The 57073-nt window shown below is 56.3% G+C and carries 54 protein-coding genes and 3 pseudogenes (1 of these 57 running past the window's edge); 22 read left to right on the plus strand and 35 right to left on the minus strand.

Going from position 1 to position 57073, the window contains the following annotated elements:
• Positions 1-242 precede the first annotated feature (242 nt).
• The 5 genes from JZ655_RS10470 to JZ655_RS10490 form a co-directional block, all read right to left on the minus strand.
• Positions 243-1940, minus strand: coding sequence for an NAD-dependent malic enzyme (locus tag JZ655_RS10470; protein ID WP_040075658.1), 1698 nt, complete (start codon positions 1938-1940; stop codon positions 243-245).
• A 177-nt stretch (positions 1941-2117) separates the two neighbouring features.
• Positions 2118-2255 (minus strand): stationary-phase-induced ribosome-associated protein, encoded by a 138-nt coding sequence (sra, locus tag JZ655_RS10475; protein ID WP_040075659.1) that lies wholly within the window; start codon positions 2253-2255, stop codon positions 2118-2120.
• Between the two features lie 95 nt (positions 2256-2350).
• Positions 2351-2566 (minus strand): biofilm-dependent modulation protein, encoded by a 216-nt coding sequence (gene bdm / locus JZ655_RS10480; RefSeq protein ID WP_040075660.1) that lies wholly within the window; start codon positions 2564-2566, stop codon positions 2351-2353.
• 140 nt (positions 2567-2706) lie between these two features.
• Positions 2707-3228, minus strand: a complete 522-nt coding sequence (locus JZ655_RS10485) for a VOC family protein (RefSeq protein ID WP_207293832.1) — start codon at positions 3226-3228, stop codon at positions 2707-2709.
• Between the two features lie 51 nt (positions 3229-3279).
• On the minus strand, positions 3280-4131 hold the full coding sequence (locus tag JZ655_RS10490) for a Vmh family MBL fold metallo-hydrolase (protein ID WP_207293780.1): 852 nt from the start codon (positions 4129-4131) through the stop codon (positions 3280-3282).
• A gap of 109 nt (positions 4132-4240) precedes the next feature.
• On the opposite strand from JZ655_RS10490, the gene JZ655_RS10495 reads away from it, so the two are divergent.
• Both JZ655_RS10495 and JZ655_RS10500 read left to right on the plus strand, forming a co-directional pair.
• The gene (locus JZ655_RS10495) at positions 4241-5119 is read left to right on the plus strand and encodes a LysR family transcriptional regulator (protein WP_046885435.1); all 879 of its coding nucleotides are present in this window, start codon (positions 4241-4243) and stop codon (positions 5117-5119) included.
• 78 nt (positions 5120-5197) lie between these two features.
• Positions 5198-5626 (plus strand): OsmC family protein, encoded by a 429-nt coding sequence (locus tag JZ655_RS10500; RefSeq protein ID WP_040075664.1) that lies wholly within the window; start codon positions 5198-5200, stop codon positions 5624-5626.
• A 32-nt stretch (positions 5627-5658) separates the two neighbouring features.
• Here JZ655_RS10500 and JZ655_RS10505 read toward each other — a convergent pair whose 3' ends face one another.
• On the minus strand, positions 5659-6573 hold the full coding sequence (locus tag JZ655_RS10505; RefSeq protein WP_207293781.1) for a LysR family transcriptional regulator: 915 nt from the start codon (positions 6571-6573) through the stop codon (positions 5659-5661).
• A gap of 123 nt (positions 6574-6696) precedes the next feature.
• On the opposite strand from JZ655_RS10505, the gene JZ655_RS10510 reads away from it, so the two are divergent.
• Entirely contained in the window at positions 6697-7446 is a 750-nt protein-coding gene (locus JZ655_RS10510; RefSeq protein WP_040075665.1) for an SDR family oxidoreductase, read from the plus strand.
• Here the strand turns inward: JZ655_RS10510 and JZ655_RS10515 are convergent.
• From JZ655_RS10515 to JZ655_RS10550, 8 genes are read right to left on the minus strand one after another with little or no spacing between them, the layout of a single operon-like run.
• Positions 7443-8405 carry a mannuronate-specific alginate lyase gene (locus JZ655_RS10515; protein WP_207293782.1) on the minus strand — a complete coding sequence of 321 codons (963 nt, stop codon included), beginning with the start codon at positions 8403-8405 and terminating at the stop codon, positions 7443-7445. The two genes, JZ655_RS10510 and JZ655_RS10515, sit on opposite strands and share 4 nt — an antisense overlap.
• Positions 8405-9331 carry an oligopeptide/dipeptide ABC transporter ATP-binding protein gene (locus JZ655_RS10520; protein ID WP_207293783.1) on the minus strand — a complete coding sequence of 309 codons (927 nt, stop codon included), beginning with the start codon at positions 9329-9331 and terminating at the stop codon, positions 8405-8407. The genes JZ655_RS10515 and JZ655_RS10520 overlap by 1 nt, the downstream gene beginning before the upstream one ends.
• Positions 9324-10310 carry an ABC transporter ATP-binding protein gene (locus JZ655_RS10525; RefSeq protein WP_207293784.1) on the minus strand — a complete coding sequence of 329 codons (987 nt, stop codon included), beginning with the start codon at positions 10308-10310 and terminating at the stop codon, positions 9324-9326. Before JZ655_RS10525 ends, JZ655_RS10520 begins: the two co-directional genes overlap by 8 nt.
• On the minus strand, positions 10310-11203 hold the full coding sequence (gene ddpC / locus JZ655_RS10530; protein ID WP_207293785.1) for a D,D-dipeptide ABC transporter permease: 894 nt from the start codon (positions 11201-11203) through the stop codon (positions 10310-10312). Before ddpC ends, JZ655_RS10525 begins: the two co-directional genes overlap by 1 nt.
• Positions 11200-12222, minus strand: coding sequence for an ABC transporter permease (locus tag JZ655_RS10535; protein ID WP_207293786.1), 1023 nt, complete (start codon positions 12220-12222; stop codon positions 11200-11202). Before JZ655_RS10535 ends, ddpC begins: the two co-directional genes overlap by 4 nt.
• Positions 12223-12264: 42 nt before the next feature.
• Positions 12265-13803 (minus strand): ABC transporter substrate-binding protein, encoded by a 1539-nt coding sequence (locus tag JZ655_RS10540; protein ID WP_207293787.1) that lies wholly within the window; start codon positions 13801-13803, stop codon positions 12265-12267.
• A gap of 31 nt (positions 13804-13834) precedes the next feature.
• Positions 13835-14389 (minus strand): D-alanyl-D-alanine dipeptidase, encoded by a 555-nt coding sequence (gene ddpX / locus JZ655_RS10545; protein ID WP_207293788.1) that lies wholly within the window; start codon positions 14387-14389, stop codon positions 13835-13837.
• 11 nt (positions 14390-14400) lie between these two features.
• Positions 14401-15267 (minus strand): MurR/RpiR family transcriptional regulator, encoded by an 867-nt coding sequence (locus JZ655_RS10550; protein WP_207293789.1) that lies wholly within the window; start codon positions 15265-15267, stop codon positions 14401-14403.
• A 274-nt stretch (positions 15268-15541) separates the two neighbouring features.
• Between JZ655_RS10550 and JZ655_RS10555 the strand changes: the two are divergent.
• Positions 15542-17011, plus strand: a pseudogene (locus JZ655_RS10555) (alpha/beta hydrolase).
• On the opposite strand, the gene JZ655_RS10560 reads toward JZ655_RS10555, so the two are convergent.
• Positions 16932-18152 (minus strand): MFS transporter, encoded by a 1221-nt coding sequence (locus JZ655_RS10560; protein WP_207293790.1) that lies wholly within the window; start codon positions 18150-18152, stop codon positions 16932-16934. The pseudogene JZ655_RS10555 and the gene JZ655_RS10560 sit on opposite strands and share 80 nt — an antisense overlap.
• A 96-nt stretch (positions 18153-18248) precedes the next feature.
• Here JZ655_RS10560 and JZ655_RS10565 point away from each other — a divergent pair, with 96 nt between their 5' ends.
• The 8 genes and pseudogenes from JZ655_RS10565 to JZ655_RS10600 all read left to right on the plus strand — a co-directional run.
• Positions 18249-18710, plus strand: coding sequence for a winged helix-turn-helix transcriptional regulator (locus JZ655_RS10565; protein WP_207293791.1), 462 nt, complete (start codon positions 18249-18251; stop codon positions 18708-18710).
• Positions 18711-18828: 118 nt separating this feature from the next.
• A complete protein-coding gene (locus tag JZ655_RS10570; RefSeq protein WP_207293792.1) occupies positions 18829-20043 on the plus strand; it encodes a diguanylate phosphodiesterase in 1215 nt (404 codons plus the stop codon).
• A gap of 187 nt (positions 20044-20230) precedes the next feature.
• On the plus strand, positions 20231-22021 hold the full coding sequence (gene treZ / locus JZ655_RS10575) for a malto-oligosyltrehalose trehalohydrolase (protein WP_207291721.1): 1791 nt from the start codon (positions 20231-20233) through the stop codon (positions 22019-22021).
• The gene (gene treY, locus JZ655_RS10580; protein WP_207291722.1) at positions 22018-24516 is read left to right on the plus strand and encodes a malto-oligosyltrehalose synthase; all 2499 of its coding nucleotides are present in this window, start codon (positions 22018-22020) and stop codon (positions 24514-24516) included. Before treZ ends, treY begins: the two co-directional genes overlap by 4 nt.
• 23 nt (positions 24517-24539) lie before the next feature.
• Positions 24540-26615 carry a glycogen debranching protein GlgX gene (gene glgX / locus JZ655_RS10585; RefSeq protein ID WP_207291723.1) on the plus strand — a complete coding sequence of 692 codons (2076 nt, stop codon included), beginning with the start codon at positions 24540-24542 and terminating at the stop codon, positions 26613-26615.
• Positions 26616-26734: 119 nt separating this feature from the next.
• A complete protein-coding gene (locus JZ655_RS10590) occupies positions 26735-27403 on the plus strand; it encodes a YaaW family protein (protein WP_207291724.1) in 669 nt (222 codons plus the stop codon).
• Entirely contained in the window at positions 27400-28341 is a 942-nt protein-coding gene (locus tag JZ655_RS10595; RefSeq protein ID WP_207291725.1) for a hypothetical protein, read from the plus strand. The genes JZ655_RS10590 and JZ655_RS10595 overlap by 4 nt, the downstream gene beginning before the upstream one ends.
• Positions 28323-28964: pseudogene (locus JZ655_RS10600) on the plus strand (AraC family transcriptional regulator); the annotation flags it as partial. The gene JZ655_RS10595 and the pseudogene JZ655_RS10600, both read left to right, overlap by 19 nt.
• Here JZ655_RS10600 and leuA read toward each other — a convergent pair.
• The 4 genes and pseudogenes from leuA to JZ655_RS10620 all read right to left on the minus strand — a co-directional run bounded on the left by leuA (position 28961) and on the right by JZ655_RS10620 (position 32766).
• Positions 28961-30619: pseudogene (gene leuA / locus JZ655_RS10605) on the minus strand (2-isopropylmalate synthase). The pseudogenes JZ655_RS10600 and leuA sit on opposite strands and share 4 nt — an antisense overlap.
• A gap of 98 nt (positions 30620-30717) precedes the next feature.
• Complete coding sequence (locus JZ655_RS10610) at positions 30718-32025, minus strand: glycoside hydrolase family 10-like protein (protein WP_207291727.1); 1308 nt, start codon at positions 32023-32025, stop codon at positions 30718-30720.
• 6 nt (positions 32026-32031) lie between these two features.
• A complete protein-coding gene (locus tag JZ655_RS10615; RefSeq protein ID WP_207291728.1) occupies positions 32032-32319 on the minus strand; it encodes a VF530 family protein in 288 nt (95 codons plus the stop codon).
• A gap of 45 nt (positions 32320-32364) precedes the next feature.
• Complete coding sequence (locus JZ655_RS10620) at positions 32365-32766, minus strand: winged helix-turn-helix transcriptional regulator (RefSeq protein ID WP_207291729.1); 402 nt, start codon at positions 32764-32766, stop codon at positions 32365-32367.
• 110 nt (positions 32767-32876) lie between these two features.
• Between JZ655_RS10620 and JZ655_RS10625 the strand changes: the two genes are divergently transcribed.
• A complete protein-coding gene (locus JZ655_RS10625; protein WP_207291730.1) occupies positions 32877-33935 on the plus strand; it encodes an NAD(P)-dependent alcohol dehydrogenase in 1059 nt (352 codons plus the stop codon).
• Positions 33936-33991: 56 nt separating this feature from the next.
• On the opposite strand, the gene JZ655_RS10630 is transcribed toward JZ655_RS10625, so the two are convergent.
• Positions 33992-34762 carry a hypothetical protein gene (locus JZ655_RS10630; protein ID WP_207291731.1) on the minus strand — a complete coding sequence of 257 codons (771 nt, stop codon included), beginning with the start codon at positions 34760-34762 and terminating at the stop codon, positions 33992-33994.
• A 243-nt stretch (positions 34763-35005) separates the two neighbouring features.
• On the opposite strand from JZ655_RS10630, the gene JZ655_RS10635 reads away from it, so the two are divergent.
• Positions 35006-36193 (plus strand): aminotransferase-like domain-containing protein, encoded by a 1188-nt coding sequence (locus tag JZ655_RS10635; protein ID WP_040075691.1) that lies wholly within the window; start codon positions 35006-35008, stop codon positions 36191-36193.
• A 66-nt stretch (positions 36194-36259) separates the two neighbouring features.
• Here the strand turns inward: JZ655_RS10635 and JZ655_RS10640 are convergent, their stop codons facing one another.
• The 4 genes from JZ655_RS10640 to JZ655_RS10655 form a co-directional block, all read right to left on the minus strand.
• Positions 36260-37096 (minus strand): alpha/beta fold hydrolase, encoded by an 837-nt coding sequence (locus JZ655_RS10640; RefSeq protein ID WP_207291732.1) that lies wholly within the window; start codon positions 37094-37096, stop codon positions 36260-36262.
• Positions 37097-37752: 656 nt separating this feature from the next.
• A complete protein-coding gene (locus JZ655_RS10645) occupies positions 37753-38079 on the minus strand; it encodes a YebG family protein (protein WP_040075693.1) in 327 nt (108 codons plus the stop codon).
• Between the two features lie 103 nt (positions 38080-38182).
• Complete coding sequence (locus JZ655_RS10650) at positions 38183-38542, minus strand: nuclear transport factor 2 family protein (RefSeq protein ID WP_207291733.1); 360 nt, start codon at positions 38540-38542, stop codon at positions 38183-38185.
• Positions 38543-38605: 63 nt separating this feature from the next.
• On the minus strand, positions 38606-39499 hold the full coding sequence (locus JZ655_RS10655) for a siderophore-interacting protein (protein WP_207291734.1): 894 nt from the start codon (positions 39497-39499) through the stop codon (positions 38606-38608).
• A 157-nt stretch (positions 39500-39656) separates the two neighbouring features.
• Here JZ655_RS10655 and JZ655_RS10660 point away from each other — a divergent pair, with 157 nt between their 5' ends.
• Entirely contained in the window at positions 39657-40028 is a 372-nt protein-coding gene (locus tag JZ655_RS10660) for a cupin domain-containing protein (RefSeq protein WP_040075696.1), read from the plus strand.
• 32 nt (positions 40029-40060) lie between these two features.
• On the opposite strand, the gene ampC is transcribed toward JZ655_RS10660, so the two are convergent.
• From ampC to JZ655_RS10685, 5 genes are all read right to left on the minus strand, one after another.
• Positions 40061-41203 (minus strand): class C beta-lactamase, encoded by a 1143-nt coding sequence (gene ampC / locus JZ655_RS10665; protein ID WP_207291735.1) that lies wholly within the window; start codon positions 41201-41203, stop codon positions 40061-40063.
• 238 nt (positions 41204-41441) lie between these two features.
• Positions 41442-42776 (minus strand): type II toxin-antitoxin system HipA family toxin, encoded by a 1335-nt coding sequence (locus JZ655_RS10670; protein WP_207291736.1) that lies wholly within the window; start codon positions 42774-42776, stop codon positions 41442-41444.
• Positions 42776-43045, minus strand: coding sequence for a type II toxin-antitoxin system antitoxin HipB (gene hipB, locus JZ655_RS10675; protein WP_207291737.1), 270 nt, complete (start codon positions 43043-43045; stop codon positions 42776-42778). Before hipB ends, JZ655_RS10670 begins: the two co-directional genes overlap by 1 nt.
• A gap of 131 nt (positions 43046-43176) precedes the next feature.
• Positions 43177-45366, minus strand: coding sequence for a TonB-dependent siderophore receptor (locus JZ655_RS10680; RefSeq protein ID WP_207291738.1), 2190 nt, complete (start codon positions 45364-45366; stop codon positions 43177-43179).
• A gap of 264 nt (positions 45367-45630) precedes the next feature.
• The gene (locus JZ655_RS10685) at positions 45631-46518 is read right to left on the minus strand and encodes a LysR family transcriptional regulator (RefSeq protein WP_207291739.1); all 888 of its coding nucleotides are present in this window, start codon (positions 46516-46518) and stop codon (positions 45631-45633) included.
• 120 nt (positions 46519-46638) lie between these two features.
• Between JZ655_RS10685 and JZ655_RS10690 the strand changes: the two genes are divergently transcribed.
• Positions 46639-47736: an oxidoreductase gene (locus tag JZ655_RS10690; RefSeq protein WP_207291740.1), complete on the plus strand. Its 1098-nt coding sequence runs from the start codon at positions 46639-46641 to the stop codon at positions 47734-47736.
• A gap of 33 nt (positions 47737-47769) precedes the next feature.
• Here JZ655_RS10690 and JZ655_RS10695 read toward each other — a convergent pair whose 3' ends face one another.
• Positions 47770-48108 (minus strand): hypothetical protein, encoded by a 339-nt coding sequence (locus tag JZ655_RS10695; RefSeq protein WP_207291741.1) that lies wholly within the window; start codon positions 48106-48108, stop codon positions 47770-47772.
• A gap of 163 nt (positions 48109-48271) precedes the next feature.
• On the opposite strand from JZ655_RS10695, the gene JZ655_RS10700 reads away from it, so the two are divergent.
• The 3 genes from JZ655_RS10700 to JZ655_RS10710 all read left to right on the plus strand — a co-directional run bounded on the left by JZ655_RS10700 (position 48272) and on the right by JZ655_RS10710 (position 50354).
• Positions 48272-49420: a PDDEXK-like family protein gene (locus tag JZ655_RS10700; protein WP_207291742.1), complete on the plus strand. Its 1149-nt coding sequence runs from the start codon at positions 48272-48274 to the stop codon at positions 49418-49420.
• A 188-nt stretch (positions 49421-49608) separates the two neighbouring features.
• The gene (locus tag JZ655_RS10705) at positions 49609-49875 is read left to right on the plus strand and encodes a type II toxin-antitoxin system TacA family antitoxin (RefSeq protein WP_040075705.1); all 267 of its coding nucleotides are present in this window, start codon (positions 49609-49611) and stop codon (positions 49873-49875) included.
• Positions 49863-50354, plus strand: coding sequence for a GNAT family N-acetyltransferase (locus JZ655_RS10710; RefSeq protein ID WP_207291744.1), 492 nt, complete (start codon positions 49863-49865; stop codon positions 50352-50354). Before JZ655_RS10705 ends, JZ655_RS10710 begins: the two co-directional genes overlap by 13 nt.
• A 66-nt stretch (positions 50355-50420) precedes the next feature.
• Here JZ655_RS10710 and JZ655_RS10715 read toward each other — a convergent pair whose 3' ends face one another.
• Complete coding sequence (locus tag JZ655_RS10715) at positions 50421-51176, minus strand: DeoR/GlpR family DNA-binding transcription regulator (RefSeq protein ID WP_207291745.1); 756 nt, start codon at positions 51174-51176, stop codon at positions 50421-50423.
• A gap of 87 nt (positions 51177-51263) precedes the next feature.
• Here JZ655_RS10715 and JZ655_RS10720 point away from each other — a divergent pair, with 87 nt between their 5' ends.
• The 3 genes from JZ655_RS10720 (at position 51264) to tam (ending at position 53050) form a co-directional block, all read left to right on the plus strand.
• Entirely contained in the window at positions 51264-51848 is a 585-nt protein-coding gene (locus tag JZ655_RS10720) for an NUDIX hydrolase (RefSeq protein ID WP_040075708.1), read from the plus strand.
• Positions 51849-51855: 7 nt separating this feature from the next.
• On the plus strand, positions 51856-52218 hold the full coding sequence (locus tag JZ655_RS10725) for a TIR domain-containing protein (RefSeq protein WP_207291746.1): 363 nt from the start codon (positions 51856-51858) through the stop codon (positions 52216-52218).
• A gap of 73 nt (positions 52219-52291) precedes the next feature.
• Positions 52292-53050 (plus strand): trans-aconitate 2-methyltransferase, encoded by a 759-nt coding sequence (tam, locus tag JZ655_RS10730; RefSeq protein WP_207291747.1) that lies wholly within the window; start codon positions 52292-52294, stop codon positions 53048-53050.
• Between the two features lie 6 nt (positions 53051-53056).
• Here the strand turns inward: tam and ompC are convergent, their stop codons facing one another.
• The 4 genes from ompC to JZ655_RS10750 form a co-directional block, all read right to left on the minus strand.
• The gene (ompC, locus tag JZ655_RS10735) at positions 53057-54178 is read right to left on the minus strand and encodes a porin OmpC (protein WP_207291748.1); all 1122 of its coding nucleotides are present in this window, start codon (positions 54176-54178) and stop codon (positions 53057-53059) included.
• Between the two features lie 227 nt (positions 54179-54405).
• Complete coding sequence (locus tag JZ655_RS10740) at positions 54406-55596, minus strand: cytochrome c biogenesis protein/redoxin (protein WP_207291749.1); 1191 nt, start codon at positions 55594-55596, stop codon at positions 54406-54408.
• Between the two features lie 130 nt (positions 55597-55726).
• Positions 55727-57031, minus strand: a complete 1305-nt coding sequence (locus tag JZ655_RS10745; protein WP_207291750.1) for an ATP-binding protein — start codon at positions 57029-57031, stop codon at positions 55727-55729.
• Positions 57028-57073, minus strand: the final stretch of a protein-coding gene (locus JZ655_RS10750) for a response regulator (RefSeq protein ID WP_207291751.1). The gene runs 695 nt beyond the window's last position; the window shows 46 of its 741 coding nt (coding positions 696-741); its start codon lies beyond the right edge, outside the window — the gene reads right to left on this strand; its stop codon occupies positions 57028-57030. Before JZ655_RS10750 ends, JZ655_RS10745 begins: the two co-directional genes overlap by 4 nt.

A 57073-nucleotide genomic window follows, 5' to 3' on the forward strand; every position in this document is an offset into this window, starting at 1 on the left:
AAAGGTTTTGGCTAGCGGTGAAAGGGCAAAGTAACGGGTAAGGCACAGAGCGTCAGCAAAAAAAACGGCAACCGAGGTTGTCATTGCCGATCGGTTAAGCACGGTGGAATTGTTCCGTTCACCGCAGAGGAAGCGGCATAACGCAGAGATGCCTTAGTGAACGGAACCTTTCCACTCTACTGTCTTAGCGACGCCGGATTGCTTAACTGACTGGCATGACAACCGACGTTACCGTTACGATCTTAAATCGATGTACGACGATAACTCCGGTACTCCGGCATCCAGAAATTATCATCAATCGCCTGCTGCAACGCATCGGCGGAGGTCTTCACCGCCACGCCTTGCTGTTGCGCCATCTTGCCCACGGCAAACGCAATTGCGCGGGAGACCACATGGATATCCTTCAGCTCAGGCAGGACCAGCCCCTCTCCGTTATTGACCAGAGGAGAGTGCTTGGCCAGGGTTTCACTGGCTGACATCAGCATCTCGTCAGTAATGCGCGAAGCACCAGAGGCAATGACCCCAAGGCCGATACCCGGGAAAATGTAAGAGTTATTGCACTGGGCAATCGGGTAGGTTTTATCCTTCCACACCACTGGCGCAAACGGGCTGCCGGTCGCGACCAGCGCGTTCCCTTCGGTCCAGGCGATAATGTCCTGCGGCGTCGCTTCCACACGAGATGTCGGGTTAGAGAGCGGCATCACGATCGGGCGAGCGCAATATTTGTGCATCTCGCGGATGATCTCTTCGGTGAAGAGACCCGTCTGGCCAGAGACGCCAATCAGGATATCCGGCTTAACATTACGCACCACGTCAAGCAGAGAGAGGACTTCGTTGTCGGTATCCCAGTTTTTGAGGTTGTCGCGCTTCTGCACCAGTTTGCTCTGGAACGGCAGCAGATTTGGCATCGCGTCGGTCAGCAGACCAAACCGATCCACCATAAAGACGCGTGAACGGGCCAGCTCTTCGCTTAATCCTTCCCGCTGGGTCTGGGCGATAATTTGCTCGGCGATACCACACCCGGCAGAACCCGCGCCCAGGAAGACGATCTTCTGGTAACTCAGTTGACTGCCTGCCGCACGGCTGGCCGCGATCAGGGTACCCACCGTGACGGCAGCGGTGCCCTGGATGTCATCGTTGAAAGAGCAGATCTCATCGCGATAGCGGTTAAGCAGCGGCATGGCGTTCTTCTGGGCAAAATCTTCGAACTGCAACAGCACGTCCGGCCAGCGATGTTTAACCGCCTGGATGAAGTCGTCCACAAACTGATAATACTCTTCATCGGTAATACGCGGGTGACGCCAGCCCATATAGAGTGGGTCGTTGAGCAGCTGCGGATTATTGGTGCCCACATCCAGAACTACCGGCAGGGTATACGCCGGGCTGATGCCGCCACAGGCGGTGTAGAGCGACAGCTTGCCGATAGGGATCCCCATTCCGCCAATGCCCTGATCCCCCAGGCCGAGGATGCGCTCCCCGTCGGTGACCACAATGACTTTAATGTTGTGATTCGGCACGTTCTGCAGAATATCGTCCATGTTGTGACGATTCTGGTAAGAGATGAACACCCCGCGGGAACGACGATAAATTTCAGAGAAACGTTCGCAGGCGGCGCCAACGGTCGGGGTGTAGATGACCGGCATCATTTCTTCGAGGTGGTTTTGTACCAGGCGATAGAAGAGGGTTTCGTTGGTGTCCTGAATATTGCGCAGGTAGATGTGTTTATCAATTTCAGTCTTGAAGCCCTGGTACTGGATCCAGGCGCGTTCCGCCTGTTCTTCAATGGTTTCTACCACTTCGGGCAACAGGCCGAGCAGGTTGAAGTTGCTGCGCTCTTCCAGGCTAAAGGCGCTGCCCTTGTTCAGAAGCGGGAACTCCAGCAGGACAGGGCCGGCATAGGGGATGTAAAGGGAACGATGTTTTTTCAGTTTGTTGTCCATGTCACTCACTTAATTTTTGAATATCCGGTCCCTGGCATTGTCGTTTTTCAGCATCGATGGCCTGGCTTCAGGGCTGCGGTGGGGGGTAGTATAAATGAGGTGAATATTAATTTCCGCACTCTGGAAACAAAAACGCCACCGATAAAATCGATGGCGTTTCGCATCACAGTGTGTGCTTTATTTATCTGCGTGGCGCTTTCTGCCGGTCGCATGGGTGGTAACTGACTCCTGATTGTTTTCAATCACCACTTTTCTCTGGTTAGAGAGTTTGTAGTTCAGCCCCAGAATGTGACGTGCCTGACGGTTCGATTTCATCTTAACTCCTCAATCCTGTTGATAGTTTTAAGGACCAGTCTGCTTACGCAAACGAAATATAACCATGAAGGTTGCCCATTGAGCTTAGCAGGCTTTTATAAAGCTGCGTGCTGACCGCTAACCACGTAGTTAATGGTCTGCTGGTAGATATCACTGAGGATGTCATTGTCTGACGCTTCGACCCATTTGGTCAGCTCCATCAAAATGTCATCTTCGGTGACAGCACCCATTTCGGCACGTAAACCCTGTGCAATGGCATTTACCAGTTCCGGCTGTGCGGAAGAGTTGGTCGCAGAATAATAATTAAACATGTTGCCTCCGTGTCGTTCTCTGTTTAATGGTACGGCTCGCAAAAACATAATACGCATTCAGAATGACAAATATTTTTACCGCTGTGTTTAAGATTCGTCCTGGAAATAAAAATATCATCAAACTGTATTTGGAGAATATATTATGGCTTCCAGCGACGCAGTTCCGTATATTTTTCATAAGGCATTGGCGAAGGCCACGAGATCAATTCAATCACTCTCCCCCAAGGGGTTTTACCATAACAAAACGCATTACCTTCTCCTTTTTCAGCGGGAAAAGAGAGCGCTTTTGGTTCGGTAAATATCTCGCCGCCGGCTGCGGTAAAACGGCTGATTGCCTGCGAAAAATCATCGACATAGACAGCAAAGTGCTGCAGGCCAAAATCGCTGGGGCGGGCGGGGGACTGTTGGTGTGGGCCGTGCATTTCAAAGAGTTCGATACCGGGGCCGTGCGGCAAGGCCAGCATGCGGATGGCGCGTATTTCCGTGCCGGGGAATAATCTTAACGTATGCTGCTGCGCCTCAGGGTCGATATTCTCGCTGCCGGGTTCGACAGAGCGATATAAAATGCGCGCGTCCAGTGCCTGTTCTAAAAATAACGTGGCTTGTTCAATATCAGGCACCGTAATACCTATGTGGTCAATACCTCTTACTGTCGTTTGCATCATTCCTCCTGCTATACGAATTATTCACTATAGCAGGAGGAGGTTAGCTTATTACCACTTCATTTCGCCGGTATTCACTTTGGCGCTTAACTCAAGCGAGCTAACTTCGGCCAGGTCAGGATAGGCTTTTTTCATAGTGTTAATCACATCCGCCGATTTTTTATGCTGCGCCAGGGCAGTTTCAAACTGGGCAAGATAATGCTGAGTAAAACGAATCGCCTCCGCTCCCGCAGGCGGCGTACCGAGGTAATGGCCCGGAATTACCCGCTCTGGCTGATGGGCCGCCATCGCCGCCAGCGTCTGTTGCCACTGCTGGCGGGATTCTTTGGTTTGCGTATCCGCCGTCCAGACGTGAATGCCCCAGGAAACGCCGGTTCCCCCCAGGATGGTTTTCGCGGACGGGATCCAGACGTAAGCCGCGTAATCGTCAGCATGCTCTATCGACACTTTTTCGCCGTCGATCATAAAAGTTGTGGAGGCCAGCACCTGCGGCACGTACAGATTAGTCGGCGCACCGTCTTTCATCTGCGGTCCCCAGAATTGCAGTTTCGCCTCTTTGGTGGCGTTAATGTGATCCACTACCTGCCGGGTTGCCAGGATTTTGGCCTCCGGGAAGGCCTTCACCAGCGGCTGCAGACCAAAGTAGAAATCCGGGTCGCCGGAGGTGATCACAATTTTGTTCAGCTTCCTGCCGCTGCGACGAATTTTCTCGACCAGCGCTTCACCATCTTTCACGCTGAACTGCGCATCAAAAAGGACAGCCTCTTTCGGGCCATAAACCAGCGTTGAGGAGACGGCAAAAATCGCGTTCTCCTGCGGGTTATAGCTCTCTACGGTCAATGGGGCCGCAAAGGCGGCGGGGGTGATAAGGGTGCACAGTACGGCAAGGTGGGTAAGCTTCATCTTCGGGTCTCGGTTAGCAACAAAGCCGCTATTGTACCCCTCAGCGCATTTGCCAGAATTACTGAAACAAGACATGCTTAGTTTCATAAATCGAACAAATGGAGTTTTCATGGATCGCGTCATTGCCGCTCAGGTCTATAACCGCATATGTGAACTGGGGAGCCTGAGCGCGGCAGCCCGTGCGCTGGGTATTTCACGCCCGATGGTGAGCCGCTATCTGGAACAGATGGAAAAGTGGGCCGGAACCCGGCTGGTGAACCGCTCGACCCGCAAGCTCACGCTGACGGCGGCAGGGGAGAACGTGCTGCAGAAAACCCGTACGCTGGCGCAGCTGTCGCACGAGATCGAAGGCCATGCGCCCCGCGATCTGCCCTCCGGTACGTTACGCGTCGCCTGCGCCCATTTTACCGCCCTCCATATGCTTGCCCCCATTTTGCCTGATTTTCTGGCGCGCTACCCGCAGGTGCGCGTCGAGCTGGATGTGAATAATCACCCGGTCAGCCTGGTGGGAGAACGGATTGATGTCGCTATTCGCATCACGGATAACCCGGAGCCGGGCATGATTGCCCGTAAGCTGGGGCGCTGTAGGTCAGTGCTCTGCGCCTCGCCGCATTATCTGGCTACTCATGGCACACCGCAGCACCCGCAGGCATTAGCTCAGCATAACTGTCTGCATTACAGCTTTTTTGCCGGGCAGTCCTGGCAATTTATCACCCCGGAGGGGGAGGGGCTGAGCGTAGCCGTCGGGGGTAATCTCAGCGCCAGTATCTCATCGCTCTTACTGGCTGCTGCCGTAGCCCACTGCGGAATTGCCATGCTGCCCGAGCAGGAGGCGCAGGCTGCGCTGGCGCAGGGTGAACTGGTGCCGGTATTGCCCGAACTCACGCCTAAGCCCTTGTCTATTTTCGGTATCTATCAGTCACGCGAATACCAGCCCGCCGCGCTGCGCCTTTTCCTTGACGCCGTTGAACAACATCTGCGCAATTAACAAGAATTATCCGTGTTTCGGGTCAGGCAAAAAGGGTGGTCTATACTTAACCCTTTGTATGTCAAAAGGAGAACAAGCATGACGATTCATAAACACGGTTCGGCGCACTGGTCTGGTGACATCAAACGCGGTAAAGGGACGGTTTCTACCGAAAGCGGCGTGCTCAACCAGCAGCCCTACGGCTTCAATACTCGCTTTGAAGGGGCGGCCGGTACCAACCCGGAAGAACTGATCGGCGCGGCGCATGCAGCCTGTTTCTCAATGGCGCTTTCGCTGATGTTGGGCGAAGCGGGTTACACAGCCGATTCCATTGATACCAAAGCGGTAGTGTCACTGGATAAAACGGACAGCGGTTTTGCCATCAGCAAAATTGCCCTGGAGAGTAAAGTGACGGTACCTGGCATTGATCCACAGCAGTTCGACGGCATTATTCAGAAGGCCAAAGCCGGTTGCCCGGTGTCGCAGGTGCTGAATGCTGAGATCACCCTGGACTATAAACTGAATTAATGGTCTGGCCGGGCCGCGCGCCCGGCTATCCATCAACGCCCCGGGCCATTCAATCCCTCGGGGAAGATTGCCGTCAGCCAGTCGATAAATACCCGCAACCGATGCGTCACATGCCGGTTTTGTGGATAGACCACATAAAACGGATACCGCGGCGGTCGCCATTTCACCAAGATCTCAACCAGTTTCCCTTCCCGTATCAATTCACCAGCCGAATAGCGAAAAGTCTGCACAATACCCATACCTGCCACCGCCGCGGCCAGGTGAGCATTGCTCTCATTGATGCCGATGGCATGGGGCATCACCATTTCCCGCACCCCATCCTCGTCGGTAAAACGAAAGGGAAAAGGACGGCCAGTGACCGGGGAGAGATAGCTCACCAGCCGGTGGCCATTGCGTAGCTCTTCGGGATAGGCGGGGGTGCCGTGGTGCTTCAGATAGGCGGGCGTGGCGCAGGTCACCATCTCCGCATTACCGATATGCCGCGCAATAAGTGACGAGTCTTCCAGCGCACCGCCGCGGATCACGCAATCCACGCTGCCGCGGATCAAATCAACCGGCCGGTCGGCCACGCCAAGCTCCAGGCGGATGCCGGGATACTGGCGCATAAAATCTGGCAGCGCAGGAATGAGCACATCCCGCGCCGTTGAGCCACCCACGTCGATGCGCAGTTGCCCCTGAGGCTGCTGTTTTGCTGTATTAAAGGCGGTGTCGATATCTTCAATATCAATCAGCACCCGTGAGGCTTTCTCATAATACTCGCGCCCTTCAGGCGTAGCGCTTACCCGACGGGTGGTGCGCTGTAATAACTGTACGCCCAGATGCGCTTCCAGCGATTTCACCAGTTTGCTGAGGGTCGCATTCGGCATATTCAGCGAGTCTGCCGCCCGGGTAAAACTCCCGCTTTCTACCACTCGCGCAAAAGCGCGCATTGCCAATAATTGATCCACCGCTAGCCCTCGATTATGCACACACAGAAAGAGTCATTTCCATTTTTGCTAATTTTTCTCCAATCCGGCAAGCGTTAGATTAGCCCCACAGACAGTTACTAACGCAACCACAAGGTAAATCACATGAACAACGCACTGAATGGAAAAATCGCACTCGTCACCGGCGGCACCAGCGGCATCGGTCTGGCAACAGCCAAAGAGTTAATTGCGCAGGGGGCGAAGGTGTACATCACCGGTCGTCGCGAAGCCGAGCTGGAGAAAGCGCTGATCGCGCTGGGCGATGCTGCCACCGGCATCCGCGCAGACGCATCGCAGCTTGCTGACCTCGATAAGGTTTATGGACAGATCGCAGAACAGGCCGGGCGGCTGGATATCCTCTTTGCCAACGCGGGCGGCGGCGACATGTTGCCGCTGGGAGAAATTACCGAAGAACATTTTGACCGTATTTTCGCCACTAACGTGCGCGGCGTGCTCTTTACCGTACAGAAGGCGCTGCCGCTGCTGTCGAATGGGTCTTCGGTGATCCTGACCGGCTCTACGGTCTCGGTGATGGGAACGGCTAATTTCAGTGTTTACAGCGCCAGCAAGGCGGCGGTACGTAACTTTGCCCGCTCCTGGGCGCTGGATTTACAGGGGCGCGGTGTGCGGATTAACGTGGTAAGCCCTGGCCCGATTAAAACCCCAGGACTTGGCGATCTGGTGCCGGAAGAGCAGCGCCAGGGGTTGTTCGACGCGCTGGCCGCTCAGGTCCCGCTGCAACGCATTGGCGAACCGGAAGAGGTGGGTAAAGCCGTGGCCTTCCTGGCCTCCGATGCCGCCAGCTTTATCAATGCCACCGAACTGTTTGTCGATGGCGGTATGGCGCAGATCTAGGGCGCATAAATAAGCGTGAGATTGCCGCCGAGACGGCGGCTTTCAAGCGGTTGACGGGCGTCACGCAGGGCGCGCGTCGTGGCGTTACACCGGGTCAGATTGCACCAGGGTGCCAGCCACACCGGATCGGTTTCTCTCTGGCTCAGAACGTATCCCGCCAGCCGCCCCAGGGCACCATGATTCTCCTTCAGTAGATCCTGTCCGTTCGCTGCAGCAAAGCTGGCGATCATCACCAGCGGTTGCAGGGCGTAATTATGATAAGCCAGCGCGCGTGCACCGCGTTTTTGTTCGTTGGGTAGTTGCCCATCGGCGGCGATCTGCCCGGCGGCAAGGCGAAACACCTTTATTGACCAGTCGTACAGATCCTGACGGTCGAGCGCAACCGCCGTGCTCATCACCGCCCAGGCCGCCCAGTAGCTGTGATTATTGGTTTTTTGCAGCGCCAGACCGTCCCAGTCTGCCACCACCAGGTCCGCCAGTTCCCCGAGCCAGTGCGCAACCTGCGCGTCTTCAGGCTGCGGTTGTAGCGTCAGCCAGCCTGTAGCGAGAGTGGCCAGCGCCCATTTACGCATTGCCCGCCCGGTATGGTTGGTCTGGGTTGAGGTTAATGCCCCCGCGCGGGCCCATGCGCGATAACCCTTCAGGAGACAGTTGAGCGTGGCGGGATCGCCGCTCTGTTTATAGCGCCAGACCATGGTCGAGATACCGCGTTCAAAGTCGACAATAGGTTGGGTATGGGAGCGAAACGCGCGTTCCGCTGCAGGGTTCAGGGTGGCGCGCGCGCTGTCTGAGCCTGCATATTTACTGGGAAAGTCCAGCGCCCCGGTCCAGGGGGCAGGCAGATCGACACACTTTCCGGCCAGGGTGTGCGGCAGGGGGCGGGTAAACCCCGGCGGCGGCACCAGCGGTGCCGCCCAGAGCAGGGAGGGTAAAAAGGCCAAAACAAGTAATAAACGCATTACTCAAGCTTACGCCAACAGCGCACCGCACGGCCACCCGAAACCGTGGCAAGCGCCTGCGGCTGTTCGCAGCCTGCGGTGGCCAACGGACAGCGGTCGCGGAAATAGCAGCCCGTCGGCAGCTGACGATTGCCCGGCAGATCGGTTTTTCGTAATGCCAGGGCATCATCCAGCGGTGCGCCGGTTTTCGGTACCGAGTCCAGCAGCAGCTGGGTGTAAGGGTGGGACGGGCTATTCAGTACCTGCTGTGTCTCGCCCAGCTCAACGATCTGCCCCAGATACATCACCGCCACCCGGTCACTCATGTGCCGGACCACCGAGACATTATGGGAAATCAGCACATAGGTTAGCGTCCGCTCACGCTGTAAATTGACCAACAGATTCAGAATTTGTGCCTGCACGGAAATATCCAGCGCGCTGGTAGGCTCATCCAGCACGATGATATCGGGGTCCGATGACAATGCCCTGGCAATGGCGATTCGCTGGCGCTGCCCGCCAGAAAAGGCATGCGGTAGACGATCGAGATATTCGGGGCGAATGCCCACCTGTTGCGCCAGCGCTTCGGCCAGACTGCGGCGGGCGCGTTCGTTACTGCGCGTTTTTATCCACACGGGTTCCGTGATGATCCGCCAGACCGGCAGGCGCGGATCGAGGGAGGAGAGCGGATCCTGAAACACCATCTGCATCCCGCTGCGGTCATGGTGGCAGCATTCGCCGGTGCTGGGCTTCAGCATGCCCATCAGCAGTTGGGCAAGGGTGCTTTTACCGCACCCTGACTCCCCGACCACCCCCAGGGTTTCACCGCGTTTGATCTGCAAATCGAGCCCGTTCAGGGCATGAACCTGTTCTGTCACCCGTCCCCGCCAGTTTTTCCGCGCCGGAAAATTCACATGCACTCGATTAAGCTCAAGTAATACTTCAGACATGACGAGTCTCCAGTTGCGGATACCAGCAGGCCGCGAGCTGGCCGGTGGCACCGTGCGGTGAGAGCGGCGGTATCTGGCTACATTGTGTTCCGGCGGCGAAGCAGCGTTCGCGAAACGCGCACCCCGTGGGCAAACGGGTCAGGTTGGGTACGGTGCCGGGGATCGCCGGCAGCATTTCGCGCGGTTCGCCATTTTCCGGGGCGCACTGCAGCAGGCCGATAGAGTAGGGATGCACCGGATGGGCAATCAGGGCATCGGTCGCTCCCGTTTCGATCACGCTTCCGGCATACATGACATACAGTCGATCGCAGAGTTGCGAGACGACCGCCATATCGTGGCTAATGAACAGCACCGAGGTGCCGCTGGCGCGGGCTTTATGCTTCAGCAACCGCAGCACCTGCAGCTGGACGGTCACATCCAGCGCGGTGGTGGGTTCATCGGCGATAATCAGATCCGGCTCGCAGGAGAAGGCCAGGGCGATCATCACCCGCTGGCGCATCCCCCCTGAGAGTTCGAACGGGTAGCGATCCATCACCCGCGCCGCATCGGGGATCTGCATCTCCTCCAGCAGCGAAATGGCCTTTTGCTGCGCCTCGCGGCGGGAGAGCGGCTGGTGCTGGCGGATCACCTCCATCATTTGTCGGCCGATGCGCCGGGTCGGGTTAAGGGCGGTCATCGGCTCCTGAAAAATCATCGCCACCCGGGCGCCACGCCACTGGCGCAGCTGTTTTTCGTGGGCAGTGAGCATGTCCTCCCCGAGTAGCGTCACCTGACCGCTGTGAATGCGATAACTCCCCTCGGGCAGCAGGCGCATTGCCAGCATGGCGGTAACTGATTTACCGGAGCCCGATTCGCCTACTACCCCCACGATTTCGCCGCGCTTAACCTCCAGCGAGACGCGGTTCAGAGCATGCACTTCACCGCGAAAAACAGGAAAGCTCAGGTGTAAATTGTCGATGGCTAAGACTGCGTCTCCCATTACTGTTTTCCTCCCGATTTCGGATCAAGCAGGTCACGAATGCCGTCGCCGAACAGGTTAAAACCCACGGCGGTAATCAGAATGGCCACACCCGGAAAAGCGCAATACCACCACTGATCGAGCACATAGTTACGGCCAACAGCCACCATCGCCCCCCATTCAGCGGTGGGCTGCTGTGCCCCCAGTCCGATGAATCCTAGCGTGGCTGCCATCAGAATGGCGCTGCCGATATCCAGCGATGCCTGGACAATAAGCGGCGGCAGGGCATTGCGCAGAATATGCCAGCTGATCAAATGCCAGCGTGACGCGCCAAAGGTGCGCGCCGCCTGTACATAGGTGAACTGGCGTACCACCAGCGTCTGACCGCGCGCCAGGCGCACATAAAACGGAATACGGACGATAGCAATTGCCAGCATGGCGTTGAACAGGCTTGGCCCCAGGGCCGCGGCCAGCGCCATGGTGAGGACCAGCGAGGGGATCGACAGCATAATGTCCATGACGCGCATAATGATGGCGTCGCCACGTCCGCCGATGACACCGGAGAAGCAGCCCAGCAGTGAGCCAATGCCACCGGCTATTACCACCACCGCCAGCCCTGCGGCGATGGATTGTTGGCTACCCACCAGCACCCGGCTAAACAGATCGCGTCCGACCTCATCGGTACCAAACCAGTGGGTTGCCGACGGCGCCTGTAAACGCGCGGTGAGATCGAGCGCATTCGGGTCGTGCGGGACAATCCAGGGTGACAGGATCATTAACAGCAGCATCAAGAGCATGATTAGCCCGCCCACCAGCGTCAGCGGACTCTGGCGCAGCAGCCATATTATTTTTGCCCAGTCAATGCGGGGCGGCGTGGCCTTTACGGTCACTGGCGTTTCCTGGCTTAACATCATTCAGCACCTCCGCGCCCGATACGGGGGTCGATCCACAGATAGAGCAGATCCACCACCAGATTGACTATCACGTAGGCCAGCGACACCACCACTGCAAAGCCCATTACTGACGGAAAATCCAGTGCCTGAATCGAGGTCACCACCCAGGCACCCATTCCCGGCCAGGCAAAGACGGTTTCGGTCAGCACCGCGCCATAGAGGAGGTCGCCCAGCGCCAGCCCCAGCACGGTGATGGACGGGATCATCGCGTTCGGCAAGGCATAGCGCATAATGATGTACCAGCCAGGCAGACCGCTGGCGCGGGCGGTACGAATATAATCCTCGCTAAGCTGTTCCAGCATTGCAGAACGGATCTGCCGCGCCACAATCCCCAGGTGGACAAAGGCCAGGGTCAGGGCGGGTAAAATCAGGTGCTGAAGCGCATTAAAGAAGACTTCGCCATTGCCTTCGATCAGCGCATCTATCAGGTAGAAGCCGGTGAAATGAGCAGGGGGATCCAGCCAGTCGTCAAGCCTGCCGCCGCCGGGCAGAATTTGTAGCTGACCGTAAAAGAGAACAATCACCCCCAGCCCTAGCCAGAAAGCGGGGGTCGAAATACCGGTGATGGCCATCAGGCGCACCAGATGATCCAGCCAGCGGTTACGGTAAACAGCCGACAAAATCCCGAGCGGCACGCCAATGAGCAGCGCCAGCAACAGGGCGCAGAACGCCAGTTCGAGGGTCGCCGGGAAGAACGCCTTCAACTCCTCCACCACCGGGCGGCCAGTGCGTATCGACGTCCCCAAATCGCCGTGTGCCAGCGCATTCACGTAGTGGCCAAATTGCACATATAACGGTTGGTCGAGCCCCAGCTGTAGCCGAATATTTTGCACAATCTCCTCACTGGCGCGGTCGCCTGCCAGCAGACGCGCCGGATCGCCGGGGATCATGTGCGAAATAATAAAGGTGATGATACAGACGCCAGCCACGACCAGGATAAGCCCCCAGCAGCGCTGCCGCACAATGCTCCAGAATGTCATACGCCCCTCCTGCGGCGCCGGGCCCCCGGCGCCGGCTCACGCTTATTTGCTCATCGTGGCGATGTTGAACACCTGCTCAAGCATCGGGTTAAAGGTGAAACCTTTGACCTCTTTGTTCATCGCCAGCTGGTAGTTTTTCTGGAACAGATAGACGTAGGCCGCTTCGTCGATCACGATCTTCTGCGCCTGCTGGTAATCTTTGGTCCGTTCGGCCTGGTCGGTGGTCTTCAACGCACTTTGCAGCAGCGAATCGACCGTTTTGTTCTCATAGAAAGCGCGGTTACCCGGTAGCCCTTTTTTGTCCGATTCGAACCAGTAGTTCATAAACATGTACGGGTCGGCGAAATCCGGACTCCAGTTACCTATCGCCATGTCGTAATCGCCTTTGCCTACGCGATCCCGCATGGTGGCGTTCGCCAGTTTTTCCAGCTTGACGTTAATACCGAGCTTACCAAGGCTGGCCTGGGTAGAGAGGGCGATCGGCTCCCAGTTCGGATCGTTATCTGAGTAGAGGAAGGTGAGGCTGGCCGGTTTCTCTTTCACCTTTTCCAGCGCCGCTTTGGCCTTGGCTTCGTCCAGACTGTACTGCTGGGCCGTTGCGTCAAAGCCCCACATCCCCTCAGGAATGGGGCCGCGCATCTGCTTACCGTTGCCGCTCAGAATCCCTTTCACCATCCCCTGATAATCGGTAGACCAGGAGATGGCCCGACGCAGATCGACCTGGTTCAATGGCGCTTTGCTGTTGTTCAGGTAGAGGTAGGTCACTCGCAGGGAGGGGTACTCGGCCACGGCCACTTTGCCCTCCTGCTTCAGGGCGGTAAGCTGATCCACCGGCAGGGCATCGGCGATATCGATATCACCCCGCGAAAGCTGCAGACGGCGAGATGCGCTCTCACCGATGATCTTCACCGATACGCGCTTAAACGCCGGTTTTTTCCCCGGCCAGTGCGGGTTGGGTACCAGGATTAACTGCTGGCCTTTCTGCCAGCTTTTCAACATAAAGGGACCGGATCCGGCCGTGTGTTGCGCCAGATATCCGCGCGCATCATCCGCCGCGTTAGCTTTCAGGACCGCCGGGTTAATAATCGAGGCCCCATCGTTGGCCAGCGTATAGAGGAATGGCGCAAACGGCTGGTTCAGAGTGAATTTCACCGTGTGCGCATCCACCGCTTCGACCTGCAAATCTTTAGGGAAGGCCTCTGCCGGTCCCTGACCAATTTTCAGCAGCCGCTCAAACGAGGCCTTGACTGCCTCAGCGGTGACCGGGGTGCCGTCGGCGAAACGGGCGTTGTCTTGCAGGGTGAAGGTCCAGGTTTTCTGGTCTTCGGACGCTTTCCAGCCGCTGGCAAGATCGCCTTCAATCTCCGTTGAGCCCGGCTTGTACTGCACCAGACGTTGATAAGAGGGGTAGGTCACCGTCCAGTCGTTATTATCGATGGTCACGGCCGGATCGAGGGTTTGCGGGTCGGCGGCTTTACCAATGACCAGCATATCTTTCGGCACCGCGGCCTGAGCGGCAGGGAGCGCCAGGGCGAGGGCCGCGGCAATCAGCGCGGGGCGAAACAGGTTGAGTGTGTTCATAGCAAGGCTCCAGCGAGTAAAAGGGTGTGCGTCAAAAACAGGCGAAACGGTCTTCAAGCAGCGGATAGCTGGCAGCAAGCGGCAGCTCGAAGTGCCACCATTCGGAACTGATGCCAACAAATCCCCCGCCGGCCATGATGCCGTTCAGCAGCAGACGGTTGCGCTGCGCCTCTGGCGGAACGGAGGAGTGAAAGGCGTGAGAGCGGTCGTGCATTTCGTCAAAGCCCGCCCCCATATCCAGCACCGCCCCGCGGGCGTCCATCAGCGTGACGTCGATAGCCGTACCGCGGCTGTGGTTCGAGCCGGTAGAGACATCCACCACGTATTGCGGATCCGGGCATGCCTCCCACAGGCGAGCCTGGGCCGCCTGCGGGCGATAGGCGTCATACACCAGCAGCTGTAAACCGGCGAGGTCGGCAATACTTATCGCTTTCGCCAGCGCGGTTATAGCATCCGGATGCAGCAGACAGCGCGCCTCGCGGTAGACAGGGCGGCCGGTAATGTTGTCGGCCGTGGCATACTTCAGGTCGATATGCAGGGTAGGAAACGTCCTGGCGACGTCGACCAGTTGACACTCTTCGGGCATAGCTCCGCTCCTTAACGTTCGAATTGACCAAACTCTTGTTGTAATTGCCGGTTTGCCGCCAGGCGGGTGGGCAGGGCATCGCCCAGCGCCTGGACCACGCCCGACAGCAGCAGGTTAAATAGGCAGCTCACCGGGGCCAGAGAGTCCCAGAAGTGGCCGGTATCGGTTTTCACCTGCAGAAGATCGATGGGGTAATCCCGCGCCCAGGGGCACCAGATATCGGTGATCAGTACGGTACGGATCTGTCGCTCACAGGCTACCCGGCAAAACTGACGGGCCACCGAGGAGTAAGCGCGGGTATCGGTCAGTACCACGTAGGGGTGGCTAAAGCCGGAGTTGAGCGACTCAACCCAGCTGCCGGAGAGCCCTTCGCTATAAATGACGCGCGGACGCAGATACTCCAGATGGCTGAAGAAGGCGTTGGCGATGCCGCGGGTGGACTGGATCCCCAGCACAAAGACCGCGTCAGCGGTGGCCAGATGGTGTACCACCCGTTGAAAACCCTCGCTTTGCGCCAGCTGGTAGACATGCCCTATAGCATCCATTTCCAGCGCGAGAGAGCGCTGCGCCCGGTCAGGAAGCGTCTGCTGCTGCTGCCAGGAGTCGAGACGCTCTTTCATCCCCCAGGGCTGATAGGGGGCGGCAGGCCATTCGCGCAGACTTTTTTTGGCATCATCCAGATTGCGATAACCCAGTTTGCGTAAGTAACGTCCCACGGTGATACCGCTGGTGCCGGTGGCCTGCGCGATGCTCTCTGCCGTTTCAAACGGGATTTGACCCGCATGGGCCAGCAGCCAGCTCGCAACCCGTTTCTCGGTAGGGGTGAGCTGGCTAAAACCGCCTTCTATACGCGCCAGAAATTCAGTGTGTGGAGTCATGCCGCCTCGCTGTTAACGGGTTGTCATCACCGGAAAAACTGTTACCTGATTAACAATGCAGGACGCGTGCCAATCCAGCCCATGCCAGAAATGGCGGGTTTCTCTGCAATATTCAATTAACTTATGAGTAACATTAGTGCAACATGGCGCACTTTTGGTGCAGCCAGGCCGCGTTGAAGGTATGAAATTAGTGAGTACGTCACGGGCATCACATTTTTGTGGGCCGGGAGAAACGCGCTAAGATAGCGTCAATCCCATTCTGGAAAGGAAGCCCATGCGCGCCCAGATGTTCTCCACCGTGAAAATTGTCGCTAAGGTACTGGGCGTCGTCCTGATCGTGCTGCTGGCCTTCCGGATTTATAAATCGCAGACCGGCCCCGCGCTGCACCCGTGGCACACCTGGACTGCGCCGGAGATGTCGGCGCGCGATATTGATCAGGCGACGTTTGCCGATTATCTGCGTCAGGAAGGGCAGATCTTCCAGGCATTACAGCGCGACGTGGTGGATAAGACAAAAGGTGACGAGCAGACGCCGCTGAACCGCTATTACCGCAACAGCCTGGTCTGGCCCGGACAGTTTTCGTTGCAGGGGAATCGCTCCCGGGTGCTGCTGCCTGAGGGTACGCCACGCGGTACGGTGGTGTTACTGCATGGACTAACTGACTCCCCCTACAGCGTGCAGCGCATCGCCGCCGACTATCAACAGCGTGGATTTGTGGCCGTCGTGCCGCGTCTGCCGGGCCACGGTACCGCACCGGGCGCGCTCAGTGATGTGGAGTGGGAGCAGTGGATGGCGGTGACCCGTCTGGCCGTGCGTGAAGCCCATCGTCTTGGCGGGGCAAAGGTGCCGCTGCATCTGGTGGGCTACTCCAACGGCGGGGCGCTGGCGTTGAAATACGCTCTCGACGCCCTTGATGACAACCACCTGGCGAAACCCCAGCAGCTGATTTTGATTTCGCCGATGATTGGCGTCAGCGCCTTCGCCCGTTTTGCCGGGCTGGCGGGGCTGCCCGCGCTGCTTCCGCCCTTCGCCAAAGCGGCATGGCTGAATATTCAGCCGGAATACAATCCCTTTAAATACAACTCGTTCCCAGTGAACGGGGCGCGCCAGAGTTGGCAACTGACCCAGGCGTTGCAACAGCAGATCCGCCGTTATGCCGACAAGCAGAGCCTGACGGCGCTTCCTCCGGTACTGGCCTTCCAGTCTGTTATGGACAGCACCGTCAGCACCCGTGCGGTGGTGGATATGCTGTTTAATCTGCTTCCGTCTAACGGCAGCGAGCTGGTCATTTTTGACATCAACTAGGCCGCCAGTCTGCGCCCGTTCCTGCGTCCGGGGGCGTATCTTTCGGTTGATGCGCTGTTACCTCCGCCGCCGCGCCGATATACGACGACGGTGGTGACCAATGCCTCGGCGCAGACCCTGAAAACGGTCGCGCGCAGGCTGCCCGCCGGGGCAGTGGCGGCGCAGATTACGCCGCTCACTACCCCCTGGCCGGCAGATATCTATTCCCTCTCACACGTGGCGCTGCCGTTCCCGCCGCAGGACGATCTCTACGGTACCCGGCCAGTCGATCCGCAGCGGTTTGGCATAAATCTGGGTAATGCGGCCCTGCGTGGCGAAACGGGGGGATTGATCGCCGGCATGGACGCCATGATGCGACTTACCTCAAACCCTTTCTACGACTATATGTTACAGCGGATCGTGCAAACAGCGCCCAGTACGCCAGCGCCAGCCCGCTGATGAACGCGCCCGCAGCACAGACGGCGTGCCAGCCACCCCAGGCCCACAAATGGGTGGCGAGCCACGCGCCGCTGGCGCTACCCAGCGAATAGAAAGCCATATACACCGCAACCAGACGGCTGGTTGCCTGCGGGCGTTGCGCGAAGATCAGGCTCTGGCTCGTGACGTGCACCGCCTGTACGGCAAAATCCAGCAGAATGATGCCCAGCGTCAGAATGATAAGAGACCCTTCGCCGCAGGCCATCAGCCCCCAGCTCAGTAACAGCAGCAACAGTGCCCAGCCTGTGACCCGCAGCCCCAGGCCGCGATCCGCCAGGAGACCAGCCTGACGCGCCGCCAGCGCCCCGGCAATGCCCGCTATCCCGAACAGACCAATCTGGCCCGGGCTGAGGTCATACGGCGCACCGCTTAACGGGAACACCAGCGAGGTCCAGAGCAGGCTAAAAGCCATAAAAATCAGCAGAGCGAGGAGGGCGCGTACCCGCAGCACAGGCAGTTCCCGCCAGAGCGCAAACAGCGAGAGCAGCAGCTCGCTATAGGGGCGAGGCGGCTTCTGCGTTTCCTCCTGCGGCGCAGTGCGGATAAAGAGCAGCGCCATGCCCAGCATCGCCAGGGCAGAAAAGAGAAGCACAATACGCCAGGAGCTCCACTCCCCAAGCAACCCGGCCACCACTCGCGCCAGTAAGATCCCCAGCACCACGCCGCTCGTGACTCTCCCAGTCGCTTCGCCCCGGCGCGCACTCTCCGTCAGGCTGGCGGTATAGGCCACCACAATCTGGACCACCACCGCCAGCAGTCCCACCACGCCCATAAGGGTGCTGAGCATCAGCAATGACCCTGCCTGCGAGGCGATCGCCAGCAGCAGGCTACTCATTAGCATCAATGAGGCGATCAGCGTTTTACGATTCACTCTGTCGCCCAGCGGCACTAAAAACAGCAGCCCCAGCCCATAGCCCGTCTGGGTCGCGGTGATAATCCATCCCATGCTTGCGGTACGCGCGTGCAGGTCATGGGCAATCTGGTCGAGAAGGGGCTGGGTCATATAGACATTGGCTACCGCAAACGCGCAGAGCACGGCGAAGAGAAACAGCTGCCGGGAGGTGAGCAGCGGCGTGGCGCGTGACGATTCGGTCAGGCTCATTTGCATTACCCTCTAAACTGGTTTTAAATAAAAACCAGATTACTATCACCTGGTCTGGTTTTTATTTGCAACCAGTTTTTACGTAGAGGGTACTTTATGACGCACGAAGAGACGTTTATCACCACCACCTGTCCGGTAGCCCGCAGCGTGAATGTGCTGGGCGATCGCTGGATATTGATGATTATCCGCGACGCGTTTGACGGAATTTCCCGCTTTAGTGATTTTCAAAAGAGTACCGGCGTGGCCAAAAATATCCTGGCCGCGCGGCTAAAAACTCTGACAGAGGCAGGCATCCTGATGCAGACCCCAGCCAGCGAAGGCGGGGCATATAAGGCTTATCATCTGACTGCGCGTGGTGAGGCGCTCTTCCCGCTGGTTGTCTGCCTGCGTCAATGGGGTGAGATGAACCTGTTTAACGAAGGCGAGGCGATGTCTCATCTGCAAACGGCCGATGGGCAATCCCTTGCGAAACTGGAGGTCACGGATAAGGATGGCAACCGGGTGGAGGCCCGAGAAACCCGCCGTGTTATCGCTCCTGACGGCAAGCATTCAAATTAGTTATATTCATGTCAGAATATGTATAATTCACAGGCCGCAACGATATCTTTAGTAGCACAATATGAAGTATGCTAAACAATAGCTTATAACAACATTTCACCGACCGGGACCCATTGCTGTGCTGACTACACTTATCTACCGAAGCCAGTTAAATTCCTCCTGCGAATTGTTATCTATCACCGCTTTGATTGAAAAAGCGAAGCACAGCAATGTGAAGTTGGGTGTCACCGGTATTTTGCTCTTTAACGGTACGGAATTTTTGCAAATTCTCGAGGGGGCAGAAGAGACCGTCGATACGCTTTTCAAGACCATCCGGGACGACAGGCGGCACCATAGCGTGGTGGAGCTGATGCGCGATTATGGCCCGCGTCGTCGTTTTGAAAACGTGGGAATGTTGCTTTTCGATCTGCGCGTTGATATGCCGAAATCCATCCTGACCTCCGTGCTGAGCTACAGCAAAATAGAACGCTATCTGGCTTCGGAAGATCGGGTTTTCAAATTCATTCAGCAATTTATTAGCAAAACTCAGCGGCCAGAGCCTGCCGCGACCTCGTCTCCTGAACGGTGGACACTCACCCAGGAGCAGGCCCCCTTTGGCCCGCCGCGGGGTGAGCTGATCGATAACCAGATGTGCCAGTTCGCCCTGCAGCCGATTGTCGAGCCTGGTGAAGGAAAAATCTCCTCGCTGGAAGCCCTGATCCGCAGTAATGACGGAGGCAGCCCGGAGCGCTTTTTCAGCGCTATCGACAGCGATAAAGTTTACGAAGTGGATCTGCAAACCAAAGCGTATGCCTTCGCGCTGGCCGAAAAAATTGGTATTGGCGATCATAAAATCGCCATCAATCTGCTGCCGATGTCGCTGGTAAATGTGCCCGGCGCGGTGGAATTTTTGATGGAGCAGATCCTGCGCCATGGTCTGGTGCCGGAGCAGGTGGTCATTGAGGTGACGGAGAACGAGATGATCTCCGGTTTCAATCAGTTTAATAGCGCGATCAAACAGCTGCGGGCCGCCGGTATCGGTCTGGCTATCGATGATTTTGGTTCGGGTTACGCGGGGCTGTCCCTGCTGACCCGTTTCCAGCCCGATAAAATCAAGATCGACCGCGAGATTGTCAGCAATATTCACCTCAGCGGCCCGAAACAGGCGATCGTGAAATCTATCGTCAGCTGCTGCGCCGACCTGGGCATCACCCTGGTGGCCGAAGGAATTGAGAAGATGGAAGAGTGGTGCTGGCTGGAAACGGCCGGGATTAAGCGCTTCCAGGGCTTCCTCTTCGCCCGCCCACAGCTTAACGGCGTGGGTACCATCAACTGGCCACACATCGCCTCCTGAACCCTTCCCCTGGCGGGGCCTCCCCGCCACCTGTTAATTGTTCGCACACCCGCCACAGCACAGCGCTAACCTGGTCTATAGTTTATCTTCGTGCGCTAAGCATTCACGTCATGTTACGGCTTTTCTCCTCCGCGTAACCATCCAGTTAAGCAGCCCAGGGGCAGTTCGGGTAAAACGAGGTGATCGTATGCAGTCAGAACAGGTATCAAAACAGTGGGGTGCCGTTCGTCTGGAAACAGGCGCGGTGCGTTTCAGGCTGTGGGCCAGCGGCCAACAGCAGATGACATTGCGGGTTGAAGGGCACGATTATCCCATGCAGACAGCGGGGGATGGCTGGTTTGACATCACCCTGAACGACCTTCCTGCCGGGGCCAATTATCAGTATGTGCTTGCAGATGGCACCGCGTTGCCAGACCCGGCATCGCGTGCGCAGCAGGGGGATGTTCATGGCCCGTCACAGGTGGTCGATCCCCATAGCTACGTCTGGCAATACCCGGAGTGGCAAGGCCGCCCGTGGGAAGAGACGGTGGTCTACGAGCTTCATATCGGCACCTTTACGCCTCAGGGCACCTTTCGCAGTGCCATCAGTAAACTGCCATACCTGGCAGAGCTGGGGATCACTCAGATAGAGGTGATGCCGGTCTCCCAGACAGGGGGCAACCGCAACTGGGGCTACGATGGCGTCCTGCTTTACGCGCCGCACAGCGCGTACGGTACGCCGGACGATTTCAAAGCCTTTATCGACGCCGCTCACGGGCTGGGTATATCCGTGGTGCTGGATATTGTGCTCAACCATTTTGGCCCTGAAGGCAACTACCTGCCGAGATTATCCCCGGACTTTTTCCACCCGGATCGCATGACGCCCTGGGGCAATGGTATCGCCTATGATCTGGACCCGGTCCGGGCGTTTATCATCGGCCTACCGCTCTACTGGCTAAGTGAATATCGCCTCGATGGGCTGCGCTTTGATGCCATTGACCATATCGAAGACAGTCGCCAGCCGCACGTGCTGGAAGAGATCGCGACACGTATTCGCGAAACCATTACCGACCGGCCGATCCATCTGACCACGGAAGATAGCCGCAACGGTATCGATCTGCATCCCCGGGATGAGCGCGGGCAACCGCCGCTGTTTACCGCGGAATGGAATGATGATCTGCATAACGCCCTGCATGTCTTTGCGACCGGTGAAACTCACGCTTACTACGAAGATTTCGCCGATGCGCCAGAGGTGTGGCTTGCCCGCGCGCTGACCGAGGGGTTTGCCTATCAGGGGGAGGTGTCGCCGCACAGTGGGAAACCGCGCGGAGTGAATAGCCGTAATCAGCCGCCGCTGGCCTTTGTCGATTTTATTCAGAACCACGATCAGGTAGGCAACCGTGCCCAGGGTGAGCGGTTAATTACGCTTGCGGGTGCGGAGCGCACCAGGGTGCTGCTGGCCATGTTGCTGCTCTCTCCACACATTCCGCTGCTGTTTATGGGGGAAGAGTACGGCGAAACCCATCCGTTCCTGTTCTTTACCGATTTCCATGGCGATCTGGCCCGGGCGGTGCGGGAAGGGCGGGCGAAAGAGTTTGCCGGCCATACGGGCCACGACGGAGAGGATGTTCCCGATCCTAACGCGCTGACCACCTTTACCGCTTCGCAGCTTGACTGGCAGAAACTGACCAGTGAGAGCGGTAAATCCTGGCTACGCTTTACCCGCCAGCTGCTGCTGTTGCGCCAGCAGGCGATTGTTCCTTTACTGACAGGCGCACAGGCGTGCCAGGGGAAAGTCCTGCACACCGCACCTGGCTATATCGCCGTCTGCTGGCACTTTGCGCAGGGCACGCTCTCCCTGGCGCTGAATGTCAGCGACCGCACGCTGCCCGCGCCTGAGCTGCCGGGTAACACGCTGTTTGTCTGGCCTGAAGGCGCCGGCGCGCTGACGCCAAATTCGATTATTGTCTGTTTTGCTGAGGGAGAAGCCTGCCGATGATTCCCGTATCGACCTGGCGTATTCAGTTTCGTAATGGCATGACTTTCGATCGTGCCGTCAGTCTGGTGCCTTATCTGCAGCAACTGGGTATCAGCCATCTCTATGCTTCACCGATTTTTACCGCCGCCAGCGGATCCACTCACGGCTACGACGTGACGGACGTAAACGAAATCGATCCGGCCATCGGTGGCCGGACAGGGTTCGAGCGGTTGGTTAGCGCCCTGAAAGAGGCGGGTATTGGGCTGATTCTGGATATTGTGCCCAACCATATGTCCACCTCGCTGGAGAACCCCTGGTGGCGGGATGTGATTGAGTACGGCGAGCAGAGCCGTTACGCCCACCACTTCGATATCGACTGGTCGCGCCGCCTGACTCTGCCTTTCCTGGGGGATGATTTTGACAAGGTGGTGGCCCAGGGGGATATCACCATTCAGCGCGACCCCCATACTGGCCGCCCCGCGCTGGCCTATTTTGAAAACTTCTACCCCCTGACGCCTGCCAGCTGGGCAGGGCGCGAGGAGGAGGTACTGAGCCTGTCCGATCCCGAGGGCATTACCCGGCTTCATGAGCAGCAGCCCTGGCGGCTCAGCAGCTGGCGCGATGCGGCGTCAGATCTCTCCTGGCGGCGATTCTTTGAAATTACCGGCCTGGTCGGCGTTCGGGTTGAAGATCCCGCCGTCTTTGATGACTGCCATGCGCTGATTCTGGCCCTGGTCCGCGCTGGCGCGGTGGACGGGCTGCGGGTGGATCATGTGGACGGTCTGGCCGATCCGAAAGGTTATCTGGAGCGTCTGCGCCAGGAGGCGGGGGCGGAGTGCTACATCACCGTCGAGAAGATCCTCGGCAAAGGGGAGCATCTGCCTGCCGACTGGCCCATCTCGGGCACAACAGGATATGAATTTATCGCCTCGCTAGCGGAAGTGCTGGTGGATGATGAAAAGATGGATACCCTGCGTCAGGCCTGGGACGAGGTAGTGGGTAAAACCTCCGATCCTCATGCCGAACTGCGCGCTGCCCGCCGGCTGATGGTGGATCGTAATTTTGCCGGCGAGTTTGCCACCCTGTTAGGGCTGGCTAACGTTATCGCCTGCGACGAGCCGCAGCAGCCCGACGAAGAGACGTTGCGCCATGCGCTGCGCGAGCTGCTGTTAGCCTTCCCGGTCTACCGCACCTACGGCACCGAAGCGGGGTTGCCCCCGGCGGATCTGCGCCTGTTGCAGCAGGTCATCGCGCAGGTCGATGCCGATGCGCAGGCGCTGGATCTGCTTACCCGAATCATGACCGGTGCGGTGGTGAATCAGGCCCAGGCGAACAGCTTCCGCACCCGCTTCCAGCAACTTACCGGGCCGTTAATGGCCAAATCAGTGGAAGATACTCTCTTTTTCCGCCAGAACATGGGGCTGGCGCTGAATGAAGTCGGCGCCGAACCGGTGCCGCGGGGCTTTTCGCTGACCCGTTTTCATCAGGAGATGGCGACCCGTCGTGAACGTCAACCCGATGCGCTCTCCGGCACCTCTACTCACGATACCAAGCGCGGGGAAGATGCCCGTGCTCGCCTCTATACTCTGACCGAAGCCCCCACTCAGTGGGCCGAAGGCGTGGCGCGCTGGCGGCAAATGAACCAGACGCATGTTCGTTTCTTGAATGACGGGACGGCGCCGAAAGCCGCCGATACCTGGATGCTCTATCAGGCGCTGGCCGGCGTCTGGCCGCCTGCGCTGAGGCCGGATGATCACGCCGGGCTGAAGGCGCTGGAGACGCGTTTCCTGGAGTTTGTGGAAAAAGCCCTGCGCGAAGCCAAGCTTCGTACCGACTGGGTGGATAGCAACGAAGCCTACGAAACGGTGGTGCTGGAGTATGCCCGCCATCTGCTCAGCGCCGAGAATCAGACCTTCTTAACGGATTTCTGCGATTCACTGCAGCCCTTTATTCGCGCCGGGCTGGTCAACAGCCTGAGCCAGACGCTGATCAAACTTACCGCGCCAGGCGTACCGGACATCTACCAGGGCAGCGAAGCCCTCAATTTCAGCCTCGTCGACCCCGACAACCGCCGTGAGCCCGATTATCCCCGGTTGGCGCAGCAGCTACGCGACGCAGATCGGAACGTGTTTAACCAGGAAGCCAGCTGGCGCAGCGGCCAGGTTAATCAGTTCGTAACCGCCACACTGTTACGTTTACGCCAGGACAAACCGGCGCTCTTCCGCCGGGGTGACTATGTGGCGCTGATTACCCACGGCGAACAGGCAGAGAAGGCCATCGCCTTTGCCCGCACCGACGGCAACGACGCGGTGATTGTTGTCGCCCCCCGGCTGGTTTTTGCCGCCGCCAGCTATACCGGCGCCGCGTTATGGCCCGAGACTTCCGTCGCGTTGCCTGAGCCTCTGGCCGGACGCCGTTATCGGGATCTCTTTACAGAAGAGGTGTTCGCCCTCAACGACACCCTTGAATTAGCCTCTGCACAGTGGTGCTGGCGGGTACTGGTCGCCTGCGACTGAGCGTGTTACACATGGAGATAAGCATGCCAAACGGTAATCATTTCGACATTCAGGCAGGGTCCAGCCATCAGTTAGGGGCCAATTACGACGGAAAAGGTGTCAATTTTGCGATTTTTTCTGCACATGCCGAGCGCATTGAGCTCTGCCTGTACGATCCCAGCGGTAAAACGGAGATTGCCCGGCTGGAGCTACCCGAGTTCACCCACGAGGTGTGGCACGGCTATGTCCCGGATCTTCAGCCCGGGGCGCTGTATGGCTATCGCGTTTACGGCCCTTACGATCCTGAAAACGGGCACCGTTTTAATCCCAACAAACTCTTAATCGACCCCTACGCGCGGGAACTGGTGGGCGAGCTTCAGTGGGACCCGTCCCACTTCGCCTATGAACTGGGCCATGACGAGCTGGATCTGAGCTTCGATACCCGCGATAGCGCGCCATTCACTCCAAAATGTCGGGTCATCGACCCCAACGCCTTCGACTGGCAGGATAACAACCGTCCGGCGGTGCCCTGGCCCCATACGGTGCTGTACGAAACCCACGTGAAAGGCTTTACCCAGCTTAACCCGGCCATTCCTGAGGCGCTGCGTGGCACGTTTGAAGGGATGGGGCATCAGGCCTCGGTCGACTACATCAAAAGCCTGGGCATTACCTCCGTCGAGCTGATGCCGGTGCACTGGTTCCCCCACGATCAACATCTGCTTGATAAAGGGCTGAAGAATTTCTGGGGCTATAACACCCTGGGCTTCTTCGCCCTGACGCCGCACTATTACGGCCCACGGGGAATGCAGGGTTTTCGTGAGATGGTTCGCGCTTATCATGACGCGGGCATCGAGGTGATTCTGGATGTGGTTTATAACCATACCGCAGAGGGCAATGAACTGGGTCCAACGCTGTCGTTCAAGGGCATTGATAACTTCGCCTATTACCGCACGCTGCCGGATCAGCACCGCTATTACATTAATGACACCGGGACCGGTAATACCGTAAACACCTCGCACCCCCGGGTACTGCAGATGGTGATGGACTCCCTGCGCTACTGGGCGGACGCCATGCACATCGACGGTTTCCGTTTTGACCTGGGCACCATTCTGGGCCGCGAGCCGCAGGGCTTCGATCCGCGTGGCGGCTTCTTTGACGCCATTATGCAGGATCCGCAGCTCTCTAAACTGAAGCTGATTGGTGAGCCCTGGGATATCGGCCCCGGCGGATATCAGGTTGGCGGATTCCCGCCGGGCTGGGGAGAATGGAACGACAAATACCGCGATACGGTGCGTGAGTACTGGCGCGGGGATAATGTCTCTTCCGATTTTGCCGCACGGCTACTGGGCTCCGGCGATCTGTACGATCAGCATGGTCGCCGCCCGTGGGCGAGCATCAACTTTGTTACGGCCCATGACGGATTTACCCTCAACGACCTGGTGTCGTACAACGACAAACACAACGAGGATAACGGCGAAGACAATAACGACGGCCACAATGATAACCGCTCCTGCAATTACGGTGCCGAAGGGCCGAGCGAAGACGAAGCCATTAATGCCGTGCGCGAACAGCAAAAACGTAATTTCCTCACCTCGTTGTTTGTGTCGCATGGCACCCCGATGCTGCTGGCCGGGGATGAGTTTGGCCGCAGTCAGATGGGTAACAATAATGGTTACTGCCAGGACAGCGAGATCTCCTGGGTTCACTGGGAAAACCTGCCGCCGAGCGCCGATGCGTTGCGGGAATTTACCCGCAAGCTTATTCAGCTGCGCGCGGAGCAACCCTTATTACGCAGAGAAAACTGGCGCGACGGGCTGGAGATCCACTGGTTTAACCCTGACGGCGGGCCACAGCAAGATGAGCACTGGGATGCCAGCGCCACGCTCGGTGTCGTCATCAGCCGCCCGGATCTCCAGCGCGAAGAGGGCGTGTGGCACGATGTATTGATGCTGTTTAATCCGTTAACAGAAGAGGTGACATTCCAGCTCCCGCGCCTCGACGACAACGACTGGATGCTGCAACTATCGACTGCCGGTGAAAACCCGTCATCACCGACGCAGGAAGACCAGACGGTCTGGCAACTGGCCGCTCGCAGTATCACCCTCTTTAGCAAATCCTGAAGCCTCCTGAGAGCCAGTTAACGCTGGCTCTGCTTTTCATCTCATTGATTCCTTGACGTTATGCTTGCTTTGAGTAGCATTCTCACCATCAATCACACAGCAAAGCAGAAACTACAAAAATGAAAAGCATCGATTTTGCCCGTAACGATCAGGATCTTTATCCGCTATTGCAGCAGGCAAGTGAACAGGAGAAGGCATTTCTGGCCGAGGTGATAGCGAGTAAGCGATCCGCCGATATCAGTAAAGAAGAACGTGACCCGTTGAAACTGACCATTGAGCTGCAAAGCATGGGAGGCGATACGGTGATGAATCTGTTCCGCCGACGCGGGGTGAATTACCGTGAAATCGTCTGCGATGTTGCGGAGAAAGTCGGTGCCAAAGTCGATATGAAAAGCGACCTGATTAAAATCGAAGAGAAAATTGCCGAGAAAGTGATTGCCGATTATAAAGCCAAACTTTCAGATAGCGAACGTGAAGCTTTTGAACAGGTATTGCGGGAAAGCCTGGACGACCAAAAAATGTTAACCGACGCCAAAAACGCCGCCGCCCGAAGCCTGCTGGGTATGACCCCGGCGCTCATGGCTGTCGGCACCTTTATTTTGCGTCGCGGTGTGGTTGCTGCGATACCGGTCGCCGGACAGTTTATTGGCGTGCTCACCGGCGTGGCAGGGGTGCTGTTTGCCTTCACCGGCACCGCCTACAGCGTGACCATCCCGGCAGTACTGATTATTGGCAGTATTCGTTCACGTCTGGCTGCAGAAAACTATGCCAGTGAGATCGACCTATGATTTTTTCAGTGATTCTTGAACGTGCTCTACCGCTGACGGCAGACATTATTGCCCGTATTGAATCCGGGGAGCTAAAAATTCATGGCGGCACTATTCGCGATGTTGCAGGTAAGATCGTTAAACATCTTATCTTCCCGCAAGAAGGGCAGCCTGGTCAAAAAAGCCCGCTGGAGCAGCTTGAAAAACAGCTGGGCCAGAATCATGCAGAGGTAATGGAACAGCTCGCCAGTCAAACGGCTTCGCTTTCAGCGATAAATATCATGTCTGCGCAGCAGACGACCGAGACCCTCGGTCAAAAGCTGGAAGAGATCAGCGAAAAAATTGACGCGCTGGATCACAAGGCCGAGCAACTGCTGGATGAAGCCCGTTTTAGTAAGTTAATCAAAATCAGTGAGATTAAAAGCAGCGCGCTGGCGGCTATTGAAGAGGCACTCTATGCCAACCAGAAGCAGAGCGATCATCAGTTCATTCGCCTGCATATTACCCCGCTGCGCCGGGCGCTGAACGATCTCGATACCCTGCTTAGAAGCATGCTCGACGGGCTCGATAACAAAGCGTTTATCGAGAATGTTCACTTTGTGATGCTGGTGGCGGATCTCAAGAATAAAGCTACCTTTGTGCTCTGCCAGACCCATATTCGTCTTGAAGAGGACGATATCGCCCAGGGATATTTTGCGCGTAATGCGGACTCGAATGCGCTGCTTCGCCATCGTCTGCAAGAGCTGAAAAAAACCGGAGCCCTCAGCCCCCATGTGATCAGTCGCGAAGCGCTGGATATGCTGAAAACAGATGTCGTTAATTTTCGCCAGCTTGAAACACAGTCGGAGATGCTATCCAGTCAGAACACCCTGGCACTGGCGTTAAAAGTGCCTCAACGCCAACTGCTGAATAATCCTTTTGACGCTATTCGTATGCTGGATCCGGGGTGGTGCGGGTAGACACACCGCTCGGCAGTTGGGTGGTGCCGCCTGGGCGGGGGGTCTGGCTACCGGCCGGCACGCGGCATTCGCTGCGGATCACCGGACAGGTGGCGGCGAGAACGCTGTTTATCGATCCGCTGGCGCGGGCTGATTTCCCCGCCAGCTGTCAGATTGTGCAGGTTACGGCGTTGCTGCGGGAGCTGATTGTGGCCTCGCTCGATCTGGCGGAAGCGTACGCACCCGGCAGCCGGGACGAGCGCATTTATGAACTTATTCTCGATGAAATACGCGGCATGTCGGTGCTGCCTTTTGGTCTGGCCGAACCGACCAGTGAGGTGTTGCGCCAGCTCTGCGGGCGTATGCGAGAGTCGCCTGCAGAAGACTGGAGCAGCAGCCGGGCAGCAAAACAGGTGAACATGAGTGAACGTACCCTGAACCGCCATTTCCAGCAGCAAACCCAGCTCACCTGGGGAGAGTGGGTGCGGCGGGCGAAACTGATGGAGGCGTTGATACGGCTGGCGCAGGGGCAGGCGGTACTGACCGTCGCGCTGGAGCTGGGGTATGGCAGCCACAGCGCCTTTACGACCATGTTCCGCAGGGTGATGGGAATATCACCCAGCGACTATTTTCAGGATGGTTAATCGTCCAGCTGCGCTGCATTGAAGAACGCCTGCAGCGACGCACGGGAGATGTCGCTATCAATCCCCACGCCCCAGCGGCTGCTGCCATCGGCAAACAGACAGCGGATATAGGCTACTGAGCGGCTGTCGCTGCGTTCCCCCAGGGTGTGCTCGTGGTAATCTTTAATCACCACCGGCTGCCTGCTGAAGCCCGAGACAGCCTGGGCTGCGGCAGAGAGCAGGCCGTTGCCATATCCTTCAATTTTGCGCTGTTCCCCGGCCACCTGCAGCGTAGCATTCAGCTTTAACTGACCATTCTGCTGGCTTTCGCTTTTATACTCCTTCAGCGCCAGCGGGGGCTGCGGCACCAGCCGGTAACGGGTACGGAACAGTTGCCAGAGGGCGTTGAGCGTCATCTCCCGGCCATGGGCGTCGGTTTCACGCTGTACGTGCTGGCTAAAATCCTGCTGCAATGCGCGCGGGAGCTTCAGACCGTGATTCTGCTCAATCAGCCAGGCGCTGCCGCTTTTCCCGGACTGGCTGTTCACACGGATCACCGCTTCATAGCTGCAGCCAATATCCTGGGGATCGACCGGCAGGTAGGGCATTGCCCAGGGCTGACCGGGCTTACGCGCATCGAAGCCTTTTTTGATCGCATCCTGATGCGAACCGGAAAACGCCGTATAAGCCAGGCTACCGGCCCACGGATGGCGAGGATGCACCGGCAGCTGGTTGCACCGCTCTACGACCTCAACCACCTATTTCATATCATCAAAGCGCAACCCTGGTGGGATACCCTGGCTATAGAGATTCATCGCCAGGGTCACCAGGCAGACATTGCCGGTGCGTTCGCCGTTGCCAAACAGGCAGCCTTCCACGCGATCGGCTCCCGCCATGACCGCCAGCTCGGCGCAGGCGACGCCGGTTCCCCGGTCGTTATGCGGATGTACGCTAATGCAGACATCCTGGCGCCGGGAAAAATGGCGGCAGAAAAATTCAATCTGATCGGCGTAGACATTCGGGGTGCTCACTTCAACCGTCGCCGGCAGATTGATAATCATCGGGCGGTCGGCCGAAGGTTGCCAGATATCCGCCACCGCTTCACAAATCTCCAGCGCAAACTCCGGCTCGGTGAAGCAGAAGGTCTCAGGCGAGTATTCATATTGCCAGTGCGTTTCCGGGTGCTGTTCACACAGCTGGCGGATCTGGCGGGTTGAGCGAGTAGCAAGGGCGATGATGTCCGCTTTCTCCAGGCCGAAGACCAGCTCACGAAACAGCGGGGCAGTGGCGTTATAAAGATGCACCGTGGCGCGTTTCACCCCGCGCAGAGAGTCGAAGGTGCGCAGAATCAAATCTTCCCGCGCCTGGGTTAACACCTGAATGGTGACATCGTCCGGGATCAGTTCGTCTTCAATTAGCTCACGTACGAAGTTGAAGTCAGTTTGCGACGCTGAAGGAAAAGCCACCTCAATCTCTTTGAAGCCGCAGGCCAGCAGTAATTGCCAGAACTGACGTTTGCGCTCGCTGTCCATGGGCTCAGCGAGTGCCTGGTTACCGTCGCGCAGATCCGTAGAGAGCCAGCGCGGGGCCTGGATGATCTGCTGTGATGGCCAGCGGCGATCGGGCAGGTTAAGAGGCGGGAAGGGGCGATATTTCTGTTGCGGGTGACTCAGCATGATCATCTCCTGTGGTTTTCATTCCATTGTGCGCAGGAGAAAAGGGCGCTGCTTTAGCGCCCTGGACAGAGGGTTGTGAGAACTGGACAACCGAAGGGCTAACTGCCCCAGCGGCTGCGTAAATAGCTAACGGCCTGCTGGGCCTGCGGTTGATTGAGGTTGTTTTCGCGAAAGAGGATCGTGCCGCTGATGCCCGGCATCGTGTCGTTCAGATCAAGCTGTTTACGCAGCTCCGGTACGCCGCCGTTGACCGTCCAGTCGGGCTCGTTACGCGACGGTTCGCCCACTTTATAGAGCGCCACGCCGATATAGAGCCGGGTTTTGGTCGGTTTGACTACCTCGGCCCACCATTTTGCCAGCACGTCGTAACGCGCGGCATCGCGGGAAAATGGCCAGTAGATCTGCGGGGCGATGTAATCCAGCAACCCTTGCTGCACCCAGCGACGCGTGTCGGCAAAAGATTCGTCATACGCGGCGGCTCCGCGCGTATCTGACCCGGCGGGATCGTGCGAACGGTTACGCCACACCCCGGCAGGGCTGACGCCGAACATCACGTTAGGGTTGATCTGCTTAATGGTACGCGACACCTGCGCAATCAGTTGCTGGGTGTTATCGCGGCGCCAGTCAGCTTTCGAGGCGAAGGCCTGGCCATATTGCTGCCAGGTTTGTGTATCGTTGAGGGTGGAGCTTTTGGTTTCAGTATAGAAGTAGTCATCGAATTGCACGCCGTCTACCGGATAGCGTTCCACCACTTCGGCCACGATGCTGGTGATCCAGTCCCGCGCTGCGGGTATACCGGGGTCGAGCACCAGGCGGTCGCCGGAGGTGCGAACCCAGTCAGGATGCAGCACATACACGCTGGCCGGATTTTGCGGCAAGGTCCGGCTCAACGCCGTAATGGTGCCCGGTTTCGTATTGGTGGTAACCCGATACGGGTTGAACCACGCATGCACTTTGATTCCGCGCTTGTGTGCTTCATCGATCATAAACTTCAGGGGATCGTAGCCCGGATCCTGGCCAATGGTGCCCGTCAGCATATCTGACCAGGGCAGAATTTGAGATGGCCACAGGGCGGTGCCGTCCGGTTTGACCTGGAAGAAGACGGTGTTGATGCCGAGGCTTTTGAGGTTGTCCAGCTTGGTGATTAATGCCTGCTGCTGCAGTCGAATGCGCAGCGCGGGGCTGCTGACATTTACCGATTTTACCGGCGGCCAGTCGAGACGAGAGACCGTGGCCAGCCAGACGCCACGCATCGGCTGATTATCCTGCTGACGTTGGTCTGGCACCGGCTGTTTGGCTACTGGCGGCAGCGGGGTGACCAACGATTTTGGCGGCTCAGAGGCACAGCTGGCTAACAAAAGGGCGCAGGCGAGCAGCATGCCCGACCGTGTAACGTCTCGCATCATGGCTTGTCAGCTCTTTGTATGGCGATTATTGGACCAGGGGCTGGCGGTGGGCGCCGGCGCGGATTCCGGTGCGGGTTCGTCGAGGCTATCGAGATACAGGGCTTCAACCTCTGCACGCGCCCACGGTGTGCGGCGTAAAAATTTCAGGCTGGATTTCACGCTCGGGTCGCTGTTGAAACAATTAATCTTGATAAGCTGACCCAGCTTTTCCCAACCGTAGCGCGCCACCAGAGCGTTAATTTGCATCTCGAGGGTAACGCCGTGCAGAGGATCTTTCGAAATTTGTGCTGACATGCTGTGTCCGTTTGTTGTCATTTATCGCTAAGAAAGGTTACATCATTATCCGCCGGTTTTCTGCGTGTTTATCGCAGCCTGATAGCATGCCTGCATTTTATCCAGCGCCGCCTGGTTATCCAGCCCCCACTGATACATCTGCTCTATAGGTTCGGCAAAGGTTCGGCCCAGCGGGGTAAGGCGATAATCCACTTTGGGCGGGATAACGTCATAGACGTGTCGGCTAATGAGTCCGCGCTGCTCCAGCTCTTTAAGCGTCTGAAAAAGCATCTTTTTTGAGATCCCCTGCAGACTGCGCTGCAGCTCGCCCGTGCGGGCGCGATCGTCCGGCCAGTGGTAGAGGGCGTGCAGCACCATGGTGCTCCATTTGACCGAGAAGAGATCCATTAACCGGCGCGGCGGTGAATCCGCGTAAAAAAACAGTTTTCCGTCTACCCAGGCGGGCATGGCGTGCTCCTCATTTATGGTCACCAAATGGTGACTACTATCAATTGTGGACCCATTTACGTAAAGTCTGCCGCCTTCGATTGAGAAAAGCCAGTGCATTACGAGGCGGCATGAAAGTTAAAGCGTTAGTTGCCCATGAGGCGACACAACCCCTGGTCTCCGGGAACATTACCCTGCGTCCCCTGCAAAAGCAGGACGTCAATATTGAAATTCTTTACTGCGGCGTCTGCCACTCCGACCTGCATATGGCGCGTAACGAGTGGGGCGTGAGCCGTTATCCGCTGGTTCCGGGTCACGAAATTGTTGGCCGCGTGGTGGCGACCGGCAGCAATGTGGATCGCTTGCGTCCGGGAGACATTGTCGGTGTAGGCGTGATGGTTGACTCCTGCCGCGAGTGCCATTTCTGCCAACAGCAGGAGGAGCAATACTGCGAGGCTGGCTTCACCGCAACCTATAACGGTATCGACAAGGTGACCGGTGAGAGCACCTGGGGCGGCTATGCCCAGAATGTGATTGTCGATCAGCATTTCGTGGTCAAAGTGCCGCAGAACCTGCATCTGGCAGGGGTCGCGCCGCTGCTCTGCGCCGGCGTAACCGTCTGGTCTCCGCTGCGCCACTTCAATGTGAAGGCGGGCGATCGCGTAGGGGTGGTTGGTCTCGGCGGGCTGGGGCATATGGCGGTGAAACTGGCCAGCGCGCTGGGCGCGGAGGTCACGCTCTTCACCACATCCCCGGAAAAGGGGGCGGATGCGAAAAAGCTGGGTGCGAAGCGGGTGGTGGTATCCCGCGATGCGGCACAAATGGCCGAGGTGCAGAGCTCGCTCGATATCATTATTGATTGCGTGGCGGCCCCGCACGATCTGAATCCCTTGCTCGCAACGCTGAAAACCAACGGAAGACTGGTGCTGGTGGGCATTCCGGACAGTCCGCATCTCTCTCCGGATATCACGCCAATGGTTTTCCGACGCCTGAGCATCAGCGGCTCATCGATTGGCAGTATTAAAGAGACTCAGGAGATGCTCGATTTTTGCGGCACTCACAACATTACCGCCGATATCGAGTTGATTACCGGTAACGAAGTCGAACAGGCGTTTAGTCGCATGCTGAAAGGCGATGTACGCTACCGGTTTGTGATAGATATGCAGGGAACGCGCTGGTCAGCGAGTTAAGGACCTTACTCAAAGCCAGCAGGCTCATGGTTTGCTGGCTTTTGTCATCTAAACTGTTAACGATTTTGCAGGGTAGCCATCTTCGCCAGCAGTCTGGCTTTGGCATTATCAATCGTATCGGCATTGGTTTTGGCTGATAGCGTAGCGCGCGCTTTCTTACCGAGGAAGTAACTGATGCGCTCGGCGTTCGCCCCGGACGGGTGAGGCAGGCCGTCAAGCAGTTGCTCCGGTTTGAGCAGCCCGCGTGCTTGCAAATGCAGAAACACTTCCGTCACTTTAGGGCCAAGAGGAACGTACAGACACTCAGGCCCCAGCAGCGCAATCTCCTCAGCCAGATGGGTATCAATTTGCTGACGCATACTGGCGCGCTGCAACATGCCAGGCGAACCGCTGTAATTTTTCCCTTTGATAAACACCGGGTAGCGCAGCGCTGACGTATAGTGAACGAGGTGGCTGTGCGTTCCGAATAGCTGGGCGCAGCGCTCAATTTTCAGAATATCGGGCAGACCAATATGATCCAGCATAGCGATAAGATTACTGCGCATTGGACCGGCGAAGCTGCCCGTCTCTTTTGCCGCTTTTCTCGCCTGCTCGACGGTGGCTCCCATCCGCAATTGACGCTGTGCTTCTTCCAGCGCCCGGCTGGCCTGTTGTAAACCTGGCGTAATGCCGCATAAGACGATTTTTGCCTGGGTATTAATGTAGTCAAAGGGGGCATAAAAGGTGGTGATATCGCCTTCGGTCGTCAGCAACAGCTCCCCTGGCAGCGTTTTGGTGAAGTCATGCGTTAACGTGGTTAACAGACCGCTGAACTGCTCTAGTTTCATGATAGTGTTTCTTAATATACTGAGTGTGAGCGGAGCTTAGCGTGCGTACTTAGGAGATTAAAGAACAATTTACGCCATCAGATTGGCTATTTTTACGCGTCCGAAAACGCCATTCCGTGCCTGAAAAGCAGACCAGGGAGGGATAATATGGCGGGACATATCGATTTGGGCCATTAAACGGTTATCAAATTGTTGCGCATGTGATAATAAGTCTGAGATACATTAATAAATGGGTAAGGGAAGATGTCGCAGAACAAAATAGCAAAAAAGGTCCAGAATCTTCAGTCATCGGCAATCCGTGAGTTATTGAAGCACAGCAAAATGGAAGGGGTCATCTCTCTCGGCGGCGGCATTCCTAATCCGGAACTATTCGATCGCGAAGGATTAGAGATGGCCATGGAGAAGGTGCTCTCCAGCGCCTGGAAAGAGGCCTTCCAGTATGGTCTGAGCGAAGGGAGCCCGGAATTGCGCGGCGCCATTTGCCAGTTGCTGGGGGAGCGCGCCATTCACTGCGATATCGATGATGTGGTGGTGACCTCTGGCTCTCAGCAGTCACTGGATCTACTGGCGCGTGCTTTGATCGATCCGGGTGATATCGTGGTGGTTGAACGCCCGACATACTTGGCGGCACTGCAGGTTATGCAGCTGGCCGAAGCAAACCTGATGTCTGTTGGAACCGACGGCGACGGGATGATTATCGACGAGCTGGAAGCGCTGGTGAAAACCACCCAAATCAAAGCCGTCTATATCGTTCCCACCTTTGGCAACCCGGGCGGGGTGACGCTGGCTGAGCATCGCCGTAAACAGCTGGTGGCGCTGTCTAAACGCTATGATTTTGTGATTATTGAAGACGATCCCTACTGCGAGATTAACTTTACCGATAACACTTTCAAGCCTCTGAAAGCCTGGGCTGAAGAGATGGATAACAGCGATAACGTCATCTATACCTCTACCTTCTCAAAAATCCTCGCGCCAGGCGCACGGGTGGGTTGGCTGGTGGTGCCGGCCTGGATTAAACGGCAGGTGGTGAACCTGAAACAGGCGACGGATCTGCATACCAGTACCTTGTCCCAATCCCTCACTTATCATTATCTGGAAAGTGGTCGACTGCCAGGGCAAATTGCGCTGATCCGCAAAGCCTATAAGCATAAATGCGAGACGCTGTGCCAGCTGGTTGAACGCGAGCTGGGCGATCATCTGACCTTCCATAAACCCATGGGCGGGATGTTCTTGTGGGCGAAATTCAAATACGAGATGAATACCACGGAATGGCTGAAAACGACCCTCAACAACGGCGTGGTGTACGTGCCGGGCGAGTTCTTCTACTGCAATGAACCGGACCACAGTACCTTACGCATGTCTTATGTCAGCGTGACCGATGAAAACCTGCAGGAAGCAGTGCGTCGCCTGAAAGCCTCGCTGCCGGGTTGAGTTACCCATGAAATATGCCGCATACGCCTTAGCGCATGCGGCATTGCTCATTAAAGGGCAGGGCGATCAGCCCCGTATAAAGGCGAGAAGATCCTGATTGATGCTCTCCGCATGAGTGGTGTGCATACCGTGCGGATAGCCAGGATAGACTTTCAGCGTGCTGTCAGAGACGAGTTTCTCCTGAAGCAGACTGGCGTTTTTATAGGGGACCACCTGATCGTCATCACCCTGAAGAATGAGAGTGGGTACCGTTATCGCCTTCAGATCTTCGGTCTGATCGGTTTCTGAAAACGCTTTAATGCCTTCATAGTGCGCTTTTGCGCTGCCCATCATTCCCTGACGCCACCAGTTCTGAATGGTGCCCTGCGAGATGTCGGCGCCGTCGCGGTTGAATCCGTAGAACGGACCCGAGGCGACATCCAGGTAAAACTGCGCCCGGTTAGCTGCCAGCCCTTGCCGGAAACCATCGAAGACCTCCAGCGGCGTACCGCCCGGATTATCTGGCGTTTGCACCATAAGTGGCGGAACCGCACTGATCAGCACGGCCTTCGCGACGCGCCCCTCTGGCTGACCATATTGTGCGACATAGCGCGCCACCTGGCCGCCACCGGTGGAGTGGCCGACATGCACCACATTGTGCAGATCCAGATGTTCAACCACCGCCGAGACATCCGCTGCATAGTGATCCATATCATGCCCGTCGCTGACCTGGCTGGAACGCCCATGACCACGACGGTCGGACGCGATCACGCGAAAGCCTTCGGATAAAAAGAAGAGCATCTGATTATCCCAGTCATCGGCGCTGAGTGGCCAACCGTGATGGAAAAAGATGGGCTGTGCATCTTTAGGACCCCAGTCTTTGAAGAAGATACTGACATTATCTTTTGTCGTCACAAATGACATGATTGACCCCTCGCGGAATGAATAAAAGTCGGGATGAATGTTGCGCTGGTGAACAGGCAATCGGATGGCGATAACATGCCGTGTTGAAGTGTAGTGTAGCGAAGCAGCGCCTGCATTCCGGGGTGAGAAAGAGAAGGGGAATAATGTGGCAAATACGGTGCACTGTATATAAAAACAGTACTGCGTAAAAATTCGCTGATGGCTAAGTTTTCTTATTGGGGACGAACGAGCAAATGCGTGAAGAGGACGGGAATGAGGCCAGTTAATTGGGGAACAGAGGTCGGGGAATCTAAAGCTGAGTACGTAATTATCGCATTTAACATAATATACATTATGCGCACCAAATGATTATAAGCTTAATTCTACGGTGTTTGTGTTACTGATTGCTGTGGCCGGCTTTGGCACAAACATCTTATCTTTGACTCAGCTGCGTTGGTCTGTTGCACGGGACTCTATGATTGTTGCTACAACCGCCTCTTAGCGACGTTTTCCTTCTCATCACCGGCATTATCTTTTTGACGTATCCAGGCCGACGTTCAAACCGTTTCGGCAACGCTCTACTCAATCACTCAGTCTCAGCGCCACACAGACATAAAAAAAGCCGCAAGCGGTTTCCCACTTACGGCGTCGTTATTAGCGATGACATACTCTGGCGATCAGGCTGCTTTCACTGCCCTGATTTTCTTACTGCCGGCCACATCAGACTCTGCGGTCTCATCTGGCGTTGCGCTTGCGGCATCATTTGATTCAGGGAGCTTACTGGTACGCAGAATATGCTGCACGGCCTCTTTCTGCTCGGCGAGATACAGACCCAGATTTTCAGCCTGTGTTTCATCCATCTGCATATCGCTTTGCAGCAGCCAGTCGGTGAACGCATCTGCCATATCAAGCAGTTTGTCGTAAGCGTCCGCCTCTTTCTTACTGGCAAATGTCATTTTCTCTTCACCTTTTCTTACGACTACAAATTTTGTTTCAACAGCCATTTCATGCCTCCTACTGTATTTATATACAGTATAACAGTTCCGGAATGGTGTTGCAGCCGGAATGTTGTTTATTTGTACTCCCCAGGCCAACCCCGCTGGCGCGCTATGCGCCATCAGCTTCTGGTGTCCCCTGGTGAAACCTTAGCTGCCATTGCCCATCATCACCGCATATCCAGCATGACGTGCGAAGAGCGCGTCTGCTGCCATCGGGGCTGAAGGTTCGGTAATGCAACAGAGCGACATTCTCTTTTAAGGAGATCAGCTGGAAATCGCTACTCTGAATCAGCGTGGTGGCGTCTTCATGCGTCAGCGCTTCAATGGTTTCTGTACGGCTAACCCATACACCGGAACGTGTAATCTCCCTGAACTCATGATGAAGGATCTTTTCCAGCCATTCGTCATCCTTTCGCCGGACGTTATGAAGTGAACATTCAAGCTCTGTTAATTGTTCAAGAAGTGTCACTGCGGCCTACCTCGCAGACGGATTAATTCCTGGGCCTATTCAACCACATACCAGGCTGCACTGCTACGCACCGCGGCCACGCGCCCAGTAAGCCAAAAAGCTGATCGTCTCTTTCGACACGTTGCGTTCACCAATAAGGTAACGTCGCAGATGTTTAACCGTCGTGGATTCTGCTGCTACCCAACCGTGGAAGCGGTTATCACTTTCGGCGCGATCCCACAGTAACTCGCCCTCTTCTTCTTCTTGTACTTCCTGACAGCGGGTCAGCGCATAGTCAGGCAACATCACATGCTGTTTTACCGCCTGGAGTAGCGCCTCGCCGTAGCTGGCACCGGTCAGTTCACGCGCTAACCAGTGCACTTCTGCAAAAGGCCAGGCGCTGAGATCGCTACAATCGCCCTGCTTCGGCACTTCAATAAATAGCTGAATCTGAGGCGGCGTATCGCGATGGGCCAACTGCTCCAGAATACCCTTCACTGCGGGCAACGCCGTTTCGTCCGCAATAATCAGTCCCCGTTCGGCCTCTGGATGGGGATTCCACTCATACCCACCGCTATCTTCTGGATAATCACGGTTTGGCGCCACCATCTGCAGCGCATCGCCCGGCTGTGCGCCCATCGCCCAGGCAGATGCCGGGCCATCAGTCCCGTGCATGACGAACTCTACCTCCGCTTCCCCGGCCTCAACATCGACGCGACGCAGTGTATAAGTGCGCAGTACAGGACGACGATCTTCAGGCAGTGCCTTCGTCTGTTCCCACCAGGAACCGTCGGACGTTAACGCCGCCGGGGTGCCATTCAGCGACGGGAAAAGCAGCTTAATACGTTGATCCGGCGCATCGATTTTCATATGACGCACCTCGTCACCCCTAAACACGCAGCGCAGCATCGAGGGGGAAAGCCTCTCTTTCCGCGCCAGCACAACGTTGAATAAGCGATAACTTTGCACAGCCGACATAACACCGCCTTACAGCCATAACGAACAGTTAGAGAGACCGATAGTAGCAAACGGAAATGATAATGAGAATGCTTATTACCACCCCGAAACGGGTGAGGAAATTCAGGATCGAAAGACTATCCTTTAGGAAGGCATGACTAAAAAAAGGCGTTCCTCTATGACGGATAAAGCTCAGAAGCTCGATGCTGGCGCATGGTTATCCCTGCCAGATCTTAAAAACGGCAATTTCGACGGTACGGTGTTTGGTACTCAGGTTTCTGTCCTGCGCTATACCCAGGAAGCGTATGGCGCCGGGCCATCACTGCACGTCCATACCTACCCGGAAATCTTTGTCATTCTTAGTGGAACAGCGCTGTTTAAAATCGGCGAAGAGGTTATTGAAGCGCAAAGCGGCGACGTACTCTTCGGCCCGGCCAACGTGCCGCATAAGTTCAAGAATACCGGTTCCGGCCCCCTTGAGACTCTGGATATTCATCTAAGTGAAAAGTGGACTCAGGAAGACCTGCCGGATGACGATCCCGACTGGTAGGTCTGTTGGCCTGCCGAAGCAGGCCCTGCGGCTTACTGTAAGGCGTCAAGAATGCGGTACGCGGCCCGAATACGCACAGGATTCGGGTAGTTTTTATTGGCCAGCATCACGATACCGATCTCCTTTTCCGGGATAAAGGCGATATAGCTACCAAATCCGCCGGTAGCGCCAGTTTTGTGCACCCAGGAGGCGCTCACGGGCGGTGTCGACGGCGTGATTTTCACCACGCTCTGCGGCGACAGCGCGTAGGTATTGGCGCTGCCCTCCTCCAGGGTGCGTTCGCTGACCGGCCAGTCAAGCATCTCCCAGCCCAGCCCCTGATACATCTCGCCTGCTTGCCAGTAGCGTGACTGGGCTAGCGTCACGCCTTGTTTAAGCGACTGCACTTTTATTCCAGCGGGCTGCATATTAGCCTGTAGCCATGCCGCCATATCGACAATGGTGGTTTTCACGCCGTAAGCCTCGGCATCCAGCATACCTGGCGACACATGAACAGGCTTTCCGTCGCGATAGCCCCAGGCGTAGTGCTGTTTTTCACTCGGTGGAACCTGAAGCCAGGTATGATTTAACTGCAGGGGTTTAAGTACCCGGTCACCCAGTGCCTTCTCAAAACTTAAACGTGACGGTGTCACGGCAAGTGCGCCGAAAAGGCCAATACTGCTGTTAGCATAGAGGCGTTTCGTACCCGGAGCCCACTGCGGTTGCCATTGCTGGTAAAAGCCTGCAAGCGATGTCCGATCGGTGACGTCGTCCGGCACCTGTAGGGGTAAGCCCCCTGCGGTATAGGTGGCCAGATGCAGCAGCGTGATCCCTTCCCACTGTTTGCCCGACAGTGCGGACCAATACCGGCTGGCGGGATCGTCCAGGGCTACCTCTCCCCGCGCCACCGCCTCGCCGCCCAGCACGCCGGTAAAGGTTTTGCTTACCGAACCCAGTTCAAACAGGGTTTGCCGATCGACCTCTTTGTTACCCGCGACATCGGCCAGCCCCCAGGTGAAATAGTAAGGTTTTCCCTGATAAATCACCGCAACGGCCATACCCGGTATCGCCTCTTCTTTCATCAGCGCGGTGATGACCGGCGTGACCACGTCGGCAATATTTGTGGCGCTGGTAGTAGCTGCCAGAGAGGAGCCAGACAGTACAACTAACAGAGAACAGAGGGCGACTTTCTTCATTGCGGTTATCTTCTTTCAGGGGCGATCGCTTCATCATCGCGTTAAGTAAAATGGCTTCTGAATAAACAGAAATAGCATGGCAGAGAGAGGAATTATCATATTCTGCCCCGCGCATTATAAGCCTAAAATCAGGTACTTTCGTGCCACCAGCCCGGTAATGCTTCATACCTGAACACACTCTCTGCAGGTGAGGAGAATCTGAGGTTAACCTGCAGGCTTATCCCCGCTAAGGGATAATTCAGTATTTATACCCTGTAAGGGATAATCCATTTACCAGACGCTGATGCAGTCGCAGCACCCCGGCGGTAATGGTTTTAGCTACCCTGCTGGAGAAACCAGCCGGAAGCGCATCGTTCACGCGACGCAGCGCATCAGGAACTTGTTGGGCGAAGGTTTGCATGATCCTCTCCATCTCGCTTTGTGCAAACCCCACTTCTTTTGCCAGCGCAAAAAAATGACGCGGATAAATACGATCGATTGCGTTCTTGCGCCCTCTGGAAGCCTTGAGCCCCATCGCCAGCTTCAGGTCGCTGATGTGCAGACCCGCCCCGCCGAGCAGCGGATAAGCTGAAAGAATGTCGTAAAACGGGGTTAGACGGTAACTGCCCCCAGGCTGGATGAACACCGAGAAGTTTTTGGCGTGCCCGTCCGTCGCGGCCAGAAGCCACTGAAAGAGCTGGAACTGCATAAAGTGATAGCGATCCTGCAGGGCTTCACTCGATCCCAGCAAAAACGACATAATCGGCAAAATACCGGGCCCGCCGTCGGATTCATACTTCAACGAAGAGGGTAAACCAAAGGCCTGACACATATCCTCCTGCGGCAATCGCAGCAACATAGTGCGATCGGCGTTCCAGCGGCGGTCAAAACGTTCCACGGCTAGCGCCCGAATCTGCCCGGCGGTAATAATGGTGGCGTCAGGAACCGCCAGCCCCAGCGCCCTGGCAAAGGCCAGACAGAAATATTCGTTATCCACGCTGTCGCGAAGATCCAGGGTGGCATTGGGCTGTCTGATCTCCCCGATGGGCAGCTTAATAATATGGTTGGTGGGGGTTATCCCCTTCGGAATGCACCACGCGTCGTTAATCTGTAACAGCGCCGTCTTTTCCTGGGCGCCCGCCACCGAAATACGAAAATCGTTCTCGTCTTTAATCATGCCAAGCGGAATATCGGCCTGATAAGCAGAGAGCACCTTTTCGAGCCGGGGTTCATCCAGCGTCTCCCAGCGCATGATCGGGGCAGAGATGATCGCATCCGGGGGCAGCAGGGTCACGGCACCGACGCTGTCGCGGCCCACTTCCGCCAGCAGATCGAAGGGCTGTTTTGAGCGCGCCTGATAACGTTTAACAATGCGATCCCGCACGACAGCGCTATCCGGCAACAGGTTGTCAAAGAAATTGAAGACCGCATCAGAGGTGAGCGTGCCGGTCTGCAAGGGAAGCGACAGCGAGATGGGCCTGGCGTGGCGGTTATAGAGCCACTCACGATCATATTTAAAGGTATGCGCGCCGTTAGGGAGCTTTGTTAGCTCACCAACTCGCTCATTGTTCATCCACGTCACGAGCTTAGGCATTACCACTCTACATCCTGATGCTGAATAGAGGTGCTATCCTCGACCGTTTCACCCTTATCATATAGCACCATCGTTAACTCCAGCGCCTGTAATAGCTTGAAGAAAGTGGTCAGGGTGATGTTGTCGGGGTTGTTTTCAAAATTCGACACCGTGGCTTGCTTGATACCAATCTTTCGGGCCAGTTCACTCTGGGTCCAGTTATTCTTCTGACGCGTTAATTTCAGGTAATTTGCCAGCTGCACGGGGCTGTAGATCATGGGTGGTTTCATAACACTCTCAGGGTGGCGGTGAATATCCCCTACAAGGGATACAGACAGGTTTATCCCTTATCGGAGATAAAGTCAAGCCACTGCTGGCCCGGAGGGGGCCAGCGGAAGGTGAAAGCACATAAGATGACGAGTTAAAACAGAACGGAATAGTTCAGGCCGAAGGTTCTGCCACGCCCTTTATAGGTATAGAGGCCGGCATCGCCGTAGGTCGGGCTATAGAGACCCGGCGCGCGCTGCCCCCACGTGGTGGTGTAATCTTTATCGAGCAGGTTTTCGACGCTGAAGCTCAGCTTACCCAGCGGAAGTTCGTAGCTGCCCAGTAAGTCGACCGTGTTATAGCCGTCGATCTTTTTACCGGCTTCGTCCGACACGTCAAACGTCTGTGTGCTCTGCACGCGCAGACTCAGGGGACCCGGCGCCCAGGTAAGCCACGCGCTCACTTTCGACGGGCTGGCGCTATCGACGGTGAGCTTCTGCCACTGTCCATCCACCTGCGTTTCTGATTTGATGGCGTTGAAATTGGTACCGGTACTCCATGCGCTGTCCGGGAAGAAGTAGTCAACCTGCCCTTCAATGCCATAGATCCGGCGCTTGTCGTCCTCAATATTAATGGTCATATCCGTTTTATTAATATTGATCGTTTTGTCAGAGAGCGAGTAATAGGCCGCAATCTGCGTACGCAGGTTATCGCCGTTATAACGCCATCCCAGTTCGTAGGCGTTGACTTTAATACCATCGAGTCTGGAGTCGTTGACGTTCACGCTATCGATCAGACGATAGTGACCGTCCACCAGCTGATAACGGCCAGAGCCGTAGTACTTCGCCAGATCGGGAATTTCGAATCCCTGAGAGAAGTTGAACCACACCTGTTGGCGTTCCGTCACACGCCCCAGTATACCGGCGTTAAACAGCAGGTTGTTATAGCTGGTCTCCCCTCCAGGTACGGCATCGGCAGAGAGGGCATCCCCCCGGGCAATGGCCTGCTGTTGGTTATACCCCACAAAGTCATCAACTTTGTTTTTTGTGTACTGATAGCGCACGCCGCCGCTGAGCGTAATGGCGCGAATGTCGTAGCTGGATTGCAGGAACGGCGCCAGGTTGGTAATGCTGTAGCTCGGATAACGCCCCACCCGGTACGCATTCTGCAGATCCATCCCCCCACTCTGCGCGGCCTTCGTCAGGTCGAAGAACTGCTGATTAGCATCAAAGGTCTCATGGTCAGCGTCCACCCCATACGTCAGGGTCAGGTCGTCGACGGGTTGACTGTTGAGCGTCAGTTTGCCGCCCCAGTAATCGGTATTCTGCTGAGAGGCGCCAATGCTCCCCACGCTGCCGCCCGCAAGCGTCGGGAAAGGATAAAAGGTCAGTTTTTCGTCACGGTAGTAGATCTGCGCAACCAGATCCTGGCCCAGAAAATCGGTATTGGAGTACTGGAGGTTGATCAAATGCCGCTCGGTGCCTGGCAGACGATCGGCGTCGAGGTTGCCCGAGTTATAAGCTTTACCTTGCCCGGTAACGGCAGAGAAGTTCTCACCAAGATAGAGACCGTGTTTACCGTCCGACTCGCTTTTGTAGTACTGGGTCGTGAGCTGAATCTGCTGATGGTCGTCAATATCCAGCGTACCGGTGCCAATCACGTCAAGACGGTCTGAATACTGCAGCCCCGTCTGGGTGTTATCAATAATGACTTCGTCACGGTGGCCATCGTACCAGCCACCATAGCGCTGATACGCCACAGAGAGTCGACCGGAAGCGCGGTCTGTGCCACCGCTTACCGCGGCCGCCACGTTTTCATCATGATCGTTATGGCTGTTAAATCCGCTTTTTATCCCAGTCTGCAGTTCAACTTCTTTCTCCGACTGCCCTTTTTTCGTGACAATGTTAATCAGGCCACCGGTACTTCCGCCGCCGTACAGCGCTGTGGCCCCCGAGATAACCTCAATACGTGAGACATTAAATGGATCGATCGCGTCAAGCTGTCGGCTGTCGCTGCGCGAAGAGTTAAGCCGAACCCCGTCCACCATCACCATCATGGAACGACCACGCATATTCATGCCGTAATTCGTTCGCCCCTGGCTACTGACATCCATACCGGGAATTAGCTGGGCAAGAACCTCTTTCAGCTCTTTACCGCCCTGTACCTGCTGCTCAATCTCAGACTGTTCAATTACCCAGGTGGTTTGTGCCATTTCTGCCACGCTACGGTGTGAACGGCTGGCCGAGACAACGAGCTCGTCCTCTTCGGCGGCTGCCGACCAGGCTGGAGTGGATAAAAGTGCAAGCAGGCAAGGATTAAGAGCCCATAAAAAGTGACGCTGCATGGGTGTAACGTTTCCTGTAGGTGGAGGTTAAACGTAACGCAGGCCGTACGATGAAGCTTTATCGCGCAAAAACAGGGGGTAAGAATCGTATTCAGCCTGCGGGCTTTGTTCGAAACGATTCTCGTTATGATATTTATTTCTGTTACATAAACAATGCGGAATGTAATAATTCATTAACAGGAAGGCAGTGGGTTTTTCTTTAACGGCTTGATTATTCGAAACAACATCCTCTCCCTACCTTTTTTGCCCATTCATTAAACAGGGTTAATCTCTGGCTGGAGAGGTTAATGACGATTTAAGGGTATCAATAAAGGTGGTCACCCGCAGCGGCAGGAAACGTGTGGTGGGCAGTACCGCCCAGATGGAGAGCGACTGCGGACGCACATCCGCCAGAACGATCTCGACCAGCGTGCCGTCGTTGAGCTCCTTTAATACATCCCAGCGGGTCAACTGTACCAACCCCAACCCCTGTACGCAGAGTTCGCGCACCCCTTCTACGTTATCGGAGCTGAAACGCCCTTCTACGGCGGCGCTGATGATCTCGCCATCACGCTCAAATACCCATTGCGGCACGCTGGTCAGACGTAGGCAGTTATGTTCCGCCAGGTCGGCAAGGGTTTGGGGATGACCGAAGGCGTGCAGATAAGCCGGCGAGGCGCAGACAATGCGGGGGTTATCACAAATCTTACGTGCAATCAGGTTCGAGTTTTTCAGCGGAGCAATTCGGATCGCCACATCAATACCCCTGCCGACAATATCCACCACGTCTTCGCCGAGCTGCAGATCAATATTGAGCTTCGGATTCGCCGCAAGCAACCCGGGCACCAGCGGCAGTATATTACGCCGCCCAAAGCCGGTGGGCGCCGTGATCCGTAACAGTCCGGAAGCCCCCTGTGTGGTGGGTGAAAAGAGCGCTTTCGCCCCCGTTTCGGCATCCACCAGCGCCCGGGCATAGGGCAAAAACTCCATCCCTTCCTGGGTTAACGACACCGAGCGGGTTGTGCGTTGCAGCAGCCGGGTGCCCAGCTCCTGTTCCAGAGAGGCCAGCCTGCGTGAGACGGCCATCGGCGTGACATCCAGCCGCTTCGCAGCCTGCGTCAGGCTACGGGTTTCGGTGATCGCCAGAAACAGCGAGACATCCTGAAGATTCATAGCAACTCCGTCATGGCGATTATAACGATAAATGATATACAGCCTTATCATTTTGCCCGGTTTATAGCGTATTCGTCAGTGATTATAGTGCTTAAAAGAGTTAAAACTGACAGGACTTCTATGAACAGCTCCCCCCTTCTTATCCCTGGCCGCATTGGACATGTCGCGCTAAAAAACCGCCTTGTGGTGGCCCCCATGACTCGCGTCACCGCAACCGTCGATGGGCATGCCACGGAAAGGATGAAGTCGTACTATCAGGATTTTGCGCGCGGCGGCTTCGGGCTGGTGATCTCCGAGGGGATCTATATCGATCGGGCATGGTCACAAACCTATGCCTTCCAGGCGGGGCTAACCAGCCCGCAGCAGGCGGCCGCCTGGCGTAGCGTCACCGACGCCGTGCACCGTCAGCAGGGTAAAATCTTCGCGCAGATCCAGCATGCGGGCGCCCTCTCACAGGGAAACCACTATCTGAGCGGTACCGTGGCCCCGTCGGCTATTCGCCCGGTAGGTCAACAGATGGCCTTCTACCGGGGGGAAGGTGAATACCCTGTTCCACGCGCACTCAATGAAGCCGAGATCGGCGCGATTATCGACAGCTTCTCCGATGCCGCCAGCTACGCCGTGAACGTTGCCGGATTTGATGGCGTGGAGATCCACGGCGCTAACGGGTATCTTCTCGATCAGTTCTTCACCGACTATACCAATACGCGCAACGACCGCTGGGGTGGCGATATCGCCGGACGCTTGCGTCTGAGCCTGGAGGTGATCGCATCGGTGCGTGCTCGTGTAGGGGCGGATGTGGTTGTCGGCATACGTCTGTCCCAGGCCAAGGTTAATGACTTTTTCCATAAATGGGCTAATGGCGAAGAGGATGCGCGCACCGTGTTTACGTTGCTGGCGCACTCGGGCATTGATTACCTGCATCTCACCGAGCACGAAGCCTGGCAGCCGGCCTTCCCGGACAACCCGCTCTCGCTGGTGGAACTGGCGCGTAAATACGCCCCACAGTTGACGCTAATGGCGAACGGCAGTTTGCATGATAAGGCGCGGGCGGAAGAAGTCATGGGAATGGGAGCTGATTTTATCTCCCTGGGCCGGGGAGCCCTGGCCAATCATGACTGGCCAAACCGTATTGCAGCGGGGACGACACCGCGTGATTTTGATAACGCGATTCTTTCACCCATTGCGGATATTAAAGAGAGCGAGCTGGTGATCTGATAACACCCCGCGCAGCCCGGATTCTGTTCGGGCTCAGATCTTCAGTTCGGGCACCAGCGCATCTTTGCGCTTCATGCACGCAGTCCAGGCATTGCCCGGCGTCCCGTTATCCATCACCGGTGATGAACGGGAATCCACCGTACGCGGCGGCAATCCATCCCCCATATCATAATCCACGGTCGTTGCTGTGCTGTCGGCCGTTTGCCCCTCGGTGGAGAGCTCCATCGTGTGTGCTTTCACCTCTTCCGAGCAGACGCGGGCCGCCTCTTTGATTTGCTGATACTTCTGCTCCTGCGGGGTCAGTGGGCTGCTGGAGCAGCCACCCAACAGCAGGCAAGCGAGCGACACAATACGTATTGTTTTGATCATCATGCACTCCAGTAACCCCAGTCATTACTCTCTGAATAATAGGCCATGGCGTGCCGATACGCCTGAAAGGCCCAAAACCCACCAAACTTCAGGGTTAATTCGCGCATTGCCTGGCGCCTGTGTCCGGTAGGATCAACGGACTGTAAGCCATAGAAAAGACTGGAAAATGAGTGGCCTGAGCACCGATTTTTTGCAGCAGCTGGATTCTCTGCCGCCAGAGGCCGTTCCGGAAGTGAATTTCTTTACCGCAGGCGGTTCGGGATATCTGGAGAACCCCACCTCGGATCTGCTGGCATTGTTTATGGGGGAAAACGCGGGGGTACCGCCCTGGTTGTTAAACGCATTGCTACATTGCCTGAACATCGGCAACGAGGGCGACGCGCTGGATACCACGTCCCTTGAGGTCAGCCGGGAGGTCATAACAGAAGACGGCAAGTTTCTCGATCTGCTGATCTATCATCAGGATTTTATTATCGGCATTGAGCATAAAACCTTTTCCGCCATTAATAACCCTTTTGAAAGCTACCAGCAGTTGCTTGAAAGCTGTGTGGACAATGGGCAGCCAATCTATACCTGCATTGTGAAGCCAGACGCTAACCGCTGTCCGCCACAGGCAGGCTGGCCGTTTATCAACTACTCCACGCTGGTAAAAACGGCCCGAAACCGTCTGGGACACGACCAGGCGCGCCTCCCCTTCAGCAAGTGGCATGTTTTCTACACCGAATTTTTAAACCATCTTTATGCGCTAAGTGGAAAGGAACCTGAGCAGATCATGAATAACGACAAGCAGACCTTCGTGACGGAAAACTTTCAGCAGTTACTGAAAGCCAACGCGCTATTAGCGGAGTTTGAGGCGGCAATGATTGAAACCGCTAAGCTGACGATGGCAGAGATCTTCCCCGATAAGAATTGTCGCCACCGGGTGAATAACTGGGAGGGCGATTACAAGGCGATTCATCTCTATCCGGAAGGCTGGGGAAATGAAACCAGCTGGGTGACGCTGGTCTACTATCCGGCGGAAAATGGCCAGACCATGAAGTTCTACGTCAACGGAATAGTGAACGTGGCGGATTGTCCGGAGCTGGCCACCCTGCATCAGGCGATTGAGGAAAACAAACATTCGGCGCTGTTCCTGCCCGCCGCCAACAAAGACGACGAAGAGATCCTGTTGTCGCGCAGCGGCAAAGAGTTAACGATCTCCTTCGGCACGCCGAACGGTACGCTGGAGGAAAGCCGACAGCTATTGAAAGAGATGGCGCTGTTTATTGAGGGCGCGCTAACAGAGAACGCGTTTGTCGTTGAACTGCCGCGCTAACCTTTTCCAGTAGAGTCAACGCAAAGCAGAAGTGACACCTTTTTGCCATTCAAAAGGTCATGCGTTAAATCGGGTTGCTGACAGAATTAATTGCAGTGTCCAGGGCGAGCTTCGCATAAAGCCTGTATAGCGTTTGCTATACATCAGTGCTAAGCTGTGTATATCATTTGCTATACAAAGGAGGAAGTATGAAATCTGATGTTCAGCTTAATATCCGGGCAAAAGAAGCGCAGCGAGCCCTGATTGATGCTGCCGCTGAGATTCTCCATAAATCACGCACCGATTTTATCCTGGAGATGGCCTGCCAGGCAGCTGAGAACGTCATCCTTGACCGCCGGATGTTTAATCTTAACGATGAACAATATGCCGAATTTATCGAGATGCTGGATGCCCCGGTGACTGCTAATCCGGCGATGGATAAACTCCTGGCGAGAAAACCGCAGTGGGAAAAGTAACGGCTCCAGTACCATTGAATTCGTCACATATTCTCGCTGAATTTCACTGTGGTGAAGCTGCACTGGACGAATGGATTAAGCACCGGGGGTTAAAAAATCAATCCATGGGAGCTGCAAGGACATTTGTGGTATGCCGGGGCAACGCGTCTCAGGTGATTGGGTTTTATTCTCTCGCGACCGGTAGCGTCACCCATGCTGTTGCACCGGGAAGCCTGCGCAGGAATATGCCCGATCCGGTCCCCGTCATCATTCTGGCCCGGCTTGCCGTTGATGCGAGTTTTCACAGCAAAGGACTCGGTGCTGATTTACTCCATGACGCCGTCTTACGCTGCTGCCGGGTGGCTGAGAACATTGGCGTACGGGCCATTATGGTTCATGCTATTTCCGACCGCGCCAGGCAGTTTTACATCCATCACGGATTCACCCCTTCGCAAACGCAGGAGAGAACCTTATTCCTGCGATTGCCGATCATAACTTAAGCAATAAGGCTGTGAGCCTGGCTCACATTCGCCGGCCCCGCTTTTTTTGCTCTTCTCCGCGACTGATTAAGCACCCACAACGGTTATCCCTTTTGCGCGTATCGCCTTCACCCACGCGGCGTCGGTATCCGGCTCGACCACCACAGTGTTAACCAGGGAGAGCGGACCGATCTGAAACGGCGAGGCGCTGTTAATCTTCTCAGGCGACGCCATCACCACCGTTTCGGCTGCTCTGCCGGAAAATGCACGTTTGATACACGCTTCTTCGTAATCACCGGTTGTCAGCCCCGCCTCTGGGTGGATACCGGTAACCCCCATAAAGAAGAGATCCGCCTGAATACGTTCGATACCCTCGACGGTGGCCGCGCCGACGGTGACAATCGAATGCTTGAACAGCCGACCGCCAATCAGGATCACCTCAATCAGCGGATGTTCAACCAGCGCCAGTGCAATGCCAGGGCTGTGCGTCACCACGGTGATCGCCAGGTCGTCCGGCAGACAGCGCACCAGTTCACCGGTGGTCGTCCCGCCATCAATGATCACCACCTGCCCGGCTGAAATCAGCGATGCCCCCTGCTGCGCCACCCGCTTTTTCGCATCGGTGCGCAACGTTTTTCGTTCAGCAAAATTGGCCACCGCGCCCGAAGCCGGCAACGCGCCGCCATGAACGCGTTGCAAGCGCCCTTCTGCCGCCAGTTCGCGCAGATCCCGGCGGATGGTGTCCTCAGAGACCGCGAATTCAAGGCTTAACGCGCCAGATAATACCTGCCCTTCGGCGTTGAGTTTCTCAAGGATGCGTTGTTTACGTTGACTGGTGAGCATCGGGTTATTCCTGAAGTTGCACGCTTTAACTTGATCTTGCACGAAGGTGCTGCTTATGATGGTCAGACTACCGAGGGAGAGTCAAACATGCAATCAAAACGTGCAGAAGTACGTATTATCGATACCACAATCCTGTCTGATGACTGGTATAGCCTGAAAAAGTACACCTTCGAACTGCAGCGTCATGACGGGGAGTGGCAACGGCAAAATCGCGAAGCTTACGATCGCGGTAACGGTGCCACCATCCTCCTTTATAACCGTGAAAAACGCACCCTAATCCTGACCCGACAGTTCCGCTTTCCTGTTTTTCTCAACGGGCATGACGGCTATCTCATCGAAACCGCCGCCGGTCTGCTGGACAACATGGACCCCGAAAGCCGCATCAAAGCCGAAGCCGAAGAAGAGACCGGCTATCGGGTCGCACGCCCACAAAAAGTGTTCGAAGCCTTTATGAGCCCGGGCTCGGTGACCGAAAAACTCTATTTCTATATTGCCGAATATCAGCCTCAGGATCGCACCGGCGACGGTGGGGGCATTAAAGACGAAGGCGAAGATATCGAGGTTCTGGAAATGCCGTTTGAGGCGGCGCTACGCGCCATTGATGACGGCCTGATTGTCGATGGCAAAACCATCATGCTGATTTACCATCTCGCCCTGAAGGGCATTTTGTGAGGAAATGATGTCTAAAAAATTGATTTTGATTGCCGGCCCCTATCGTAGTGGCACCGATGGCGACCCTGTCCGTATTGAGGCTAACTTGGCGAAACTGGAAGCCGCGGCGCTGGCGGTGTGGGAGCGTGGGCACATACCGCTGATCGGCGAGTGGCTGGCGCTGCCGCTGGCAAAGGCCGCCGGTTCGCAGCAGCTGGGAGATGAGATAAGCGAAGCGATGCTCTATCCGGTGGCGCACCGGTTAATTACCCGCTGTGATGCCCTCTATCGTATCCCCGGCGCATCGCGAGGGGCGGATCTGGATATTGAGGTCGCCCGGGAGCACGGTCTGACCGTTTATACCGAGCTTGACGCGATCCCGCAGGCATAATAAGGCGGACAGAACGGGAGTTCTGTCCGAATAATCTACACTTGCTGTGTTCATAAAAACAGGAGGCGCTACGATGGATGACTGGAATCCCACCTTATATCTGCACTATGGCTCGGAGCGTACCCGCCCGGCCATCGATCTGCTTTCCCGCGTAAACGTCGAAGCCGCTGAGCAGATTGTCGATCTCGGCTGTGGCCCGGGCAACAGCACCGCCCTGCTACATCAGCGCTGGCCCACGGCCCATATCACCGGGGTCGATAGCTCATCCGCGATGATTGCAGAAGCCAGCCGCACCCTGCCCGACTGTCACTTTCTGCAGGAAGATATCCGTCACTACCGCCCGGATCGCCCCCTGGATCTGATCTTTGCTAACGCCTCGTTACAGTGGGTACCCGACCACTACGATCTGCTGCCGAAACTGGTCTCGCTGTTAAAAATGAACGGCGTGCTGGCAGTACAGATGCCGGATAACTGGCAAGAGCCGACCCACGTCCTGATGCGCGAAGTGGCCTGGGAACAAGGTTACCCGGATCGGGGACGGGAAGCGTTACCGGGGGTGCATGCTTATTATGATATTTTGAGCGAAGCGGGATGTGACGTGACATTGTGGCGAACCACCTACTACCACCAGATGACGTCGCACCAGGCGATTATAGACCGGGTGAGCGCCACGGGCTTACGCCCATGGCTACAGGAGCTGAATGAGAGCGAACAGAAAAATTATCTGCACCGCTATCATCAGCTACTGGAAGAGCACTATCCGCTACAGGAGAACGGCCAGATATTGCTTGCCTATCCGCGCCTGTTTATTGTTTCCAGACGCGAACCCTGAGGTGAATCAGAATTGATACACCACGCCGACGGCGACCACGTCGTCGGTATTAATACCAGCTTCACGGGTAAACCGATCTTCATCAACCAGGTTAACCATATAATCTACAAATACGTTAATATTTTTGTTGAAGTTATAGGTCGCCCCAAAATCGACATATTTAATCAGATCTTCGTCACCGTAGGTATTTCCGGATACCGCCCTGCCGAGATTTTTACCTTTTAATACATCATAAGCGACGAAAGGTTGCAGCCCAAAATCGAACAGATAACCGGCGTAGAATTCCATAATCTGTGATTTATTGGCGTAACCATAGGCACTGTCACTGGAGCGAGAACCAAATCGGGAGGCATTATAGGCCTGGGTAAACATCGCCGCTAAATAGACATTATTCGCATCATACTTAATGGCACCAGAATACGCTTCGGCCCGTTTACCTCTACCCATAATACCGGCGGCGGTATTTTGTTCATTAGTACGGTCGGAACTCATCATCGAGCCCGCTACGCTAAAGCCCGCACCGATGTCGTACGTAACAGAGGCCCCGAAGCCGTCACCATTCTGGCGCAGTACGTCACGCACGCCCGGCTCCCCGCCGCCATCGTTTTTACCCTGATACTGCAGCGCAACGTTGAGCCCATCAACCAGACCGAAGAAGTCGGTGTTGCGGTAGGTCAGCACACCATTGGTACGGCTGAAAAGGAACTGATCGGAACCGTAGGTCATGCCATCGAACTCTGGCTGCATGTCGGTATAGGCCAGCGAATCATAGACCACGCCCTTATTACGGCCGTAATCAATAGAGCCATAATCGGCGAATTTCAGCCCCGCAAACGCATAACGGGTGCGCGGGTTATTGCTTTCGCCTTCGGATTTAGTAGCATCGATGTGCATCTGCCACTGGCCATACCCGGTAATCTGCTCGTTAACCTGAGTTTCACCGCGGAAACCCAGACGCATATAAGTCTGGTCGCCATCGTTATTACTGCTGTTAGAAAAATAATGCTCTGCGGAAACTAAACCATAAAGATCCAGTTTGTTGCCGTCTTTATTATAAATCTCTGCTGCGTGTGCGGTTGTGCAGAGCATAGCTGCGCTAATCAGCATGCTCAGTTGATTAATTTTCATTTTTTTATACCCTGATAATCTGCCACTTGCCAAAATACAACCTGAATAAGGTTGCAGGGCATTATTGTTATCACTCCTGTAAATGTATGTAAAACAGTAAAAGCATTAGCGCACGGATCGTTAATTTTGCCTGAAATAAATTCACGCGAAAAGCGCACATATGGATAATGTGCGCCGTCATGATATAAAACCGTAAATTAAAAAATCAGGGGTGTTTATTTAAACAATCAGGTTCTGGCCTCTTTAAGTAATTGCTGAATAACCTGCTCCTGTTTTGCATAATCTCCTTCACCAAACGCGGTGTAACGGAGTTGCCCTTTGGCATCAAAATAGTAGTGTGCGGGCCAGTATTGATTACCAAACGCCGTCCAGATTTTGTAGTTATTATCTGTAACGACGCGGTAAGGGATTTGCCACTTCGCTACCGTCTTTTTCACCGAGTCGAGCGGTTTTTCCCAGGGGTACTCCGGGGTATGTACGCCAATGACTACCAACCCCTGGTCACCATATTTTTTTGCCCACTCCCGGACATGCGGTAGCGTGTGTTGGCAGTTGATGCAGTCCCAGGTCCAGAAATCAATCAATACCACTTTGCCCTTTAACGACGCGGGCGTGACCGGCTCACCGTTAATCCATGCCGTGCCACCGCTGAGGGAAGGCATCGCGCTGGACGGGGCCGTATCTACCACCGGCTGTAACTTCGCCGGTCGTGTGATATCGGGAGCCCATTGTAACAGGCGCTGCTCGACCCGATCGGCCACGCCATTTGCCCCCTGTAAAAAGCTGTTCATCCCGCTGGCGGTGAGTACCACGGTGCCCAGTATCATCACACCGGCGGTTTTGCGCAGCCCTTCCATCACTCCGCCGCTGGCTTTCAGGCGAGTTAACACCCGCTGGCCACAAAAGGCCAACAGCGCCAGCATCACAGCGCAACCGCTGCCATAGGCTGCCAGAAGCGCTCCGGTGGTCAGGGCACTTTCACCCGCCAGCCCCAGACTGAGGATCGCACCTAATATCGGCCCGGCGCAGGGTGACCACAGTAACCCTACCGCCATGCCTGCGAGCCCGGCGGAGACCAGTCCGCGCGTTTTATGGCTCTGGTCATTAAGCACATTCCCCAGCTTCAGCGCGGGGCCCGCCACGCGCAGGGCTACGCCCGGAAAAATCAGCGACACGGCGGCCATTGCCAGCACCACAAGGGCCAGCCAGCGTCCCACCAGCGTGGCATCAATTACCCAGTCGCTGGCGACGGTGATAAGCCCGGCAACCAGGGTAAACATCAATACCATGCCAGCCAGCATGGCGGCTATCTGCCGGGGCTGGCCACGAAATCCGGCAAAGAGCAGCGGGATCACCGGCAGCGTGCAGGGGCTGAGCAGGCTTACCATGCCCCCAAAAAAAGCGATTAACAGCGTCATATCGACCTCACTAAGCAGTTATCTGCAACGGCGCAGTGGGACTATTACAGCGGAGTGATGTGTGCGGGATATGTGCAGAAAGGCGAGATTTGTCAGCCTGGGTATCTACGACCCAGGCGGATACAAAAGACTACATTTGCGTGGCAGGTAAAGTCACGGTTACTGCCAGTCCTCCCTCCGGGCGGTTAACGAGCTGCAGTTTTCCGCCCATCTGGCCGGTGAGCTGGGCGGCAATCGCCAGCCCTAACCCCGTCCCGCCCGTTTCGCGATTACGGGAGGATTCCACCCGATAAAAGGGCTGCAGCACGGCGGCCAGTTCACCCTGCGGGATCCCCGGTCCGTTATCGGCAACAACGATACTGACCTCACGAGGAGCAAAGTTAAGCGTCACGTCGGCGGCATCACCAAATTTCAGGGCATTATCCAGCAGGTTAGTCACCACCCGGCGCAAGGCTTGCGGACGTGTCGTCAGCGGCTGTCCGACGCCGTTTGCACGAAATTGCACGTTTTTCCCAATGTCGAGATAGTCGCACACCAGGGTGTCAATAAAAGCGTGCAGATCCAGACGCCGGGGCGTCTCTTCAGACGATCCGGACGAGCGGGCAAAGGCGATCCCCTCCCGCACCAGTCGGGTCATATTATCCAGATCGGCGGTCAGCTTATCGCGCAGCTCTGGCTGATCGGCCATTTCGACACGCAGTTTCATACGGGTAATCGGGGTTTGCAAATCGTGAGAGATGGCGGCCAGGATCTGCGCCCTCTCCTGTAAATAAGCCTGGATTCGCTGCTGCATGGCGTTAAAGGCCCGCGCAGCCTGTCGCACCTCCAGCGGCCCCTGTTCGGCCAGCGTCAGGGTCTGGCTGGCTGGCTCCAGCGCATCCACCGCCCGGGTGAATCGGGTAAACGGACGCACCACTTGCCGTACCGCCAGCCAGGAGCAGAGCGCTACAAGCAATACCTGCAGGATAAACACCACCGGTAACCAGCGGGCCACCGGCGGCATGCGCGGGATCAGATCGATGGTAAGCGGCGCGCCGTCGCGCAGGGTGACATGGGCCTGAATGTGCGACACCGGCCCCGGTACGGCGGTAAAGCGCAGCGGGTAGCGGCCCGCAAGGGTGTCGGTAATGGTGCGGATGGCATCCCGGGATCGGGCGTCGTGCGGCGGGTTGCCGGGCTCCCCCTCGCCCAAAAGGTAGCGGTAATTGCCCCGCGCCAGCTGGGGCAGCCACTCCGCCCGCTCATCGGCAGGCAGCCTGTCGAGGATCGCCACGCTGGTGGCAACATCCTGCTCGAGGTTACCCAGCATCACGTTACGGGCGCTGCTCATTCTTTCGATCATCACCAGCGTCAGGCTCAGACCGTTGGCCAGCAGCAGTCCCAGCAGCACAATCAGCAGCAACCGATAGAGGAGCGAACGTGGCCAGAATTTCATTCTCGCGCCTCAACGATGCTGACCGGCATGGAGAAGACATAG

Source organism: Leclercia pneumoniae, assembly GCF_017348915.1.
GTDB lineage: Bacteria > Pseudomonadota > Gammaproteobacteria > Enterobacterales > Enterobacteriaceae > Enterobacter > Enterobacter pneumoniae.

Coding starts and splice junctions, on each gene's coding strand:
- JZ655_RS10540 (WP_207293787.1), bottom strand. CDS start 13,803: ATGAACACACTCAACCTGTTTCGCCCCGCGCTGATTGCCGCGGCCCTC.
- JZ655_RS10610 (WP_207291727.1), bottom strand. CDS start 32,025: ATGATGCGAGACGTTACACGGTCGGGCATGCTGCTCGCCTGCGCCCTT.
- JZ655_RS10550 (WP_207293789.1), bottom strand. CDS start 15,267: ATGACTCCACACACTGAATTTCTGGCGCGTATAGAAGGCGGTTTTAGC.
- ampC (WP_207291735.1), bottom strand. CDS start 41,203: ATGAAGAAAGTCGCCCTCTGTTCTCTGTTAGTTGTACTGTCTGGCTCC.
- JZ655_RS10725 (WP_207291746.1), top strand. CDS start 51,856: ATGTCTAAAAAATTGATTTTGATTGCCGGCCCCTATCGTAGTGGCACC.
- JZ655_RS10740 (WP_207291749.1), bottom strand. CDS start 55,596: ATGACGCTGTTAATCGCTTTTTTTGGGGGCATGGTAAGCCTGCTCAGC.
- JZ655_RS10500 (WP_040075664.1), top strand. CDS start 5,198: ATGACGATTCATAAACACGGTTCGGCGCACTGGTCTGGTGACATCAAA.
- hipB (WP_207291737.1), bottom strand. CDS start 43,045: ATGAAACCACCCATGATCTACAGCCCCGTGCAGCTGGCAAATTACCTG.
- JZ655_RS10660 (WP_040075696.1), top strand. CDS start 39,657: ATGACGGATAAAGCTCAGAAGCTCGATGCTGGCGCATGGTTATCCCTG.
- JZ655_RS10695 (WP_207291741.1), bottom strand. CDS start 48,108: ATGATGATCAAAACAATACGTATTGTGTCGCTCGCTTGCCTGCTGTTG.
- treZ (WP_207291721.1), top strand. CDS start 20,231: ATGCAGTCAGAACAGGTATCAAAACAGTGGGGTGCCGTTCGTCTGGAA.
- JZ655_RS10485 (WP_207293832.1), bottom strand. CDS start 3,228: ATGCAAACGACAGTAAGAGGTATTGACCACATAGGTATTACGGTGCCT.
- JZ655_RS10690 (WP_207291740.1), top strand. CDS start 46,639: ATGAACAGCTCCCCCCTTCTTATCCCTGGCCGCATTGGACATGTCGCG.
- JZ655_RS10715 (WP_207291745.1), bottom strand. CDS start 51,176: ATGCTCACCAGTCAACGTAAACAACGCATCCTTGAGAAACTCAACGCC.
- ddpC (WP_207293785.1), bottom strand. CDS start 11,203: ATGATGTTAAGCCAGGAAACGCCAGTGACCGTAAAGGCCACGCCGCCC.
- JZ655_RS10515 (WP_207293782.1), bottom strand. CDS start 8,405: ATGCGTTTATTACTTGTTTTGGCCTTTTTACCCTCCCTGCTCTGGGCG.
- glgX (WP_207291723.1), top strand. CDS start 24,540: ATGCCAAACGGTAATCATTTCGACATTCAGGCAGGGTCCAGCCATCAG.
- JZ655_RS10745 (WP_207291750.1), bottom strand. CDS start 57,031: ATGAAATTCTGGCCACGTTCGCTCCTCTATCGGTTGCTGCTGATTGTG.
- JZ655_RS10625 (WP_207291730.1), top strand. CDS start 32,877: ATGAAAGTTAAAGCGTTAGTTGCCCATGAGGCGACACAACCCCTGGTC.
- tam (WP_207291747.1), top strand. CDS start 52,292: ATGGATGACTGGAATCCCACCTTATATCTGCACTATGGCTCGGAGCGT.
- JZ655_RS10685 (WP_207291739.1), bottom strand. CDS start 46,518: ATGAATCTTCAGGATGTCTCGCTGTTTCTGGCGATCACCGAAACCCGT.
- JZ655_RS10565 (WP_207293791.1), top strand. CDS start 18,249: ATGACGCACGAAGAGACGTTTATCACCACCACCTGTCCGGTAGCCCGC.
- JZ655_RS10615 (WP_207291728.1), bottom strand. CDS start 32,319: ATGTCAGCACAAATTTCGAAAGATCCTCTGCACGGCGTTACCCTCGAG.
- JZ655_RS10700 (WP_207291742.1), top strand. CDS start 48,272: ATGAGTGGCCTGAGCACCGATTTTTTGCAGCAGCTGGATTCTCTGCCG.
- JZ655_RS10495 (WP_046885435.1), top strand. CDS start 4,241: ATGGATCGCGTCATTGCCGCTCAGGTCTATAACCGCATATGTGAACTG.
- JZ655_RS10590 (WP_207291724.1), top strand. CDS start 26,735: ATGAAAAGCATCGATTTTGCCCGTAACGATCAGGATCTTTATCCGCTA.
- JZ655_RS10470 (WP_040075658.1), bottom strand. CDS start 1,940: ATGGACAACAAACTGAAAAAACATCGTTCCCTTTACATCCCCTATGCC.
- sra (WP_040075659.1), bottom strand. CDS start 2,255: ATGAAATCGAACCGTCAGGCACGTCACATTCTGGGGCTGAACTACAAA.
- JZ655_RS10645 (WP_040075693.1), bottom strand. CDS start 38,079: ATGGCTGTTGAAACAAAATTTGTAGTCGTAAGAAAAGGTGAAGAGAAA.
- JZ655_RS10510 (WP_040075665.1), top strand. CDS start 6,697: ATGAACAACGCACTGAATGGAAAAATCGCACTCGTCACCGGCGGCACC.
- JZ655_RS10525 (WP_207293784.1), bottom strand. CDS start 10,310: ATGGGAGACGCAGTCTTAGCCATCGACAATTTACACCTGAGCTTTCCT.
- ompC (WP_207291748.1), bottom strand. CDS start 54,178: ATGAAAATTAATCAACTGAGCATGCTGATTAGCGCAGCTATGCTCTGC.
- JZ655_RS10535 (WP_207293786.1), bottom strand. CDS start 12,222: ATGACATTCTGGAGCATTGTGCGGCAGCGCTGCTGGGGGCTTATCCTG.
- JZ655_RS10595 (WP_207291725.1), top strand. CDS start 27,400: ATGATTTTTTCAGTGATTCTTGAACGTGCTCTACCGCTGACGGCAGAC.
- JZ655_RS10670 (WP_207291736.1), bottom strand. CDS start 42,776: ATGCCTAAGCTCGTGACGTGGATGAACAATGAGCGAGTTGGTGAGCTA.
- JZ655_RS10680 (WP_207291738.1), bottom strand. CDS start 45,366: ATGCAGCGTCACTTTTTATGGGCTCTTAATCCTTGCCTGCTTGCACTT.
- JZ655_RS10635 (WP_040075691.1), top strand. CDS start 35,006: ATGTCGCAGAACAAAATAGCAAAAAAGGTCCAGAATCTTCAGTCATCG.
- ddpX (WP_207293788.1), bottom strand. CDS start 14,389: ATGCCCGAAGAGTGTCAACTGGTCGACGTCGCCAGGACGTTTCCTACC.
- JZ655_RS10520 (WP_207293783.1), bottom strand. CDS start 9,331: ATGTCTGAAGTATTACTTGAGCTTAATCGAGTGCATGTGAATTTTCCG.
- JZ655_RS10655 (WP_207291734.1), bottom strand. CDS start 39,499: ATGTCGGCTGTGCAAAGTTATCGCTTATTCAACGTTGTGCTGGCGCGG.
- JZ655_RS10720 (WP_040075708.1), top strand. CDS start 51,264: ATGCAATCAAAACGTGCAGAAGTACGTATTATCGATACCACAATCCTG.
- treY (WP_207291722.1), top strand. CDS start 22,018: ATGATTCCCGTATCGACCTGGCGTATTCAGTTTCGTAATGGCATGACT.
- JZ655_RS10620 (WP_207291729.1), bottom strand. CDS start 32,766: ATGCCCGCCTGGGTAGACGGAAAACTGTTTTTTTACGCGGATTCACCG.
- JZ655_RS10560 (WP_207293790.1), bottom strand. CDS start 18,152: ATGAGCCTGACCGAATCGTCACGCGCCACGCCGCTGCTCACCTCCCGG.
- bdm (WP_040075660.1), bottom strand. CDS start 2,566: ATGTTTAATTATTATTCTGCGACCAACTCTTCCGCACAGCCGGAACTG.
- JZ655_RS10705 (WP_040075705.1), top strand. CDS start 49,609: ATGAAATCTGATGTTCAGCTTAATATCCGGGCAAAAGAAGCGCAGCGA.
- JZ655_RS10630 (WP_207291731.1), bottom strand. CDS start 34,762: ATGAAACTAGAGCAGTTCAGCGGTCTGTTAACCACGTTAACGCATGAC.
- JZ655_RS10640 (WP_207291732.1), bottom strand. CDS start 37,096: ATGTCATTTGTGACGACAAAAGATAATGTCAGTATCTTCTTCAAAGAC.
- JZ655_RS10490 (WP_207293780.1), bottom strand. CDS start 4,131: ATGAAGCTTACCCACCTTGCCGTACTGTGCACCCTTATCACCCCCGCC.